General features: G+C 39.5%; 41 protein-coding genes (1 of these 41 running past the window's edge). 17 read left to right on the forward strand and 24 right to left on the reverse strand.

The annotated features are described in order from the left end of the window. Positions 1 to 550 precede the first annotated feature (550 nt). The 4 genes from PMEL_RS07010 (at position 551) to PMEL_RS07025 (ending at position 5,578) form a co-directional block, all read left to right on the forward strand. Positions 551 to 1,120 carry an FG-GAP repeat protein gene (locus tag PMEL_RS07010; protein WP_120174668.1) on the forward strand — a complete coding sequence of 190 codons (570 nt, stop codon included), beginning with the start codon at positions 551 to 553 and terminating at the stop codon, positions 1,118 to 1,120. Positions 1,121 to 1,179: 59 nt separating this feature from the next. After that, on the forward strand, positions 1,180 to 3,666 hold the full coding sequence (locus PMEL_RS07015) for a DUF3160 domain-containing protein (RefSeq protein ID WP_231999436.1): 2,487 nt from the start codon (positions 1,180 to 1,182) through the stop codon (positions 3,664 to 3,666). Beyond that, positions 3,632 to 4,612 carry a CapA family protein gene (locus PMEL_RS07020; RefSeq protein WP_120174670.1) on the forward strand — a complete coding sequence of 327 codons (981 nt, stop codon included), beginning with the start codon at positions 3,632 to 3,634 and terminating at the stop codon, positions 4,610 to 4,612. Before PMEL_RS07015 ends, PMEL_RS07020 begins: the two co-directional genes overlap by 35 nt. 153 nt (positions 4,613 to 4,765) lie before the next feature. Continuing rightward, on the forward strand, positions 4,766 to 5,578 hold the full coding sequence (locus tag PMEL_RS07025) for a hypothetical protein (RefSeq protein ID WP_120174671.1): 813 nt from the start codon (positions 4,766 to 4,768) through the stop codon (positions 5,576 to 5,578). A gap of 1,074 nt (positions 5,579 to 6,652) precedes the next feature. Here PMEL_RS07025 and PMEL_RS07035 read toward each other — a convergent pair. The 3 genes from PMEL_RS07035 to PMEL_RS07045 all read right to left on the reverse strand — a co-directional run bounded on the left by PMEL_RS07035 (position 6,653) and on the right by PMEL_RS07045 (position 10,497). Next, the gene (locus PMEL_RS07035; protein ID WP_120174672.1) at positions 6,653 to 7,267 is read right to left on the reverse strand and encodes a DNA alkylation repair protein; all 615 of its coding nucleotides are present in this window, start codon (positions 7,265 to 7,267) and stop codon (positions 6,653 to 6,655) included. Between the two features lie 100 nt (positions 7,268 to 7,367). Further along, positions 7,368 to 9,542: a tetratricopeptide repeat protein gene (locus PMEL_RS07040; RefSeq protein ID WP_172586771.1), complete on the reverse strand. Its 2,175-nt coding sequence runs from the start codon at positions 9,540 to 9,542 to the stop codon at positions 7,368 to 7,370. 34 nt (positions 9,543 to 9,576) lie between these two features. After that, positions 9,577 to 10,497 carry an ABC transporter substrate-binding protein gene (locus tag PMEL_RS07045; protein ID WP_120174674.1) on the reverse strand — a complete coding sequence of 307 codons (921 nt, stop codon included), beginning with the start codon at positions 10,495 to 10,497 and terminating at the stop codon, positions 9,577 to 9,579. Positions 10,498 to 10,560: 63 nt separating this feature from the next. On the opposite strand from PMEL_RS07045, the gene radA reads away from it, so the two are divergent. Beyond that, entirely contained in the window at positions 10,561 to 11,961 is a 1,401-nt protein-coding gene (radA, locus tag PMEL_RS07050; RefSeq protein WP_120174675.1) for a DNA repair protein RadA, read from the forward strand. Between the two features lie 429 nt (positions 11,962 to 12,390). Here the strand turns inward: radA and ribH are convergent, their stop codons facing one another. Beyond that, positions 12,391 to 12,867 (reverse strand): 6,7-dimethyl-8-ribityllumazine synthase, encoded by a 477-nt coding sequence (ribH, locus tag PMEL_RS07055; RefSeq protein WP_120174676.1) that lies wholly within the window; start codon positions 12,865 to 12,867, stop codon positions 12,391 to 12,393. A 6-nt stretch (positions 12,868 to 12,873) separates the two neighbouring features. Continuing rightward, on the reverse strand, positions 12,874 to 13,548 hold the full coding sequence (locus PMEL_RS07060; protein WP_120174677.1) for a tetratricopeptide repeat protein: 675 nt from the start codon (positions 13,546 to 13,548) through the stop codon (positions 12,874 to 12,876). Positions 13,549 to 13,848: 300 nt separating this feature from the next. Here PMEL_RS07060 and recF point away from each other — a divergent pair, with 300 nt between their 5' ends. Both recF and PMEL_RS07070 read left to right on the forward strand, forming a co-directional pair. Continuing rightward, positions 13,849 to 14,955 carry a DNA replication/repair protein RecF gene (gene recF / locus PMEL_RS07065; RefSeq protein WP_120174678.1) on the forward strand — a complete coding sequence of 369 codons (1,107 nt, stop codon included), beginning with the start codon at positions 13,849 to 13,851 and terminating at the stop codon, positions 14,953 to 14,955. A 3-nt stretch (positions 14,956 to 14,958) separates the two neighbouring features. Then, positions 14,959 to 15,249 carry a DciA family protein gene (locus tag PMEL_RS07070; RefSeq protein ID WP_120174679.1) on the forward strand — a complete coding sequence of 97 codons (291 nt, stop codon included), beginning with the start codon at positions 14,959 to 14,961 and terminating at the stop codon, positions 15,247 to 15,249. 527 nt (positions 15,250 to 15,776) lie between these two features. Here the strand turns inward: PMEL_RS07070 and dapA are convergent. The 4 genes from dapA to PMEL_RS07095 all read right to left on the reverse strand — a co-directional run bounded on the left by dapA (position 15,777) and on the right by PMEL_RS07095 (position 20,697). After that, complete coding sequence (dapA, locus tag PMEL_RS07075; protein ID WP_120174680.1) at positions 15,777 to 16,661, reverse strand: 4-hydroxy-tetrahydrodipicolinate synthase; 885 nt, start codon at positions 16,659 to 16,661, stop codon at positions 15,777 to 15,779. Positions 16,662 to 16,833: 172 nt separating this feature from the next. Continuing rightward, entirely contained in the window at positions 16,834 to 17,760 is a 927-nt protein-coding gene (locus tag PMEL_RS07080) for an EamA family transporter (protein ID WP_120174681.1), read from the reverse strand. A 10-nt stretch (positions 17,761 to 17,770) separates the two neighbouring features. Next, positions 17,771 to 18,532, reverse strand: a complete 762-nt coding sequence (gene truA / locus PMEL_RS07085) for a tRNA pseudouridine(38-40) synthase TruA (RefSeq protein WP_120174682.1) — start codon at positions 18,530 to 18,532, stop codon at positions 17,771 to 17,773. Positions 18,533 to 19,146: 614 nt separating this feature from the next. Further along, positions 19,147 to 20,697, reverse strand: coding sequence for a ComEC/Rec2 family competence protein (locus PMEL_RS07095; protein WP_120175497.1), 1,551 nt, complete (start codon positions 20,695 to 20,697; stop codon positions 19,147 to 19,149). 111 nt (positions 20,698 to 20,808) lie between these two features. Between PMEL_RS07095 and PMEL_RS07100 the strand changes: the two genes are divergently transcribed. Further along, positions 20,809 to 21,648 (forward strand): EFR1 family ferrodoxin, encoded by an 840-nt coding sequence (locus PMEL_RS07100; protein ID WP_120174684.1) that lies wholly within the window; start codon positions 20,809 to 20,811, stop codon positions 21,646 to 21,648. Between the two features lie 12 nt (positions 21,649 to 21,660). Continuing rightward, positions 21,661 to 23,478 carry a M6 family metalloprotease domain-containing protein gene (locus tag PMEL_RS07105; protein WP_120174685.1) on the forward strand — a complete coding sequence of 606 codons (1,818 nt, stop codon included), beginning with the start codon at positions 21,661 to 21,663 and terminating at the stop codon, positions 23,476 to 23,478. Positions 23,479 to 24,142: 664 nt separating this feature from the next. Here PMEL_RS07105 and PMEL_RS07110 read toward each other — a convergent pair. The 3 genes from PMEL_RS07110 to pheT form a co-directional block, all read right to left on the reverse strand. Continuing rightward, a complete protein-coding gene (locus tag PMEL_RS07110; RefSeq protein ID WP_120174686.1) occupies positions 24,143 to 25,807 on the reverse strand; it encodes an AMP-binding protein in 1,665 nt (554 codons plus the stop codon). 688 nt (positions 25,808 to 26,495) lie between these two features. Then, entirely contained in the window at positions 26,496 to 27,227 is a 732-nt protein-coding gene (locus PMEL_RS07115; protein WP_120174687.1) for a YebC/PmpR family DNA-binding transcriptional regulator, read from the reverse strand. A gap of 12 nt (positions 27,228 to 27,239) precedes the next feature. Continuing rightward, the gene (pheT, locus tag PMEL_RS07120) at positions 27,240 to 29,708 is read right to left on the reverse strand and encodes a phenylalanine--tRNA ligase subunit beta (protein ID WP_120174688.1); all 2,469 of its coding nucleotides are present in this window, start codon (positions 29,706 to 29,708) and stop codon (positions 27,240 to 27,242) included. 332 nt (positions 29,709 to 30,040) lie between these two features. Between pheT and PMEL_RS07125 the strand changes: the two genes are divergently transcribed. Then, positions 30,041 to 30,925, forward strand: coding sequence for a neutral zinc metallopeptidase (locus PMEL_RS07125; protein ID WP_120174689.1), 885 nt, complete (start codon positions 30,041 to 30,043; stop codon positions 30,923 to 30,925). Between the two features lie 311 nt (positions 30,926 to 31,236). Here PMEL_RS07125 and PMEL_RS07130 read toward each other — a convergent pair whose 3' ends face one another. Next, complete coding sequence (locus PMEL_RS07130) at positions 31,237 to 32,811, reverse strand: NAD(P)/FAD-dependent oxidoreductase (RefSeq protein WP_120174690.1); 1,575 nt, start codon at positions 32,809 to 32,811, stop codon at positions 31,237 to 31,239. A gap of 154 nt (positions 32,812 to 32,965) precedes the next feature. Between PMEL_RS07130 and thrA the strand changes: the two genes are divergently transcribed. Beyond that, on the forward strand, positions 32,966 to 35,401 hold the full coding sequence (gene thrA / locus PMEL_RS07135; protein WP_120174691.1) for a bifunctional aspartate kinase/homoserine dehydrogenase I: 2,436 nt from the start codon (positions 32,966 to 32,968) through the stop codon (positions 35,399 to 35,401). Positions 35,402 to 35,470: 69 nt separating this feature from the next. Here the strand turns inward: thrA and PMEL_RS07140 are convergent, their stop codons facing one another. The 8 genes from PMEL_RS07140 to PMEL_RS07175 all read right to left on the reverse strand — a co-directional run bounded on the left by PMEL_RS07140 (position 35,471) and on the right by PMEL_RS07175 (position 44,524). Further along, complete coding sequence (locus PMEL_RS07140; protein ID WP_120174692.1) at positions 35,471 to 36,466, reverse strand: hypothetical protein; 996 nt, start codon at positions 36,464 to 36,466, stop codon at positions 35,471 to 35,473. 23 nt (positions 36,467 to 36,489) lie between these two features. Continuing rightward, a complete protein-coding gene (locus tag PMEL_RS07145) occupies positions 36,490 to 36,702 on the reverse strand; it encodes a hypothetical protein (protein WP_120174693.1) in 213 nt (70 codons plus the stop codon). 57 nt (positions 36,703 to 36,759) lie between these two features. Then, on the reverse strand, positions 36,760 to 37,833 hold the full coding sequence (locus PMEL_RS07150; protein WP_231999437.1) for a hypothetical protein: 1,074 nt from the start codon (positions 37,831 to 37,833) through the stop codon (positions 36,760 to 36,762). Between the two features lie 398 nt (positions 37,834 to 38,231). Continuing rightward, positions 38,232 to 39,098 (reverse strand): carboxylating nicotinate-nucleotide diphosphorylase, encoded by an 867-nt coding sequence (gene nadC, locus PMEL_RS07155; RefSeq protein WP_120174694.1) that lies wholly within the window; start codon positions 39,096 to 39,098, stop codon positions 38,232 to 38,234. A gap of 15 nt (positions 39,099 to 39,113) precedes the next feature. Continuing rightward, positions 39,114 to 40,106 carry a quinolinate synthase NadA gene (gene nadA, locus PMEL_RS07160; RefSeq protein WP_120174695.1) on the reverse strand — a complete coding sequence of 331 codons (993 nt, stop codon included), beginning with the start codon at positions 40,104 to 40,106 and terminating at the stop codon, positions 39,114 to 39,116. Between the two features lie 71 nt (positions 40,107 to 40,177). Then, a complete protein-coding gene (nadB, locus tag PMEL_RS07165; protein WP_120174696.1) occupies positions 40,178 to 41,767 on the reverse strand; it encodes an L-aspartate oxidase in 1,590 nt (529 codons plus the stop codon). Positions 41,768 to 42,219: 452 nt separating this feature from the next. Further along, positions 42,220 to 42,927 carry a response regulator transcription factor gene (locus tag PMEL_RS07170; RefSeq protein WP_013265491.1) on the reverse strand — a complete coding sequence of 236 codons (708 nt, stop codon included), beginning with the start codon at positions 42,925 to 42,927 and terminating at the stop codon, positions 42,220 to 42,222. Between the two features lie 40 nt (positions 42,928 to 42,967). Continuing rightward, complete coding sequence (locus tag PMEL_RS07175) at positions 42,968 to 44,524, reverse strand: sensor histidine kinase (protein WP_120175499.1); 1,557 nt, start codon at positions 44,522 to 44,524, stop codon at positions 42,968 to 42,970. A gap of 696 nt (positions 44,525 to 45,220) precedes the next feature. Between PMEL_RS07175 and PMEL_RS07180 the strand changes: the two genes are divergently transcribed. Continuing rightward, positions 45,221 to 47,548 carry an outer membrane beta-barrel family protein gene (locus tag PMEL_RS07180; RefSeq protein WP_231999438.1) on the forward strand — a complete coding sequence of 776 codons (2,328 nt, stop codon included), beginning with the start codon at positions 45,221 to 45,223 and terminating at the stop codon, positions 47,546 to 47,548. A 229-nt stretch (positions 47,549 to 47,777) separates the two neighbouring features. On the opposite strand, the gene tilS is transcribed toward PMEL_RS07180, so the two are convergent. The 3 genes from tilS to PMEL_RS07195 all read right to left on the reverse strand — a co-directional run bounded on the left by tilS (position 47,778) and on the right by PMEL_RS07195 (position 51,163). Further along, positions 47,778 to 49,148, reverse strand: a complete 1,371-nt coding sequence (gene tilS, locus PMEL_RS07185; protein ID WP_120174698.1) for a tRNA lysidine(34) synthetase TilS — start codon at positions 49,146 to 49,148, stop codon at positions 47,778 to 47,780. Further along, entirely contained in the window at positions 49,138 to 50,340 is a 1,203-nt protein-coding gene (locus PMEL_RS07190; protein WP_120174699.1) for a class I SAM-dependent rRNA methyltransferase, read from the reverse strand. The genes tilS and PMEL_RS07190 overlap by 11 nt, the downstream gene beginning before the upstream one ends. Positions 50,341 to 50,488: 148 nt before the next feature. Beyond that, positions 50,489 to 51,163, reverse strand: a complete 675-nt coding sequence (locus tag PMEL_RS07195) for a 3'-5' exonuclease (RefSeq protein WP_120174700.1) — start codon at positions 51,161 to 51,163, stop codon at positions 50,489 to 50,491. A 103-nt stretch (positions 51,164 to 51,266) separates the two neighbouring features. On the opposite strand from PMEL_RS07195, the gene PMEL_RS07200 reads away from it, so the two are divergent. The 5 genes from PMEL_RS07200 to cas10 all read left to right on the forward strand — a co-directional run. Then, on the forward strand, positions 51,267 to 53,732 hold the full coding sequence (locus PMEL_RS07200; protein ID WP_120174701.1) for an FtsK/SpoIIIE family DNA translocase: 2,466 nt from the start codon (positions 51,267 to 51,269) through the stop codon (positions 53,730 to 53,732). Between the two features lie 42 nt (positions 53,733 to 53,774). Next, on the forward strand, positions 53,775 to 54,389 hold the full coding sequence (locus PMEL_RS07205; protein WP_120174702.1) for a LolA-like putative outer membrane lipoprotein chaperone: 615 nt from the start codon (positions 53,775 to 53,777) through the stop codon (positions 54,387 to 54,389). Further along, positions 54,390 to 55,889, forward strand: coding sequence for a DUF5687 family protein (locus PMEL_RS07210; RefSeq protein WP_120174703.1), 1,500 nt, complete (start codon positions 54,390 to 54,392; stop codon positions 55,887 to 55,889). Between the two features lie 936 nt (positions 55,890 to 56,825). Then, entirely contained in the window at positions 56,826 to 57,521 is a 696-nt protein-coding gene (locus PMEL_RS07215) for a CRISPR-associated endonuclease Cas6 (RefSeq protein WP_120174704.1), read from the forward strand. Next, positions 57,508 to 57,671: the 5' portion of a type III-A CRISPR-associated protein Cas10/Csm1 gene (cas10, locus tag PMEL_RS07220; RefSeq protein WP_120174705.1), read on the forward strand. 2,317 nt of this gene lie beyond the right edge of the window; 164 of the gene's 2,481 nt are visible here — the first part of the coding sequence; it begins with the start codon at positions 57,508 to 57,510; the stop codon falls past the right edge of the window. Before PMEL_RS07215 ends, cas10 begins: the two co-directional genes overlap by 14 nt.

A 57,671-nucleotide genomic window follows, 5' to 3' on the forward strand; every position in this document is an offset into this window, starting at 1 on the left:
AAAAAAGCGTTTTAGGTACAAAGAAAGCAAAAAACAGCAGAAAAATAAGCGAAAAAAGCAAGTTTAAAGGTCATTATAGTTAATTTAATGTTAAAGCGCGAACAATCTAAATAAAAAATTTGCTTGTTTGAATATTATATCCTATCTTTGCATATATAAAATTAGAGGATGACAACAACAACATAACACAGATTGTTAAAAACAAAAAGAAATAAATCCCCTATAAATATTCACAAGCCAAGTTGAGATTTACTTTGACTTGTATGAGATGAAAAGAGGTTATAAAGAACTATTTTACTAAGGACACCAAAATATACATAGTTATTTATTTGCGTTAACCACGCAGGGATAATTCGCGCAAGTAAGAGATTGAAATACATAGGTTAGTTTTTTAAGGTGAAGGATAACAAAATTGTCACGAGTCCTACACAGCATATTGTTGGGATATCGAAGACACTCAGCCAGTCCTGATTTCACGTCGGTGAAATCAGGATTTTTTATTTCAAATATTTTGTTTTATCCGTGAAAGTACCTAAATTTGTAACCATATATGTTTAAGAATAGATACAAGCGGTTTGGCTGTCTGCTACTTTTCATCCTCCTTGTAGGAAAAACTATGGCACAACAGCCCTTGACCTTTGAGTTAGAACGTGTCAACGATTCGCTTTCATGGCTGTGCCTATACCCTAAGGTACAAGTGAATACGGAGCAAAAAGGACACAAAAACTGGTGGAAAACCAGAAAAGCAATTGCAAAATGGAAACTTCCCTACCCTGTTTATCAACTGGTAACAGGAGATGTTAATGGAGATGGAAAGGACGAAGCAATCGTTGGCGTCATCAAACCGACTCGCTTCTACCCACAGCCTGCACGTAGACTCTTCATTTTTAAGCAGATAAATGACAAAATACGCCCCATGTGGATGGGATCGCGAATGGGTGGAATACTATGCGATTTTCGTTTTATAGAACCATACGTACGTACATTACAAGCAACCATCGATAATAAATACGTTGTTGCAGACTATGTTTGGGACGACTTCGGACTTTCTTTCGTACGCTTTTTAACTGAAGCTGTTAGCCACGAAGAAGCCGTTAAACGATTTATTGCAAGCGAATAAATATAAAACATAACTATTAAAAATAAAACAAGATGAACCACAATTCCTATTACAAGCTAATGCAAAAGAACGCATTCAGAACAGTAGCTATTGCATTCCTGATTTTGTTGTTCTCACCTACTGCATGGGCACAAAGTGAAAAGACAGATGGCAGCAGAGGTGATGCCTATATTGAACGTACAGAGGAAAAGAAGACTCCTCTTATTCTCCCTGGTACTGGAAAAATAAATATTGAAAAACTAAAGGGTAAGATTGATACGCAGATGGACATCTCTAAACTCAATCTTGTAGAACTACGTGCAATCAGAAACGCCTTTGCTGCAAGGCAGGGATACCCTTTCAAGGATGCAACCTTACGTGCATTATACAATACAACAACATGGTATAACGATGCACTTTGGGATGTCTATGAAAAAGAAGAGACCCCTGATAAGAAGTTCTCACCACGTTATACGAAAGAACAACTTGCCTTTACAGAGCGCATCCGTGCACGAGAAGCTGAATTACGAAAGCTGAACTTTAAACCAGCGAACAGTAAGGACGTGGTGAATATGAAGAATCTTATCAACCCGTTCCAGCTGAAAGAGTTCGACCCAAAGCTATATAGCATGTTGGGACAGAATGGTTTTGCTATCGTTCCTGCCGAACATAATCAGCTTTTCCACGTATATGAGAAGAACGACTATGCTGATTTTCCAAGCTTCGTAACCACTGACCTCTACCTACAACTGTTCCATCTCTATTTTGATTGTGTATTGCGCGATGTGGAGGAAAAGCACTTAGACTCACTGATGATTGTCTTTTCTTCCAAAATGGGAGCAGAGATGAAGACACTTACAAGCAGTCAAAATGCAGAAATAAAGGCTGCAGCGGAATATGGTCAGGCATGGTTTGCCGTCGCATCTTGGCTCTTTAGTCATGATAAAGCACCAAAATCAATAGCTACACTGAATGCCCCAGAAGCATACAAGAAGATGGTAATGGAAGAAATTACTAAGTCTTTCGAGGCTGAAAATGAATATTCTGAGATGCTTGAATATGACTCTCAGACAGGAATGTTTGCTTATTCGCTCTTCCGTCCACGTGGTCACTATACCCGTTCTAAGGTTTGTAGTCGTTACTTCCGTGGTATGATGTGGTTACAAACAGCCCATTTCGGCACGAATAAACCTGCTAAGATGAAGCAGATAGCACTTATTGCCAATGTCTTCAACCAACAACCAAAGCTTAAAACCATCTACAACAAGGTAAGTGAACCAATCACTTATCTTATGGGGACACCTGATAATGTTACCCTCATACAGGTTGCAGAACTTGTTAAGAAGATGAACTTACCTATAGAAAAGCTATTATCTTCAAATAAAGACATGGGTAAACTGACAGCAAACATTGAAGCAATAGCAAAGAAACAGACACGTATCGAGTTGAAGAAAACACATGGAACCAAATATGTTGTAGATATTATGCCACAGCGTTATCAACCTGATGCAGAGGCATTGATAGCTACTACGGATCAAGATAGCCCTATCTCTCTCCGCCCATGTCCAAAGGGACTCGACTGGATGGCTGTCATGGGATTGCCAGGTGCCGAACGTATTCTCATGGACGAGCTGAAAGAAGCACAGAAATGGAAGGATTTTCCAAAGGCATTAACCACTGCTCGTAAGAAAGTTGCTAATACTCCTTGGGAGGCTTGTGTAGCAAATCAATGGATGTACACGCTCCAGTCATTAGGTGACACCGCACAGTCGCTTCCTTATTTCATGCAGACACCACAGTGGCAGAAGAAGAATTTGAACACAGCACTTGCTTCTTGGGCTGAATTAAAGCATGATGCTATCCTCTATGCAAAGCAGCCTATGGTGGCAGAGTGTGGCTCTGGAGGTCCAGAACCACCTGTCGTAAAGGGTTATGTTGAGCCTAACGTGAAGTTCTGGGAGAAAGCTATTGCACTTGTAACAAAAATGGATAAAGTTCTCACCACTTACAATTTACAGACTGAAAAGGCAAAGGCTGTATATGAACGAATAAAGGAAATGGCTGAATTCTGCCGTGACATCAGTATAAAAGAACTGAATGGTGGAAAGATAACTGACGAGGAATACAACCAGATTGAAATCATTGGTTCGACTGTGGAGAACATCTCTTTGGAGCTTGTCAGCGAGGACAATCAGATGTTGCAGGGATGGTCTGATGTAGTGAGTACCGACAAGAAAGTCGCAGTTGTTGCTGACGTCTTCACTGCTGGAGGCGAGAATGTTGCCATAGATGATAAGTGTGTGCTATATGAAGGAGTTGGTCCTGCTTACGAAATATACGTAGTAGTTGAGATAGACGGCTCCCTTTACCTTACACGTGGCTCCGTCTTCTCTTACCGTGAGTTTACAAGATTGATGTCAGACCCACGTATGACGGACGAAGAATGGCAAGAGGAATTAAAGAAGTCACCAACAGGTGGAACACCATCATGGATGAAAGAGATTATAGCTCCTGTAAAGGGAATGAGTGCTGATGATGAAGAGACATTCTATAGTTCAGGCTGTTAAAGTTATTATATGCTTATTAACTCCTATCCTACTATCTTTCAATGGGATAGGAGTTGGTTTTATCCATCAAAAGAAATCGGCTCAAAAAAGAGCTGACGACACCTTACGTATCGTTATTACAGGTGATCTTCTACTTGACAGGGGGGTAAGACAGAAGATTGACATGGCAGGAGTTGATGCTCTTTTTTCATCTGGTATCGACTCATTGTTCCAATCTTCCAACTATGTAATTGCCAATTTAGAGTGCCCTGTGACTAAAATTAGAGAGCGTGTATTCAAACGTTTCATCTTTAGAGGGGAACCAGAATGGTTGCCTATACTACATCGTCATGGCATAACTCACCTCAACTTAGCCAATAATCATAGTATTGACCAAGGAAGAAATGGACTTTTAGACACACAAGAACAGATTAAAAAGGCAGGAATGATACCTATCGGAGCTGGTAGAAATATGGAAGCAGCAGCAGAGCCAGTACTCATTTCTACAAATCCACGCCATGTTTGGGTAGTTTCATCTCTACGCTTACCATTAGAAAACTTTCCCTATCTTCCTCAAAAACCTTGTGTTAGTCAGGAGAGTATAGATAGTCTTATCATGCGTGTTGAACACTTACGCGCAGCAGATAAGAATTGCTATATTCTCCTTATACTACATTGGGGATGGGAACACCATTTCAGAGCTACTCCACAACAGCGTGAGAATGCACGCAAACTAATTGACGCAGGAGCTGATGCTATTGTTGGACACCATAGTCATACGCTCCAAACAATAGAGATTTATCGAGGAAAACCGATTTACTATGGTATTGGAAACTTTATTTTTGACCAAAGAAAACCGATGAATTCACGGGCTTGTGTAGTGGAGTTATCCATTACTGCAGACAAGTGTAAAGTAAAGGCTTTACCTATAGAAATCAAGAACTGTGTACCCTACCTTAGCAAATAGCTTTTTCAAATTGTACTTATTTCTCACTTTTAGATAACTTTTCAGCAAAAAAGTTTGGAAGTTTACGTTTAAGTATATACTTTTGCAGCAGGTCTGAGGGTACAACCTTGCACAACGTTATACCTAAAAGCAAAATGAAAAAGTAAACACAATATGAAGCGACAAGGACAAGCACTATCATTAAAGAATCTAACAAAAAGCAATGTGTGGGACATTCAGGAAAACGATGTCTTCCGCCTTTGGGCACAAGCAGAGCGTGACGCCGACTTAAGGGATAATGAGCGTCATTATATTGATGTAATCAAAAGTGCCTTTACCATAGAAGAAGTTAAGATTGATAAGCCTGAAGTTATCAAGAAATACGAAGAACGTGGCTGCCAAGTTGGTCAAGTTAGACTTGATGAGGGTACCACAGTAAAGTGGGCTTTAAAGAAAAAGCCAATCCAACGTATTACTGATTTAACTTGGGAAAATATCCATCATATATCAGCTCAGAAACTAATTGAAATTCTTGAGCGCAACTTTGGCGGTGGCTGGGAAAGCCTTCCACAGAGCGTACAGGATATTATCTTGAGTGGATTTGATATAAGTACAACCACCCTTCCAACAGCTCGCTTGAAAAAACCAGGCGGTCTTTATGAAAAGAAGGTGGCTGATGGTTTCGAAGTTCTTGAGATTTCTAAGGGCTCATGGACAGAAGCGATCTTTGCGAAAGAGAAGCCTATTTCAACTATGACCACAACAAAGCTTTCATCACTTGAGGAGATGGAAGACGAGGATCTTTTAAAGAATCTGGATGATGAGGACGATATAATGCCTGAAGAGGAGAGAAATGCAGATGATGAGGACGATGAGGATTTCGATGAGGATAAGCTCACGGAAGAAAGCTATCGTACCACTTTCGATACCAACCCAGAGGAACTCGAAATGCAGGCTGATGAGGTTGGAGAAGATTTAGACTTCTAAACAATCATTACAAGTATATTAAGTGATTAAGTAAATCACAATAAGAAAAGACCCAATCAACATAAAGTGATTGGGTCTTTTCTTGCTCTCTAACTTTAATCTTGTTACCGTTTTCTTTCCTAATTCGCATCACCAAGCTATAAAAAGCTGCAACAGCGAATAGTTTCTTTTAGTGCTTTTTAGCCTTCTCAGCCAAAGCCTGACGACGAGCGTTCTGAATCTCGAGAAAACGAGCATCCATACTGCTGTCAAACTCCTGGTTCTTAATAATTAACCTTTCCATAAACGTATTGTTATCTTAAATACTTAATCGGATACAAAGATACGTTTTCTAAGTAATTATGACAAATTTATACGTCTTTTTTTGAACTTATTTCAGTTACTTTTTGATTATAATCAATACTAATGATTTATGTCAAATAAACACCTCTATTGTTGCAAACACAACGAAAAGGATTGGCTATGTCAAATATCTTTTCTACCTTTGCACTGAATTCCCAAAGAAAAATAAGTAATAATCGCAGAACCAAAGGGGTTCTGCACAAAGAAGAAAGGATAACATTATGTTAACATTTGGTATTGTTACTATCGTTGCAGCCGTAATCGCAGAGGCATTGATTGTTTCAAAGAAGATTAATCTTGATTAGTAATTATCAAGCAACCAAAAGACCAGAAATTAAATCGTAAGCTGTCGAAATCGATTAACAGCAGACAAATAAAAAAGAAAAGCCGATGCGCCAAATGGTGTGTCGGCTTTTTCTATGGGTAATATTACTCTTATCTAACGATTATCTTCTCTCAATTCCACACCCTATTCTATCGTATTTTGCCCTCAATATCATTGGTGTCAACCATCCGCACATGTTGAGCTAAGCATGCGCACATATGGTGTTAAGCATCCGCACCACATGTGCTAAGCAGCAATATGCCATTTGAAAAGTAGCTATACGTTGGTAGAGCATAGGAAAAAAGACCATAATAGCTCTTCTAACAAAACATTATAAAGCCTTAAAAAGAAGACATCCTTACTTTAGCTTGTTGATAAAAGAGTAGTTTTCCTACTATCCCTTTATACTAAAGTATATTAAGATCAGCAAGAGCTTTCTGTGCTATAACATCAAAGTCATCTCCTAATTCGCAGAAACTTAGAACACAATTATATGCTGCATGTCTCAATGGTAGACTCTCACCTGCCAACGTTGTGTGTGCCTGATCAAGAAACTCATTAATACCACGCTCATTAGGTTCCATACCACGAGCAAACAAACGAGCGAGAAGTTGATAGCCACAAAGTTGATACATATCACGGTTTGAAGCTATCCACTTGTATGCCAAAGCTGGTGCGAAGTCAAGATATTGAAGCAAATTAAAAGCCAACAACTCAGCCATTTCCTGTGTGCGAAGGCGTTCCATCCATACTTCCACAAGGTCTTCGTCCATCTTCTCTGCTGGCATAATAAGCGTAGCAAGTACCTGACACTCACGAATATCCTCTTTCCAAAGTTCAATAGCGAGTTCATAATCCTTACCATACTCAGCCGCCATCTTCTGCAAATCAGGTACTGGTACTCCCCAATTTATTTTATACGTAACACCCTTCTGACGCATAGAGTGCGATGCAACTCCATTCATCAAGAGGCGAAAAGACTGTTTAATCTCTTTCAGTTTCTCGTGTATCTGTTCGTTCATTATCCTATTAATCTATATAAATTGATAAATTCCATTGTAGTTTTTTTTATACCACAACAGTATAATTATTTAGCATTTAAAAACTTAATGGTAGTTCCTATTAACCTACTAAGCTTAACATTAAGAAGCAATCAATTTCCGAGATGCTATACATTGTCAATGTATCTGCATCACTACGGAACTCTTCCAATAATTGCTCCCTACTCTTTCCACTCTTTACCATCCATTCTCGAAACAGCTCAACAGCACGTTGAACGTTGCCCATAGCCCACTGACAATAACCAGCATTCAGATAATCCTCATGCGCTGGAGTTGCTGCAAGAAGGGTGTCATATAGCTGTGAAGCCTTATCAAGGCTATTATCCGACAGCATTGCCCATGCAAGAACACGCTTCACATTCATGTCTTCTGGGTATTGATAGTCAAGACGGAACAACTCTTCACGCACCTCGCTCGTCCTACCTAACTTCAATAGTGCAACACAACGATTCATGGTGTAATTCTTATGACCAGGTTCTAATTTCAGCAACTCGGTATACACCTCTTCTGCTGTCTTATAATCCTCTGCATCAAGTGCTGCTCTCGCTTTTCCTTTCAGTGCCCATTGGTTATCAGGCTCAGCCTTCAACGCATAATCAAAGAACTGATAAGCAAATTCAGCCTTACCCATATTGATATTTGTATAACCCATTAAGATAGCATATCGTGGGTCTGCACTTTGGAAAGTAGTCAAAAGTTCTGCAAGTTCCGTCATCTGCTGATGCTTATACAAATGTGAAGCCAAACGCAACTTGACATCATCCAGTCCTGTACCCATAAAGGATTTATACGTAAAAAAGAAGGTGTCAGCAACAAAGTCTCCATTACCATTATCCTCAAATGGATTAATAAAATCATTAGCTGTATGATAAAGGCGGAAGAAACGATATAAGTCTTGTAAGTAGGTACGCCGAATACTGATAGCATCTTCCGTATCATCACTTTCTGCCAACGGACCTAACATAGCGTCAGAGCCAATTGCATCTTTAATATCAGCAGGTAACTGATTGATAATTTGTTCTAAAGCAAAAGCAAAAGAGTATCTATCCGACTCACAGAAATTACTTCTTTCCATGAGTGTATTCAAGAACTTCGTGTCGCCTAATTTATTTATAACAGAGCGTAAAGCAGGGTGATCTAAGTAGAATGGAGTAAACCAATTCACCATATCATTGAAGAAAGGAAACCGCTTCATCTGACTGAAACCACCAAAATAGATATCAGAACCTTGCTTCTGCATATCCATCATCTTACGTACTTTCTCTTCTAACTGCTCCATGCGCTTCTCATCTGCATCTTGGTGAAGAATGCTCTCTATCGCATCTTCTTCCTTTTCCATAATTCCAAGTCGACCAATTGTCAGATTAGAGTTACGCATGATATCAGGCATAATATCACGTTGAATCTTGTCATTATCCTTCTCAGCATCCTTGCTATAGAAGAACTGAATCTGTAAAGTCAGTAATTCACGAGTGATGGCAGGGTTTTCACAGAGTTCACGTATCATCGCATCCTGCTCTGGGAAGATGTCCATTCCTTCGAAGACTGCTAACACCCAGCCCACCAATGCACGCTGTCTTACATGCTCGTCTGTAGCCTGCTGATATACATTGACAAGTGTTTTGAATTTATTAATATCAAACTGATTCATTGCGCCAAGGCTAATAGCGCTTACAATAACTTGCTGATCAGTTGACATAACAGTAGGAGAAAGGAGTAACTCTGTATAGAATTTACAATCATCATCCGTCCACTGGCACGATGTCCATAAGGCACTGAAAAGACGATTAATAAACGTTTGGTGGCGTTCATATAGTTCCTTACTTTTCTGCTCTCTCATTTCTTCTGGTTGAAGTGAGAGCATAGCGATGTCTGAAACAAATGATTCTAACACCGTACGAACGAAGTCATGGCTGGTATTCAGGTGGTCAATTACCCTAAAAGAGTTAACGTATGCACTAACATTCTTGCATCGCCAACTGATTTCAAGGTCAGCAGCAACTCGGTAAAGTCGCTGCAACAATGTATTGTAGAGTGACTCACGATGACTATCTGAAAAGCCCCTTCCCATATAGTCTACCATCAACTGATAATCAGTTTTGATAGCTTCAAACTCACTGTGACCCATGAGTGATGGACGCTGAACATAAAGTTGCTCTAACACCTCAATAGCATTACTCAACCTTCTGTCCATCAAACAGTTTATAGCCTTGCTAAGAATCTCTTCTACATTCACAGCCCTACTCCTTTATTTAATTACTATTCAATTCTTATTTATTAACCTTACCGCCACTAAGATAGTTGCGAGCCATGAGCAAGTTTGCCTTACGTGGTGGTCCAATCTTCGTATATTTAATATCAGGTAGTGCTCGCACGACAGCTTCATCAACCTTCATATACTTCTGAATCAAGGCAGAATAATACTTCACACCGTTCTTATTGATTTGCTCTACAGCCTTATCATAAGCCTCTGCAAAGGCGGCTTCTTCATCTTGACGACGTACTTTATCCATAATAGCCACCACGCCAAGGTGTACACCCGCATCTTCCGAGTTAAAGAGTGAATTATTATTTGCCGACAAAGCCTTTGTTGCCTGCGGTTCAGAAAACCAATAAGCATCTATCTCATGGTTCTGCAACATAGCAAGTCTCACCAATACATCGTTAATCTGTACACGGAAAACTTGATACTTAGGCTTAGCCTTCTTCACCGCCATATCAGTCAGAAGGTCTGTTCCAGAATAACGAGTCATAGCAACAATCTTATCACTAAGGTCAGAGAGTTGCTTTAACTTCGAATCCTTGTCAGCAATCAGTTGCCATTTAAGATTCGTATCTGTCAGATAGTGCATCAGCACCTTGTTTCTATGCTTCAATCTTTCTGTACGGATAAGGTCACTGAATGCAGCTTGTACACTTCCTCCTATCATAGCCGTATCACAATCCATCTGTGCATTAAACCTACAAAGTCTAATGTCAACCTTAGCTGTATCATATAATAAGCTATCCTTCAAAAGATACGCCGGCAGGCAATCCATTGTAGGCATCACAGCTATTTTATAAGCTTTCTGATAAGCTGCACGCTCTGCCAACTTCTGTGCCTGACGTTCAGCTTGCAGTTCTTTGTCGCTCTTACCACAGCCAACAAACGCAAGCACAGCCAGTATGAGCAAGTAATTAATACGTTTCATATAGTTGCAAAATTAAGAATAAATTTTGTAACTAAGAAAAATCTTATTACTTTTGTCTTACTTATGGCAAAGGACAAGATAGCTTTCGTCTGCAGTAATTGTGGACAGGAAAGTACAAAATGGATTGGTAAATGCCCCAACTGTGGGCAGTGGAACACATTCAAGGAGTTCCGTATCGCTGCTGACACGGGGTCACAGGCTGCACGCAATGCCGCAACAACATTGCGCAATGCGGCTTCTGGCGGCTCTGTTTCGGCTTTGGCAAACAAGCCACAGCGTCTCCGTGACATCTCATCTCATGATGATCCACGTATAGACATGCACGATAGTGAACTTAACCGCGTGTTAGGTGGCGGTTTAGTACCGGGTAGTATTGTACTACTTGGTGGCGAACCGGGCATCGGTAAGAGTACGCTGACATTGCAAACGATTCTCCACATGACGCAACGTGTACTCTATGTCAGCGGTGAGGAAAGTCCTCATCAGATAAAAATGCGTGCCGAACGAATTTCAAAAGATATTTCAGAGAACATCATTATCTTGTCGGAAACATCCTTGGAACATATCTTTGAGCACATCCGTGACGTACAACCAGAACTTATTGTTATCGACTCTATCCAAACAATCTCAACGGAAGACGTTGACAGCAGCCCTGGTAGTATCACTCAAGTGCGTGAATGTGCATCTGCCCTCCTACGCTTTGCCAAGACAAGTGGCGTTCCTGTGATTCTCATTGGTCATATCAATAAAGAAGGAAGTATTGCCGGACCAAAAATATTAGAGCATATTGTTGACACCGTGATTCAATTTGAAGGCGACCAACATTATATGTATCGAATCCTCCGAAGCATTAAGAACCGCTTTGGTTCTACGTCAGAACTCGGCATTTATGAGATGGAACAGCAAGGACTTCGCGAGGTTAGCAACCCTTCTGAACTTCTCCTTACAGAAGACCATGAGGGACTTTCTGGTGTTGCTATCTCAAGTACTATAGAGGGTGCACGCCCTTTCCTTGTCGAAACACAAGCACTTGTGTCATCAGCTGCTTATGGAACTCCACAGCGTTCTGCCACAGGCTTCGACCAACGGCGCCTTAACATGCTCCTCGCTGTATTAGAGAAGCGTGTCGGTTTTAAACTGATGCAAAAGGATGTCTTCCTAAACATTGCTGGCGGTCTGCGTGTGACAGACATGGCAATGGACCTCAGTGTTATTGCTGCCGTACTCTCATCAAATGTTGACACACCAATAGAACAAGGTTGGTGTATGTGTGGCGAGGTTGGACTGAGTGGCGAGGTACGCCCTATCAGCCGTATTGAGCAGCGCATTGCAGAAGCAGAGAAATTAGGTTTTAGCCACATCATTATCCCTAAGTATAACCTTTCTGGACTTACAGGTAAGTACAATATACAACTTCATCCCGTAAGAAAGGTTGAAGAAGCACTTAGAGCATTGTTTGGATAAAACAGTGATGATGACTTTGAGGCAAACACTCAAAACACTCTACACCTCGTTTTTGTAATAAAAATTCAGTACCCAATACTCTAAGTGGTGCTTAATTGGAGTTGAATTAAGGCTTAATTGGCTTTCAAAAGATGCCCTTTTGAAGTCTAACTAACGCCCTTTTGAAGTCCAACTAAGCACCTCTTCGAATAGATACTTATAACTCCTTTATAACAAAAGAGTTACAAAGGCGTTCGAAATGACATCTTTTGGCTATTTTTTAAGTAAAAAACAAGGGAGTAATGTAAAGATAATTCAGCATGCAATAAATGTAAATTAAGGGCTATATAAAGAATAAAACCATCCGAACAGATACAAACGAAGAAAGGCAGTAGCTAACGGGATAAACCATTGCTACTGCCTTTAATATTTTCTTTTTAAACTATCGCTTTAGAACTTAGCCATCTTAATAGCATCTATCGCACATTCGTCACCCTTGTTTCCAAGTCTGCCACCGCTGCGATCCTTAGCCTGCTGTAGGTCGTCTGTTGTGAGAAGACCATAGATAACAGGAATGTTCTGCGATGCATTAAGGTGAGCAATACCGTATGTAACACCCTCACAGATATAGTCAAAGTGAGGTGTTTCACCGCGAATAACACTTCCAAGAATGATAACAGCATCAAAACCGTCGTTCTTGGTCATCATCTGTGCACCATAAATAAGTTCAAAGCTACCAGGAACAGTCTTAATATGAATATTCTCTGGGATAGCACCATGCTTCTCGAGTGTCTTTACAGCACCATCAAGCAAAGCACCAGTAATCTCCGGATTCCACTCAGCTACAACAATACCAAAACACATGTTACTTGCGTCTGGTACGCTCTGTGCATCGTAGTCGGATAAATGATGAAGTTCTGTTGCCATGGTTGCTTAGTTAGAAGCACGCTCAATGTACTTGTCAATATCCTGATAGATAGGAGAGTTGACGTATGTCTTCTTGATATCCTTGTAGATTTCAAGTGCCTCAGCCTTCTTGCCTTCGCTCTCGAGGAGGATACCTGCCTTGCGCAATGCTAAAGGAGCGATGCTGAGGTTAGTGTTATCAGCAGCCTCAGAGTTAGCCATCTTAGCAGCCTTCTTGAAGCAGTCAACAGCCTTAGCGTTCTGGTTGTTGTTTGCATAGATGTCACCGAGTGCCATCTGAGAAGCTGGACTAATCATCTGGTCGCTGCCAGTGCTGAACTTCTCTGCATTCTCCAAAGCCTTTGCCCAGTTTGGCTTAGCCTGATGTGCATAGCAAAGCGCAACATAAAGGTTTGCGAGATTACCAGCATCTGTGCTGCTGTAGTCGCTCTGAACCTTCTGGAAACCAGCAAGAGCTTGATCATACTGCTGATTATTGAAGAGTGTCTGACTCTTAGCCAACTCAGTGCTTGCCTCTGCCTCACGTGGAGCAGAAACATAGTTTTTGTAAAGGATAACGCCAGCAATAGCTACTACAATAGCAACGATAGCGATAAGCAAAGGCTTCTTGTACTTTAAGAACGTAGCCTCAGAATTGTTAAGGGTATCTTCGTATGTACCCTGTTCTTTGTTGTTTACCATTTTTACGTTATGATGTTTTTATTTTATTCTAAACTGTAAGGGGTGCATTATAGCGGGACAAAATTAATCAAAAAGTCGCATATATTGAAATTTATCAACGACTTTTTTCTTTTATTGAACGAAAATGAGTTAACTTTGCAAAGAATGAGAAGGAATAATATGGAGTTTAAAGGTTTATCAGATAAACTCGACATTTTATTCTCTGAACAGAGGATAAGCAGTGGCTTTATAATTTAAACATATACAAGAAATATTAATGCACACTCATTTCCTTAACATTCAAAGCTATAAATTAAGACAATGCAATTAGAGAAACTATCCATTATAAACTATAAGAATATTCAGGCGGCAACATTAGATTTGTCGGCTAAACTTAACTGTTTTATTGGACATAATGGTGAGGGAAAGACCAATCTGCTTGATGCGGTTTATTATCTTTCTTTCTGTAAGAGTGCTTTTAATCCAAAGGATTCGGAAGTGATGCGCCATGATGCAGACTATTTTGTACTGGAAGGAGACTACAGTACGGATGCTGGCGAGCACGAACAAGTTTACTGTGGAATGAAGCGTGGCTCAAAGAAGCATTTTAAGCGTAATAAGAAAGAGTATAAACGATTGTCACAGCACATTGGACTGGTGCCATTGATTTTTGTTTCTCCAGCTGATGCAACACTCATTGAAGGTGGAAGTGAGGAAAGAAGAAAGCTGATGGATGTGGTTATCTCACAATACGACACACCTTATATAGAATCACTCAGCCGATATAATAAGGCTTTACAACAGCGTAATAGCTTGTTGAAGCAAGAGGAAGAACCAGATGTGACACTTCTGGAACTACTTGAAATGCAGATGGCAGAGCATGGCGAGGCTGTCTATAAAAAACGTGCTGCCTTCGTAGAGGAGCTAACACCTGTTTTTCAACGTATCTATCAGACTATCTGCAGTGAACGAGAGCAGGTTTCACTTGAGTATGTTTCGCATTGTCAGCGTGGTGACTTGTTAGACGTTATTCAGCGTGATCGAGCAAAAGACCGCATTATGGGTTATTCACTTCATGGCACGCACAAGGATGACTTAGTGATGAAACTTGGTGGCTATCCTATGAAAAGAGAAGGCAGCCAAGGACAAAATAAGACATACGTATTGGCTTTGAAGCTTGCACAGTTTGATTTCCTTAGACGTACAGCAGGAAATAACACTCCACTATTGTTACTTGACGATATCTTTGATAAGCTCGATAGTAGTCGCGTGGAACAAATTGTGCGCTTAGTATCAGGTGATGACTTCGGACAAATCTTCATAACAGATACCAACCGTGATCACTTAGACAAGATTTTACAAGGTAGTGGGTTCAGTTACAAGCTGTTCTCTGTGGAAGGTGGAGAAATCAATGAAAGAGAAGGATAAGATATGTTTAGAAGGAAAGTACAAGCATTAGACGATGTTCTCAACCAGTTTCTGAGGCAGGAAGGCCTTGAGTCTCCCCTATTGCAGAAACGTATTATTGCTGCATGGGACACTGTGGCTGGTGAGACTATTGCTCGATACACACAAGAGAAGTTTATCAAAAATCAAACTCTATTCGTAAAGATTATAAACCCAGCTTTACGTGCCAATCTCTGCATGATGCAATCAGACTTAGTCAAGAAACTTAATGCTGTAGTTGGTTCTATGGTTATTTCCGAAGTGAAAATCTACTAAATTATCCTTTCTATCATAGGATACAACAACCTTATATAGTCAAAGAAGTAATGGGGTAATTACTTGTTATCATTCCTTTCTCTTTACAACTGTTTTCATTATTTGTAATTGATACAAATCAAGAAACACCCCTTTAAGGGAAATTTATGCGTAAATTATTTGGTGTGTGCGCAAACAATGCTTACCTTTGCATCGTCAAAAGACAAATAATAGATTGTTTAGGTTAGTAGTAATAGATTTAGGTTTTTAGTTATTTAGTTTAAGGTAGAACAAAAGAGATTGTTCAAATAACACAAATAGGTTTTAGTTTAAGGTTATTAAAAAGGATTGATTAAGGGTAACAATGATGCAAGATGATTGGGGATTGCCGTGAGGCATGAACCAAAAATCAAGCATAAAACAGAAATTTCATACATGAAATAAAAAGAGCATGATAGGTTTCCTATCGTGCTCTTTAACTTTATACTCAATGTAAAAGGGCAGTCTCCTGCCCTTTTTCTATATTACAATATTAAAACTTCTTAGTTTTAGATTCTCATTCCTTTAAGAATCTCATTCATCTTCTGCTTTGTCTCAATACGTGTTGGAACCAAAGGAAGGCGCAATACATTCTCTATCATACCCATATCATTCAAGAGAGCCTTACAACCTGCTGGGTTACCATCCACAAAGAGAAGCTTATAAAGTTCTGTAAACTGATGATGTATCTTACGTGCTGGCTCATACTCACCCTTGAATTCCAAACGAATCATACGTGAGAACTCCTTAGGCAGTGCGTTACCAATAACAGAAATGACACCTACTGCACCACTTGCTATCATTGGGAAGGTCAACGCATCGTCACCACTAATAACCTCAAAGTGCTTTGGTTTATTCTTAATAATCTCATCAACCTGCTCTAAGTTACCAGAAGCCTCTTTAATGGCAACAACATTGGTAAACTCTGAAGCGATGCGAACTGTTGTCTCAGCTGTCATATTAACACCAACACGACCAGGCACATTGTACAATACAATTGGAAGAGGGCTTGCTTTAGCGATAGCCTTAAAGTGCTGATAAAGTCCCTCCTGACTTGGTTTATTATAGTAAGGACAGATACTAAGAATACCATCAATACCACTCCAATCAGTTGTTTTGATTTCTTCTACAACAGCAGCTGTATTATTTCCACCGCAATATTTCAGGATTGGCACACGACCATTAACAATTCGTTTAATGACAGCAGTCAATTCATTCTTTTCTTCACGTGATAGGCAAGGAGCCTCACCAGTAGTAGCAAGAATGCAGAAGAAGTCAGCACCGTTATTCAAATGGTAGTTTACCAAATTCTCAAGTGCTTCATAATCAATACTGAAATCTTCCTTAAATGGAGTTATCAATGCTATTCCTAATCCATGAAAAACATTCTGCATAATAATTATCGTCTTTTAAGAGACTCACGGTAAAGACTCCTCGGGGAGTTAATGCGCAGTCCTATTCATATTAAACGCTGAAAGCGCGTCTACCAATATCGTTGCAAATATAGCAAATATTTATCAATAACCAAAGACTTTTACTCTTTATCTTAAAGTGTAAATCTTCATCTTAACGTGAGCCAATCCATAGGAATATCATTCCAAGAAGCACAAAACAGAGATCGATTGCCTTTGCCTTTAAATTCTTCTCTCTAAACAGTAATGCACCACATAAGAACGACACGAGAACAGAGCCACGACGCACCATTGAAACAATAGATATCATTGCACCCGGTAATGAGAGTGCATAGAAATAGGCAAAATCTGCCATTGAAAGAAAGATAGAGATTAGTAAGATAGACCACTTCCATGAGAAACGGACTGTCTGTTCTGCTTTCTTTCGCTGATTGAAAATATAGACGAGAAGAACTGCACCCATCATCATACATTGATAGATATTATACCAACTCTGAGCCATCATACGATCGAGCCCTACTCCGCCATTCTCTGGGCTTGCCATCAGATACTTATCAAGCAGTCCACTGCATGTTCCCATCACAGCAGCCAATACCAAAAAGATAATCCACTTATTGTGCTTAAAGTCTATGCCCTCTTTCTTACCGCTTTTTGCTAACAGAAACAGGGAAATAATAGCCAGACTGACTCCAATCCATTGCCAAGCATTAAGTCGTTCGCCAAAGACAAGCATTGCACCGACAAGTGTCATGACAGGACGTGTAGCGTTAATTGGACCGACTATCGTTAAGGGTAGTTGCGCAATTGCAAAATAACCGAATACCCAAGACAGGAGTACAATAACGCTCTTCAATATGATCCATCGATGCATCTCCCAACCACCAGCACCTACATGAAAGATACTGGAATCGAGAACATGGGTATATTGAGATAATAATATCAATGGTAGAAAGATTACTGAACAAAAGAGTGTATTGAGAAAGAGTACAGGTATGACGTCATTCCCACGAAGAGAATACTTCTTCGATGTATCATAAAGTCCCAACAATGTTGCTGAGACGAAAGCCAAAAGAATCCACATAAGTTCTTTTCTAATACTTTACTTCCCAAAGAAAAAGCGCATTACCAGGCATACTTTCACCTGCATCGCTTCTTGTTCCTCCATCAACAATCTTCTTAAAATCATCTAACGAAAGACGACCTCGTCCTACTTCGACTAAAGTTCCAACAACAGCACGTACCATATTGCGTAAGAATCGATTAGCTGTTATCACAAAACACCAATTTGTAACAGTATCATCTGTAGTCAAAGCAAACTCTTCATTGACAGGAACCCATCGTGCCTCTGTCAGATTACAGATAGTAGTCTTTACATCCGCACCCGTCTTACAGAAACATTTAAAGTCTTTCTCCCCTATCAAATAGGCTGCTGCGTCATTCATCTTATCAAAGTCTAAGGCATAACGAAGCTCACACGAATACTGTCGTGAGAATGGTTGTTTGCCCGTATGGACATAATAATGATAAGTACGTGAGGTCGCTGAGAAACGTGCGTGGAGGTCTTCACCAACAGCTTCTATCTTGTTTACAGATACATCACGTGGTAAAAGGCGGTTTACTTTATATACCAACTGCTCACAATCAAATGACTGCTCAGTATCAAAGTGTGCAACCATCATTCTGCCATGAACACCAGCATCAGTACGTCCTGCACCTGTAACGGCAATCGTTTCTCTTAGTATTGTAGACAAAGAGTGCTCCAATACTTCCTGAACAGAAATTCCATTGGGTTGAATCTGCCAGCCATGATAGGCTGTTCCATCGTATGAAAGGGTGATAAAATATCGTTGCATAATTATCTGCAAAGGTACAAATAATTACTTAAACTCTATCTTCCCTGCAAAGAAAACGGCTCTAATGTTAAATGCATGGACGCTTTTCGTACGACTTTATCGGAAGAACCGAAGTTACTCATTAAACAAAAACATAGCTAAGACTGTCAACTATCTATCCTATTAGCAGCCTTTGACACAAAAAACCTTTTTATATTAAGATTCCGAAAATATACAGACAAGGGTGTGAAAAATCATTACATAATCTCATGTAAGCCATATATAAATAACGGCAAAAACACAGACAAGAAGTAGGCTTATAACCACATGGAAGTCAATTAGTTATAAAGTAGTAAAGTAAAAGGTGCTTAATTGGACTTCAAAAGGGCGTTAGTAAGCGTCTTAAAGGGCATCTTTTGCAAGCCAATTAGGCGTCTTTTAGAACTCAAAAGAGCATGTATTTGTTTCGAACTGCATAAAAATAATTTACAAACCTCAACTAATAAGGGAATAAGTTGTTTATAGAAGATAAATAGACATTGCCCCTAATTACGTTTATTATGTAGTTCATTCCCCTTTGTAAAACCATCTAATTGAGAGTAATCACACCATTTATGTGGATTAATCTCATTCTATTAACAATCTACGCATTTAACGGAAGAACCCAAAAATCTCCATAAAATCCAAATAGCCATCAGCATGAAATAATATATAAAAAGCTGGAAGATGGTTACACGAACATTCTCTATACTTGCACAAGGTAGGCTTGCAAGCCAATGAAGAGAGGTATTCAGTCCTTCTGTTATAACACAAATACACTTTCCAATGAACAATGATAAAGAAGGCAATGAACTAAGAAGTAACATACAGAATGATGCAGATACAATAAACATTGTACTTGGAACTGCTATTAGACTACTAACAGCAAAGACTGTGGAAACTCTTCCGAAATAGTAAGCTACCAAGGGGGCTGTTCCTAATTGAGCAGCCAATGACACTGCAATCATCCCCCACAACCACCTGACTGCTACAAGACTCTTCTTCTGTTGTAAAGGAATTAATTCGTAGATGAGCGGATAGAACAACAAAATTGACCATACAGAGATAAAGGATAATTGGAAACCTATATCGAAAAGGTTGTAAGGGTTGCTAACAAGCATGATAATAGCAGTTAATGCCAAAGTATTAACAGATAACCGTTCTCTATTCAAGAGTGTTACAAAAGAATAGATAGTTAGCATCACTGCAGAGCGAACAACAGAAGAAGACATCCCAACCAAAACAACATACCCCCAAAGAATAAACAAAATAAGAAGTTCACTTATTCCCCTTTTGAATATTCTTGTTAGGATATGTTCACACCAACTCATAATAAATATAAGCAAACCATACAAGATAGTTAGATGTAAACCTGACAAAGCTAAGACATGACTTGCACCTGTTATTGAGTAATCTTCCTTTATATCTTTACTAATCAAATGCTTATCACCAAGTGTCATTGCAGATACTATAGCTAAATGAGAACTATCAAGATTGGTTTCTAATAGCTTCAACAACCTCTCTCTATGGCCTGCTGCAACTAATAATGTACGTTGAAGAAAACTCATCTGACGAAGACTAACTTTGGTTTTCTGCCATTGATTATAGAAGATAAAGGTTTCTGCAAAATAACCATGTCGCTTTAACCATTTAACATAATCAAAGGTAGCATCAGAGAAGTTTATGGGTTCTTCAAGATAGGCAGTTGCCTCTATTCCATCTCCAAGATGTAATGTTTGATAGCGATTTGTTATCGTATCACGAAGAATCGATGCCTTAACCTTCATCGGTTCGCCTTCGGTCATAACCATTAAGTCTGTTTGTATGACTTTACCATGAATAACTGGGTTGCTAAGAAGAACAGCCTTAAAGGTTATTTGCGTATTAGGTAGCTGTATATGAGTTCTTTGCCTCTTCATTGAAACGTATGTCCCACCAATTAAAAAGACAGTAAAGAGCAATAACAAACTTTGAAGATACTTTTTCCTCCATACCACAAAGGTAATGACAATCATGCTAACCGTCATTATCCAGCAATACACAGAGGACACATCATCTCCCAAAGCATCACCAACAGCAATACCCAACACCAAAGGTACGAGTAACTTTACTGAGGGGTACATCAGTAAATCCATTTTCTTCTTCACAGCATTAATGTTTTCATGTACTTCTTGCAAATGTAAGAAAAAGAACTGAAAAACAACAACATTGCTCTTACTTATCTTGCAAGATTTACAAAATATCAGTACCTTTGTCACATGATATTCTACTTTTCTGGTACAGGTAATAGCAAGTGGACTGCAAAGACATTAGCTTTAGAAACTGGTGATACACTTGTTTCAATCCCAGAAGTAATCAAAAGCGATTGTTCTTTTACATTGGAAAAGGATGAACACGTAGGTTTCATCTTTCCTATACATGGATGGAGAGTTCCAAGTATTGTAAAAGAATTCCTAACTAAATTAACAATAAAAACGGAAGGAGAAGACACTTCTCTCGGTAAGCACTATTGTTTCTGCTTGGTTACAGCTGGAGATACTATCGGCAAGGCTATGGAACGCTTTCAGCAGCAACTAAAGAACGTAGCTGTGGGTGACTCACTGTCACTTAATGCAGTATGTTCTTTAATAATGCCAGAGTCATACGTTGGTTTGCCTGGTATGGATGTAGATACGAAAGAGAAAGAATTAGAAAAGAAGGAACTTGCTTCAAAACAGTTAAAAGAATTTTCTAAGATTCTTAAACAGCATCCTCATGCAGATAATAATCAGATTTGGGGCTGGGAACAACTGAAAAGAGGTCCTATACCTTCTTTCTTCTCAGGTCCTGTAGGAGGCTTCTTTGAACGCTTCCTCATCACAGATAAGCCCTTTCATGTAGACAGTCGTCGATGTGTTAAGTGTGGTATTTGTGCCAACGTTTGCCCTGTCGATGATATCAAAGGTGGCTTAGGTTATGAGCCAGAATGGCTACACAATGGCAAATGCCTCACCTGCTTCTCGTGTTATCATCACTGTCCACACCATGCAATTGAGTTTGGTAAACGCACACAGAAGAAGGGACAATATTTCTATAACAAATTAAGTAAAAGAAACTAAACAGCGAATATAATGAAAACATTAAAACAACTATCGCTTATAATATGTCTAATGCTTTGTTCCCTTACCACTTGGGCGGCAAAGGCAGAATCAATCCCTGTACAAGTAAGACAGGCGGATGGTTCTGTTATTACAGTCATCTTGCGTGGTGATGAACATATCAACTGGTACACAACCCTTGATGGTGTACTGCTTGTACAAGGTGCTGATAACAATTACTATATCGGTAAAGTAGAGAAAAGTGGCAACCTTATTGCTACAAAACAACTTGCACATGAAGCACAGACTCGCTCACAAGCGGAGCGTAACTTGATAGCTAAGCAAGATAAGGAAAAGTTCTTTGCTTACGTTAATAAGATTGCAGAAGAATCTGAAAACGCTTACGATAACTCTCCTCTTACACGAAGCCCAATCATAGATTCTGGCTACAATGGTGTACCTTATTTCCCTCACACAGGTAGCCCTAAGGCTCTTGTTATTCTTGCAGAGTTCCAAGACACAACTTTTACTATCCAAGATACAAAGAAGGTATTCACAAACTATCTGATGAATGAAGATCATTTCACAGATAAACGCTATAACCAAGATCAGAACTACAAGGGTGTTCGTGGTTACTTCAAGGATTGTAGCTATGGAAAGTTTACCCCTGTCTTTGACGTTGTAGGCCCTATCAAACTACCAAAGGCACATGCTGTCTATGGTGCAGGTAATGATAGAATGGACTTATTACTTGCTGATGCTTGTGCTGCGGTGGATGGAATGGTAGACTTTACAAAATATGATGCAAACAACGATGGCATCGTTGATTTGGTTTATGTTATTTATGCAGGACATTCTGCCAACACCTCTGGTAATAAAGATACGAATATATGGCCAAAGTCTGGTACTATTACTATCTCAAATAAGTTTGATGGTAAAAGTATCCGACGTTATGGAGTCAGCAATGAGCTTAATGGAAGTGAGAAAACATCTAAGAATAACAAGAAAATTAATGGTATAGGCTTATTCTGTCATGAATTCTCTCATACACTCGGACTCCCAGACATCTATGCTATTGATAAAAAAGCTAAAGACCAAGATGACCAAGGTATGGAATTTTGGGACCTCATGGATGGTGGACCTTCAGTCAGTAATGGAATGATTCCTCCATCTTATCTTGCTTGGGAACGTGAAGTAATGGGCTGGATGAATATTGATGAACTCAAAAATGATAGCACGATTAACAACCTAAAGACTATCGACAATGGCGGGAAAGCATACAAGATTGTCAATCCCAAAAACTCAAATGAGTATATCGTATTGCAGAGTATGCAGAAAGGTGCTTGGAATCAAGGCTGGGGAGATGGTACTTATGGTAAGGGCTTACTTGCCTATCGAGTTTCATACAAGTCAGACAAAGTAAATGTCTTTGATTATCCTAATAATGTAAAAGGTAAACCACGTATCATTCCTATCCCTGCTGATGGTAAAATATTAGCAGCTGCCAATGCAAAAGGTTTAAATATGAGAGAGAGATTTACCGCATTCACAAAACAGCTCAATGGCGACCCTTACCCTTATAACGGCATAGACAAGATAGACGAATTTACGATGTATAATGGCACCATACTAAAGTGGTCAATATTTGATATTATAGAGAACGATGCAGAACGCTATGTTAGTTTTAAATTTAAGAATAACGAAACAACTGGCATTCAATCGCCTTCTATCATTGAAAGAAACATTTCTGACAACCATATCTACACCCTTGACGGACGATATGTAGGCACTGACGCCTCTATCTTACCGCATGGCATCTACATTCAGAATAATAAGAAGTTTGTAAAGTAATACTAATTTCAGAACATACATAAAGTCGCCTCTTTATGGGAACGAACCATTCAGAGGCGGCTTTCTTTATCTTTAAAAATAGCATAGACACTTATCAGTTGATAGATAGGAAGCGAACAAAGTATTAGGACATACTGTTTCAAAGTTACTCTCCTCTATTACTTCCCGAATTTATCACGGTTTCTTTCGAGCGATATAGACATAAAGTCTACTAAAGTTAGAAATGAATTATCACACAAAAAATACAAGAATAAGTTTTATTTTAGTTTGCTGTCACTTTTAACATTTCGTACATCTACACTGTTATTCAATAAGTTAAGTGACTGAAACAGATGACAGAAATGACAGGAAAATTGGTTTTCAAAAAATCACCTTACCGTATGTACACCAAAAGAGGCACAAAGATTACTCATGTGAGGTAGCTTTTATTCTTCCATCCATTGGAAGAACAAGGTACTACCCAAAACGTAATTATAGCTCTATTCAGCCTCTACAAATTAGGTTCAATGAACGACCCTTACCTTATTATACTATCTAACAATAACCTTCACAACCAGTTCTCTCAAACGTGTTAATACTCAGCACATCATGTGCGAATACGCATCATGAATAGTGCTGAGCGCAAACACATTACAAAGAGAGCGTTAGGGAGGACTGTATTATCTTACTTCTCCTGATAAAGATAACGCTTAATACTCTTCTTCGGAGTCTTCGCAAACTCTTCATCGCGCAACTCTATTGCCGAGAGGTGACAGAAAGATGGCAACATATTGTTCAGTTCCAGACGGTTCTGCTCCATGATATCTTGCAAGTCAGACTGTGAGAAACCCATTTCCTTTGCCTCATCAAAATCAGGATAAACCAAGCCAACAATCTTATCACCACGCTGAATAATGATACACTCACTGACCATAGACATAGAGTTTAGCTTATCTTCAATCTCCTCTGGATAAACATTCTGACCATTAGAGCCTAAGAGCATATTCTTAATACGGCCACGGATAAACAAATGTCCATCGGCACTCATCGTACCAAGATCGCCCGTATGATACCAGCCGTCCTTATCAAGAACTTCCTTAGTAGCCTCCTCATTCTTGTAATAACCTACCATCACATTCTCTCCTCTGGTAATAACCTCACCTGGAACATTAGCAGGATCAGGACTAACAATCTTAACTTCCATGTTCAATACAGGTGTACCGCACGAACCTGGAACAAAATCCTTATAATCACTATAAGTCACCATCGGACCACATTCTGTTGCACCATATCCACTTGTTACTGGGAAATTAATACTTACCAAAAAGTCCTCTATCTCCTTGTTAAGAGCAGCTCCGCCAGTAACAAGCTCATAGGCATTTCCACCAAAGGCCTCCATAACAATAGCACAGATTCTTTCCTTCACCTTCTTGCTGACAACAGGCATCTTCAGCAACATACGGGTTGCTGTGCTTTGTACCTTTGGAAAGACATTCTTACGAATAATCTTCTCAACAACCATTGGTACTGCGATAATAATAGCAGGACGAATATCAGTACAAGCCTGAGCAATCAAAGAAGGACTCGGCAGTCGTGTAAGGAAATATAGATGACTACCAAAACTAAACTGGCAGATAAACTCACAGATCATACCATACATGTGAGCCATTGGCAACATACAAAGAACTTTACTACCAGGCTTAATATGTGGTTTCAAATCGGCTGTTGCCCAAGCGAGATTACTACGCACAGAACGATAACTTAGCATCACACCCTTTGAAAAACCAGTCGTTCCACTTGTATAATTAATCAATGCGAGGTCGTCAGCCTCGTCTTTGAAATAATTTACATCCTCTGCACGGAAGAACTTTGGAAACTTCTTTCCAAAGAGCGCATTCAAGTTTTCACGAGCATTCGTCAAAGACTCTGAGCGAGAAAGAATCAAAGAGAAGTCTGGTAAATAGATTATACCCTCCAACTGCGGCATCTGCTCTCCATCAATTGTTGGAGCAACCACATCACCAACAAAGAGGAGTTTTGATTCAGAGTGATTAACAATATTGTAAATTTGTTCTGGCTTAAACTCATGCTGAACAGGTACTGCTACAGCTCCATAAGAGAGAGTTGCAAAGAAAGCAACTGCCCATGACGAGGAATTTCTACCACAAAGAGCTATCTTATCACCCTTCTTCAAACCGCTATTCTCAAAAAGAATATGTAATTTCTCTATTTTTCGAGCTACATCATGGTATTGAAGTGTAGCACCAAGGTAGTCAGTCAGAGCATCTTTATCCCAGTTATCCTTGATACTCTTCTCTATACACGCGTTGAAACTTTTTATAGAATCCATTGCACAAAAATATGATTTGCGTGCAAAGTTAAGTAATTTTCTGCACATTAACAAAAACTTTGTGCAAGAAAAATAAACTAAATAGACAAAAAAGAAGAAAGCCATCAGCTTTATCTATCTATACAGAAACAATCAAAGCTATTTTTAGTTGTTTGCTTCTTATACAAAATATCTTATTAAAAAAACAAACCACAACCTTTGAAATATATTTACATATAAACAGACTTTTCAACACTAAGAACCTAACATCAGAGCTATTTTTTGCACCTTTGCAACTTAAACGATATCAATAGGTTACAACATCACTTTGCAAAAGATGCTTAGTTGCACTTCAAAAGGGCGTTAGTTAGCGTCTTAAAGGGCATCTTTTGCAAGTCAATTAGGCGTCTTTTAGAAGCCAAAAAAGCATGTTTAAAAAACAAGGTTATGAAAAAACACAACAAAACCGACTTCTATTATCTTTCTATAGGATAACAATCGGAGTAGAAACACCAACGAACAAGAAACAAAAAGAGACTATATCAAAAATGTAGAAACACATGATTTGTGTATCTGTCAGTAGCACTTTATTGGGAAATATAAGTTTAATTTCCCAACAAACACTCTGATTACATTTTTGAAATAGTCTCTTTCTATATTCTTAAAACCAATTACACCTTATTATATATAGGTGCATAGAGGAACGAAATTAGTCCTCTGCTGGCTTCATGTTAGTATAAACATTCTGTACGTCGTCAAAGTCTTCCAAACGCTCAACCATCTTATCGATAGTCTCACGCTCCTCAGCTGTTACGTCCTTCAAGTCGTTAGGAATACGAGTGAACTCAGCAGAAGTAATCTCGAAGCCGTTGTCCTCCAAGTGCTTCTGAATCTCACCGAAGCTTGTTGGCTCACCATAGATAGTGATTTCGTTCTCTTCCTCATCCTCGTCGAATTCGTCTTCAACACCATAGTCAATCAAATCGAGAATCAACTCTTCCATATCTAAGTCGTCCTTCTTCTTAAAAGTGAAGACTGCCTTATGGTCAAAAAGAAAGCTAAGAGAGCCCTGTGTACCAAGGTTACCATTGAACTTATTGAAGATTGAACGAACATCACCCACAGTACGTGTAGTATTATCTGTCAATGTTTCAACAAACACAGCAATTCCGTGAGGACCATAACCCTCGTATGTTACCTCCTTGTAGTCGCTGGTATCTTTACCCATTGCGTTTTTAATAGCACGCTGGATATTGTCCTTTGGCATGTTCTCACGCTTACATGTTGCAATAATCGCACGAAGGCGTGGGTTGTTCTCAGGCTCAGGACCACCAGCCTTAACAGCAATAGCGATTTCTTTACCTAACTTTGTGAACGTACGGGCCATGTGACCCCATCTCTTGAGCTTACTTGCTTTGCGATATTCAAATGCTCTACCCATTGTATTTGTTTGTTAACGGAGTTCTGCTCCGAGTTTATTTGTTAAATTCTTAATTAGTTTCTGCATGATAGCATCAATAGCCTTGTCGTTGAGCGTCTTCGTCTCGTCCTGAAGAATGAAGTTGACAGCATAGCTCTTCTTACCTTCAGGAAGGTTCTTGCCCTGATAAACATCAAAGAGTTCAACACGCTTCAGGAGCTTCTTATCCGTCTGACGAGCAATCTCCTCAATTGCTGCAAACTCGACATTATTGTCAACCAACAGCGCAAGGTCACGGCTAACTGCAGGATACTTAGATATCTCTTGGAACTGAAGTTTATTCTTACGAATAGCCTTCATCAGTCCAGCCCAATCCAACTCTGCATAATAAACCTTCTGATTAATATCGAAGCTCTTCAAAAGTTTGTGGCTAAGAATACCCATCTCAACAAGTACCTTACCTGCACGTGTCTTCAATGCAATCGCCTTATCAAAGACGTTGTTATCAGACTTTTCACTAACGAGCAAGCCCTGTGCAATACCGATACGACGAAGAATATTCTCTACGTATGCCTTCAATTCATAGAAAGTACTTTCCTCATCTGGATGTGCCCATGAGCCTTGTACACGCTTACCTGTCACCCACAATGCCATGTGATAATCCTGACTATAAGCCTTTACTGGACTTTCCTCTGACCATTTCTCTTTATTAAACTTATAGACATTACCTACCTCAAAGAAGCGAAGGTTCTGTGCCTTACGGTTTACATTACGTACAATGCTCTCCAAACCACCAAAGAGAAGGGTCTGTCGCATTACACCTAAGTCAGCAGAAAGTGGATTCATCACCTTCACGGTCTCCTCCCAAGGATAAGCATTATAGCCAGTTTCCTCATAGTAAGAGCTCTTTGTGAGGGAGTTGTTCATAATCTCTGAGAAGCCAGCACCTACCAACTGCTCACCGATAATGTTCTCACGATGATAGTTCTTGTCTGCTTCTTCTGCAATTGTCAATGAAGACTTCAACTCTGTAGGAATCTCTACATTATTATATCCATAGATACGAAGGATGTCTTCTACAACATCACAAGGACGCTGTACATCGACACGATAAGGAGGAACGAGGAGATCGAGTCCCTCTGTATCTTCCTTCTCCACCTTCATTTCAAGGCTCTCAACAATACGCTTAATCGTCTCATTACCGAGCTTCTTGCCGATAAGACGATCGCAATACTCGTAGTTCAAACGAACTGGGAAACCCTCCATCTTAGTTGGATACTCGTCACGAATCTCCATGCTTACCTTACCACCAGCAAGTTCCTTACAAAGGATTGCAGCCTGCTTCAGTGCATAGATGGTTCCATTTGGATCAATACCACGCTCGAAACGGAAGCTGGCATCGGTTGAAAGACCATGACGACGAGCACTCTTACGAATCCATGTTGGATGGAAGTAAGCACTCTCCAAGACTACATTTCTTGTTGTTTCGTAAGTTCCACTACCCTTTCCACCGAAGACACCTGCTATACACATAGGGTCTTCCTCATTGCAGATTGCAAGATCGTACTCACCAAGTATATGCTCTTCACCGTCCAAAGTAACGAACTTCTTACCCTCGTTCTTATCCTTAACGATGATGTGGTGACCCTTAACCATGTCTGCATCAAAACAGTGCATAGGCTGCCCGTAAGCCATCATGATATAGTTAGTGATGTCTACAATATTATTGATTGGGCGCAAACCAATGATATTCAGCTTATCCTTCAACCACTGAGGACTCTCCTTTACCTCACAATCGGTAATGCTCAAACAAGCATAACGACGGCAAGCATCTGTATTTTCGATAGTCACATCAATAGGAAGGTCATGATTATCAACCGTGAAAGCATCACAAGATGGGCGATGCAATGAAGTTTCATAACCATTCTGTGTCAACCATGCATAGAGATCGCGTGCTACACCATAATGGCTTAACGCATCTGCACGGTTAGCAGTGATATCTATTTCTATCAACCAGTCACTATCTAACTTGTAATACTCTGATGCAGGCTGACCTACTGGTGCATCCTCAGGCAACACAATGATACCATCGTGACCTGTACCAACACCAATCTCATCCTCGGCACAAATCATACCAAGACTCTCCACACCACGCAGCTTACTTCTCTTAATCGTAAACTCATTGTCGCCATCATAGAGTACACAACCTAAGTCAGCAACGATAACTTTCTGTCCAGCTGCAACATTTGGTGCGCCACATACAATCTGCTGTGGTTCTCCCTTGCCAAGGTCAACGGTTGTTACGTGAAGGTGGTCAGAATTTGGGTGCGCCTCACAAGTGAGTACCTTGCCGACGTACAGACCCTTCAGTCCACCTCGTATCGTTTCAACTTCGTCCAATGCGCCAACCTCCAAGCCTATAGAAGTGAGTGCAACAGCAATCTCTTCTGGAGTCAGACTGAAGTCAACGTATTCCTTTAGCCATTTGTATGAAATCTTCATTATGTAGTTATATTGTTTGTTCTAAAAATACATGCAAATTTACGAAAAAACTCAGACATAGCAAAAGGATAAAAGAAAAAAGCCATTGCATACGAAGAAAGTCGTTATTTCTACAATCATAATGAGGAAAAAGCAGAGTACTTTTTAATAGCATAAAACAATGTTTTAATTCCTTTACCCTATTGGTTTTATCAATAAAAACATGAGAGGTGTGCCGTCTAAAATCTTTATTTAAACTTAAAGGAACAAAACTGTAATACTTGCAAATATCAAGATAATACCTTACCTTTGTCGACACAGAATAATTAAGCTTTAAAAACAAAGAAAACAATATGAGACTTACAGGACGTAGAGAAAGTAATAATGTAGAAGACCGTCGTGGCATGGGTACTGGCGCAAAAGCAGGTATTGGTGGCATTGGAGGTATCATTATCATTGCTCTTATTACCTTTATGAGCGGTGGAAATTTAGGGGATGTGGTAAACAATGTCGTACAAACACAGATGCAGGGGCAGACAGAAGTACAGACAGGTGCCCAACAACGCCAATTTACAGAGGAAGAAGAGAAACTTGCAGACTTTTCAAAACAGATCCTTGCAGGTACGGAAGACGTGTGGACAGAACAGTTTCAGTTGCATGGCATGAGATACCAATACCCTACTCTTGTTCTCTTCACAGGTGCTGTACAAACGGCTTGCGGTAATGGGTCTGCTGCAATGGGTCCATTCTATTGCTCTGCTGACCAGCGTCTTTACCTTGACTTGAGTTTCTTCACCGGTATGCGTAAGGACTTAGGAATACAAGCAAAGGGCGACCTTGACTTTGCGTATGCCTACGTGATTGCGCATGAAGTGGGTCATCATGTGGAATATCTCCGTGGTATTCTTGGTAAATGTCATGCAAAGATGGCACGTGTAAGTAAGGAAGAGGCAAACAAACTAAGCGTAAAATTAGAACTTCTTGCCGATTATTATGCTGGTTGTTGGGCACATTATGACAATGAAAAATATCAAAGTCTTACTGATGGTGATATCGAAGAGGCAATTGATTGTGCTGAGAAAATCGGAGATAACTATCTCCAAAAGAAAGCACGTGGCTATGCACAGCCAGAGACCTTCACCCATGGAACTTCCGAACAGCGTATGTACTGGTTGAAGAAAGGTATCGAAACTGGTGATTGGAACACAACAACCTTTGCACCAGGAGATTTAGACTAAAGAAATCAATACACCTTGTCGTTATCTAAAAGGATATTTATAACATGGCAAGTTACTCTTGCCAGCTACCCCTATAAAATACTTTTAGAAACAAAGTGACCATAGACTACAATTTATCTTCATGATAAAAAAGAATTATTTTCACGAAAAGAAATATTTATTTACGTGAACAAAAATATTTCTTTTCGTGAAAATAATTCGATTAGAATAGTTTATAGAAGTATAAAAGATACTACAAGGAACTCTAATACTTTCTCTATCAAACTATAAACAAATCCTACTCTGCTTCTTACTATCAGAAGCAAATGACCTTACAATCGCTGGAGATAAGCCGAAGCCATTTCTGCACAACGCTCTCCATCAATACCTGCACTGACAATTCCACCTGCATAACCAGCACCCTCTGCACAAGGGAAAAGCCCTTCAAGACGAACGTGCATGAGGCGTTCTTTGTCACGAAGAATACGCACAGGAGAACTGGTACGAGTCTCGGAAGCTATCATAACCGCTTCATTCGTAAGGAAACCATGTGCTTGTCTGCCAAAGGTTTTGAAGGCTTCTTGGAGTCGTTTTGTGACAAAAGATGGCATCCAAAAATGCAACGGACTGGAAATAAGTCCCGGTGCATAACTTGACTTAGGAAGATCATACGACAGACGATTATTAACGAAGTCTGCCATACGCTGCGCAGGAGCCGTTTGCTTTCGATTTCCCTGCTGCCATGTATCTCGTTCTAATTGTTCCTGATAACGTAAGATACGCAATACATCATCGCCTTCAACATCCTCTGGATTCAATTGAACAACCATACCCGAGTTCGACCATTGCGTTCCACGATTAGCAGGACTCATACCATTGGTAACTGTTTGTTCAGGACCAGTAGCCGAAGGAATCACAAAACCACCAGGACACATACAGAAAGAATAAACGCCACGACCCTGTGCTTGTGTCACAAAAGAGTACTCTGCCGTAGGAAGATACTTTCCCTTGCCGTTTTTATTATGATACTGTATTTGGTCTATCAAGTGAGAAGGGTGCTCCAATCGTACACCAACAGCAATTCCTTTTGCTTCCATCTCAATCCCTGCATCTGCAAGATAACGATAGACGTCACGCGCTGAATGACCCGTTGCAAGGACAACTGGACCATGAAACTCACGCTTCACACTAATGACTCCACCATTATCGACAGCCTCAACACCAACAACTTTATCGCCATCGAGAATCAAAGAGGTCATCTTTGTTTGGAAATGAACCTCACCGCCACACTCAAGTATTGTGTTACGCATATTCTCTATCACGCGTGGAAGTTTGTCTGTACCAATATGTGGATGAGCATCTGCGAGGATAGATGGTGATGCACCATGCTGACAAAAGACATTTAGAATCTTATCAACAGGTCCACGTTTCTTACTTCTTGTGTAAAGTTTTCCATCAGAATAAGCTCCAGCACCACCTTCACCAAAGCAGTAATTTGACTCAGGATCAACCTCTTGCGTCTTCGATATTAAAGCCATATCAAGTTTACGATCACGTACATTCTTACCACGTTCAAGAACGATTGGGCGCAAGCCTAACTCTATCAATTTCAAAGAAGAAAACAAACCAGCAGGTCCTGCACCCACAACAATGACCGAAGGACGACTGCTTACGTCTTGGTATTCAGTCTTAACATAAGGGTCGTCTTGTGGAAACTCGTTAATATAAACACGAATCTTTAAATTAACATATATGTCGCGATGGCGTGCATCAATAGAACGCTTCAATACCCGAACACGATAAATTGTACGCTCGTCCAGCCCCTTTTCTTTAGCAAGGTATGCCTTCATGTTGTTTTCGTTATAGGCAACCTGAGGCAGAACACGTAACTGATATTCCTCTGTCATATATAGTCTTACTTCTTCTTTTTGCCACAAATTTACTCAAATATATCGAGAAAATCGTTGGCTATTGCAATAATTCTTATTATTTTTGTGGCTAAGTTTGACACTTCCCCCATTGTAAAGGGGATGTCAAATAATAACAAATTAAATATCAGGAATGAAAGTATTAAAGTTTGGCGGAACATCCGTAGGTTCTGTATCGAGTATTTTAAGTCTGCAAAAGATTGTAGAAAAGGAGGCTAAACATCAACCAATTATTGTGGTTGTAAGTGCCTTAGGTGGTATAACTGATCAGCTCATAGCTACTTCTAAGCTTGCTTTAAAAGGCGACGAAAGTTGGAGAACAGAGTTTGATTCAATCGTTGCACGACATCATAAGATGATTGATGCAATCATTACCGACCCACATGATCGTGAAGTGTTATTCAACAAAGTAGATAGCCTTTTTGAACAACTCCAGTCTATTTATTACGGTGTATTCTTAATTCACGACCTCAGTCATAAAACAGAGGACACTATTGTTAGCTATGGTGAACGCCTTAGTTCAAAGATAGTTGCTACACTTATCCGTGGAGCCAAGTGGTTTGATGCACGTGAATTTATTAAGACTGAAGAGAAATTAGGTAAAAGAAGTCTCGATTCTGAACTAACCAACAAACTTGTATTAGATACTTTCTCTGACCTTCCACGTATATCCCTTGTACCTGGTTTTATAGCACAAGATCGTGACTCAGGCGACATTACCAACCTTGGACGTGGTGGTAGTGATTATACAGCATCTATTCTTGCCGCTTCTCTCAATGCTGAAGTATTAGAGATTTGGACGGATGTTGACGGCTTTATGACCGCTGACCCTCGTGTTATCAAGGGTGCATACACTATTAATGAACTTTCTTATACGGAGGCAATGGAGCTTTGTAACTTTGGTGCAAAGGTTGTCTATCCTCCAACGATATACCCTGTCTGCGTAAAGAACATACCGATTAAAGTTAAAAACACCTTCAACCCAGACGGAGAAGGTACGATTATTAAGGCGCACATCGAAAACAACCAGAAGCCTATTAAGGGTATTTCATCTATCAAAGGCACAACGGTTATTACCGTGACTGGTCTTTCAATGGTGGGTGTTGTAGGTGTCAACCGTCGCATCTTTAGCTCTCTTGCCAACAATGGTATCAGTGTCTTCCTCGTGTCACAGGCTGCTTCAGAGAACAATACATCTATCGGTGTGAAGGATGAAGACGCTGAAAACGCAGTGAAGGTGCTTAATGAAGAGTTCCGACTTGAGATAGAAGATGGTCGTATGTTCCCAATGCACGCTGAAAGTGGACTTGCTACTGTGGCTATCGTTGGTGAAAACATGAAACGAACACCAGGTATTAGCGGAAAACTCTTTGAGACACTTGGTCGCTCAGGTATCAGTATTACTGCTATTGCCCAAGGTGCATCAGAGATGAATATCTCATTCGTTGTAAAGGGTTCGGATTTAAGAAAGTCACTGAACGTACTTCATGACTCTTTCTTCTTATCAGAATATAAGGTATTAAACCTCTTTATTTGCGGTATTGGTACCGTAGGAGGAAAACTCATAGAACAGATTAAGAGCCAATATGAAGAGCTAAAGCAAAATTCTAACTTGAAGTTGAATGTGGTGGGCATTGCCTCATCTAAGAATGCTATCTTCAATCGCGACGGCTTAAATCTCGATAATTATCAGGAAGAACTCAAGGAAAGTGAGCCTTCAAATCCAGAGCACTTACGTGATGTTATCCTTAAGATGAATATCTTCAACTCCGTATTTGTGGATTGTACTGCTTCTAAGGACGTGGCTGCACTTTATCAGTCTTTATTAGAGAACAACATCTCTGTGATTGCAGCCAACAAGATTGCGGCATCCAGTACATACGAAGATTACTACCATTTGAAGCAGACTGCCATTCAACGTGGTGTTAAGTTCCGCTTTGAAACAAACGTGGGTGCGGGGCTACCTATCATTGGTACAATCAATGACTTACGCAACTCGGGTGATAAGATACTTAAGATAGAAGCGGTGTTATCTGGTACACTGAACTTCATCTTTAACGAGATTGGTGCTGATGTTCCTTTCTCTGAAACTGTTAAACGTGCCAAAGAACAAGGCTATAGTGAGCCAGATCCACGCATTGACCTTAGTGGAACGGATGTCGTTCGTAAGTTAGTTATTCTTACACGTGAGGCTGGATATAAGGTTGAACAGGCTGACGTAGAGAAACACCTCTTCGTACCAGACGATTATTTCCAAGGTTCAGTAGAGGACTTCTGGAAACGTCTTCCTAAGCTTGATGCCAACTTTGAAGAGCGTCGTCAGAAACTGTCAGAAGAAGGAAAACGCTGGCGTTTTGTTGCTACAATGGAACATGGTAAGACGAATGTTGCATTAAAGGAGGTAGATTCTACCCATCCTTTCTATAACCTTGAAGGTTCTAACAACATTGTCCTACTGACAACCGACCGCTACAAGGAATACCCTATGCAGATTCAGGGCTATGGTGCAGGTGCTTCAGTGACTGCTGCAGGTGTGTTTGCCAATATTATGAGTATTGCAAATATATAAAGATAATATAGATTCAAGTGAAAAGGGCATACGCAATGTATGCCCTTTTCTGTTAGTATAACTAAAAAACTATAATACCAGATTCCATTCAACATTCTCTGTCTTCATGTCACCCGTTTCTTCGTTAAATGTAAAACCTTGTGGTTTTTGTCCTTCTACTCTAATATCAACAACGGTCATAACGTTACGCTTTAATAGTAACTGCTTACTTTCTTCTTCAACCTTACCATCATCTTTAGTCCATGTAACCTTTATATTAGCCGTTGTTTGATAGCCTTCTTGGCAGGCCTTGGGAATATCATAAAAAGAGTAAGTCGTCCCATAATCATACGCATCACTATTCTTTGTTAAGGAGATACGCCACCCCAGATAGTTAACGACTAACTTCCCTTCCTCTGGTGGCGCCACCTTTAAGTGTAATCCAAACGCCGCCTTCCTCATATCAACGGTCAGTTCTTTTGTCGTCTTTGGACTAAAATCATTGACTGTACCATAGAGTTTTATAAGACGTGGATATTGCACAGTACGTTCATTAGCGACAGCTGTTTCACCTTTCGTTATGCCATTCAGGTTTTCATCTTTTGAGAACACAAAGGTGTTTGTTGCTTTCGTACCCTTGTTTGCTCCATGTAAGAAAGGGGCAAGATATTCGCCTTCCTTTGCAAAAAGTTCGTCATCACCTTCCTCTACTATTAAGCATTCTACTTTATAAAGATTCTCTACATTCATCTTTATTGCAATCTTCGAAAGACTGGTAAACAAACCATAAGCATACATAGAATAACTTGTATCATTAGGTTTCTTCTCGTAGACATTGACGGCATAAAACTTTTGTTTCTTTTCATCACGAACAGCTCTACTGAAAGGCTGGAGCTTCGCCTCCATTGTCTCTTCTACTGTTTCAATACGTAACTCCTTAGGACGTATACGCACAACTCTGGTCAACTTTTTCTTTACATTGTTTCCCTTTCTATCACCATCATTATTCTCTAATACTGGCTTTTCACAAGCTGCAAACAATAGTAAGCACAATAAAAGTCCAACCCATGTTACTTGTTTTTTCATATCGGTAATTGTTTAAGTTATAGTCATTCATTCCAATCAGTCTTAGTATCAGAAAGACTAAAAACAGAGAAAGAATCTTCTTTTGATAATTGCTGAATACCAGACTCAACCTGATTATTGATCAGTACTTCTTCACTCGTCAATGTATTTGTTCCTTCCCCAGGTGAGCCACCCAACAAATGACAAGAAGATAAAACGTGGTATTCTATTATTAAAGGTTTGATATATATATTCATGTTTACTTATTAAAAATCAAATAATTAGTAAGCTTAAGTATACAACTACAAGAAGACTTATCTATTAAGAAACTTCTTACCATTCACAATTATAATCCCCTTATAATCTTTGTCAACTTGTTGCCCAGCAAGATTATAAATAGGACCATCGAAAACAGTCTTCTCACTCACCATAGGCCCTTGTATTTCTAATGCGACATCAAAGCCAAGAAAACTCTTTGCATTTGTGGTCTTTGATGGTGTATACACAAGATAGGCTTTATGAGCATCTGTATTAAAAGCTTTTCCATTTGGCTCTTTCCAATAGAAGCCCACTCCATTACTACCTTTACCAAACACATAGTACACCTCACCGCCTGACGTTATTGTATTAATATCAGAGCCACGCAGCGCATTATTAGAATCAGTTTCACCTGTCTTACTTGTTTCTTCAAAGAAATACTTACCTTCCTTTGCCTCTAAAACAACGGCTGTACCCTTGGGGAGAACATCTCCTTCTTTATACTCCTTACTTTGAGAGAGAACATTACCTTTAATCTTATAAGTACGTGCAACGACACCCTTAGGAATAATAAAAGACTTGTTACCATAATAGAGTGTTGCCCTCTCTGCAGATGAAACAGCAATAGAAACGCCCTTGTCATATTTAACTTCTATTGATTTAATATATGCCGCTTGCGAAGCAGAAGAAGTAAAAATCACTTCATCAGATTCACCATTCCATTCTTGTTTATAAAAATATTTACTACCATCACGGAATTTGGCATATGGAAGTTGACCACTTTCTATATTATATACTTTTATTAGATATTTTATGTCAGAAACAACAAAAACAACTGATGTTATTAAACTGTTGTCACCTTTTATCGTTAGCAATCCACCGAAAATAAGTTGAAGAAAATTACTACCCTTGCTATCAATTAGTGAAGGCGTAAAAGGCTTTCCCGAACGATCAGTTATTTTCAAAGTAATACCATCCTTCTCCATAATGCTTTGGACTTCTTGAGAAGAACTTGAAAAATCAAATGTAACGGAATTCTGTGCCCATATTGTTACAGGCAGCAGTAGCATTAGAAATAATACTATTAACTTTTTGGTCATAGTTATTAAGTTGTATGTTTTATCAATCAAGTTTGTAGCCAATTAACATACACGCTACTAAGCGGAAAATAGGTGTTGTAGACTACTCTTTCACAATAAAATGTTTAGTTCTTATTGATGCAAAGATAAATAAAAATCAACAAAAAGTAAATAAATCAGAACCAAGAATATACAAATCAAGGATTAAACTCTTTAAAAATAAGTTTTACATCTATGGTTCTTTTCTATTCACCACACCCTCTTTACACTTAAAAAGAGCTCTGTGTAAAAACTCAAATTACCAGCGGTAAAACGGTAATAATCCTTATCTATCGAATTATTTTCACGAAAAGAAATATTTATTTACGTGAACAAAAATATTTCTTTTCATGAAGAAAAATATTTTTCTTCATGAAAAGAAATTAGAGAGATTAGTATTTTACTAAGAATCAGTCTTTTGCTACAACAGCCTTAAAGCTCATATCAAGTCCCTTAACACTATGGGTTAGTGCACCAAAAGAAATGAAATCCACGCCAGCTTGAGCGTAAGGAATCATCGTGTCAAAAGTAATTCCTCCACTTGACTCCGTCTCACAGCGTCCTGCTACAATTTCAACTGCTTTGCGAGTATCCTCTGGTGTGAAGTTATCAAACATAATACGATCGCAGCCTTCATTCAGAGCTTCTTCCAATTCAGTAAAGTTTCTTACCTCACATTCTATCTTGAGATTGTCCTTACCATGCTCCTTACAATACTGCTTTGCCATAGATATTGCATTATGTACACCACCGCAGAAGTCAACATGATTGTCTTTCAAGAGAATCATATCAAAGAGACCTATGCGATGATTCATACCACCACCAATCTTTACAGCCTCTTTTTCCAACATTCTCATTCCTGGTGTTGTCTTACGTGTGTCTAAAACGCGTGTCTTCGTACCAGCATCAATGAGTGCTTGCTGATACTTGTGGGTCATCGTTGCAATACCACTCATACGCTGCATGATATTGAGCATAAGGCGTTCTGTCTGCAAAAGGCTCTGCGTTCTACCTTTTACACTCATGACTATATCACCAGGCTTCACATGAGCACCATCTTCTATATAGACTTCTACCTGCAGTTCTGGGTCAAAAAGACGGAACACTCTTTTGGCAACATCTACTCCCGCCAAGACTCCCTCTTCCTTTATCAGTAATCTACTTTCACCCATAGCATCAGCAGGGATACAGCAAAGCGTTGTATGGTCACCATCACCTATATCCTCACTGAAAGCGAGTTCAATAAGTTTATCGTTTAATTCTTCTACTGATAACATAATTATTTGATTAAATTATAAACCTAAACTATTTGAAATATCTAACATTCTATGAATTGATTTGACTGCCTTCTTCGCCATCTCTGGCTCAACCTCGATAGCTGGCCATTCATACTTTAAGCAATTATACAGCTTTCGCAAAGTTATATACTTCATATACTCACACTCGTTACAAGGGCTATCACTATCATTAGGAGGGGCAGGAATAAAGGTCTTTTGTGGAGCCAATCTCTGCATTTCAACAAGAATACCGCTCTCCGTCACTACAATAAACTCTTGAGCATCATTCTCAACACTATACTTCAATAAGGCAGATGTACTTCCAACCTTATCAGCTAAGCAGAGTACAGTAGGTGGACACTCAGGATGAGCCAGTACTTTTGCAGCCGGATGTTCGCGTTTTAACTGCTGAATCTTCTCAACAGAGAATCTGTCATGCACTTCACATACACCATCCCAAAGCAACATCTCACGCCCTGTTTGCTCACTAATATAATGTCCTAAGTTCTTATCTGGACCAAAAATAATAGGAGTATCTTTTGGTAAAGACTCAACAATCTGTTTTGCGTTACTGCTCGTTACCACAACATCAGTTACCGCCTTGGTTGCTGCTGTTGTATTGACATAGCTTACCACAGTATGATTAGGGTGTGCTTTCACAAACTTCTCAAACTCATCAGCAGGACAACTCTCTGCTAATGAACAAGAGGCATTAAGGTCAGGAACGAGTATAGTCTTCTCAGGACATAAGATTTTATTCGTCTCACCCATGAAATGTACACCACACATAACAATGATATCGGCTTCTGTGGTTGCTGCCTTTTGTGCCAAAGCCAGACTATCACCTACAAAATCTGCCAACTCCTGAATTACGCCTTCTGTGTAATAATGTGCCATGATAAGCGCATTCTTTTCCTTACACATTCGACGAATTTCTGCTTTAACATCTGTTCCCTCAGGAATAGGTTCATCTATAAAACCCTGTTCCAGCCATTTTTTTTCAATCATTCTATTTTGTATTATAAGCTGAGAGTACAATGTTTATCGTGCCACTCTCAGTATCTATCTATACTCTTTTACTACTTCTTGTCGTATGCATGCTTCGGATAATCTACCGTGTAGTGCAATCCCCGACTTTCCTTACGCTCTATGGCTTGTCTTGTTATCAGATAACCGACATTTATCATATTACGAAGTTCGCATATATCCTTCGTTGCCGTAACACGCTTAAAGAGGCTTTCTGTTTCCTCATACAATAGGTCAAGCCTTGCCCAAGCACGTTTCAAACGTAAATCACTTCGCACAATACCAACATAATTGCTCATGATTTCACCTACTTCCTTAATACTCTGTGTGATTAAAACATGCTCTTCATTGGTCATTGTACCTTCATCGTTCCACTCTGGAATATTCGTATTAAAATCATAGGTGTCTATCATCCGTAGAGTATGTTCCGCTGCAGACTTAGCGTAGACGACCGCTTCTATCAGCGAATTGCTGGCAAGTCGGTTTCCTCCATGCAATCCCGTGCATGAGCATTCACCGACAGCATAAAGTCTATGAATAGAACTTTCTGCATTCAAATTGACCTTTATACCACCGCAGATATAGTGAGCACTTGGACAAACAGGAATATATTCTTTAGTTATATCAATCCCAACGCTCAAGCACTTCTCATAGATATGTGGGAAATGACGTTTTGTTTCTTCGGCATCCTTATGCGTTAAATCCAAGCATACATGGTCAAATCCGTGAATCTTCATCTCGTGATCAATAGCTCGAGCTACGATATCACGCGGAGCAAGAGAAAGACGCTTGTCATACTTCTGCATAAACTCCTGACCATCGGGAAGTCGCAACACTCCTCCGTAACCACGCATAGCCTCAGTAATCAGAAACGCTGGATGTGTCTCGGAAGGATTGTAAAGGACCGTAGGATGGAACTGTACAAACTCCATATCCTTTACTGTTCCCTTAGCACGATAAACCATTGCAATACCATCTCCAGTAGCTATCACAGGATTAGATGTCATTGCATAGACGGCTCCCACACCACCTGTAGCCATAAGTGTTACCTTACTTAAAAAGGTATCAACCTTTTGGGTTTCGGGATTGAGAATATACGCACCATAACATTCTATATCTGGGGTTCTTCGCGTCACCAACATTCCCAAGTGATGTTGTGTGATAATCTCAACAGCATAGTGATTTTCGAAGACAGTAATATTTGAGTTTGCCTTCACAGCCTCCATCAATCCACGCTGTATCTCAAATCCCGTGTCATCAGCATGATGAAGAATTCGGAAGTCACTATGCCCACCCTCACGATGTAGGTCGTATGTTCCATCTGTATTCTTATCAAAGTTAACACCCCACTTAACAAGTGCTTTGATAGCTTCAGGAGCATTACACACAACTTGTTTCACAGCCAAAGGGTCGGAAATATAATCACCAGCAATCATAGTATCGTTGATGTGTTTTTCAAAATTATCAATGGCAAGGTTCGTTACCGCAGCTATTCCTCCTTGCGCTTTAGCCGTATTGGCTTCACCCAAAGAAGTTTTGCAAACAAGGGCAACCTTTCCTTTACCACTATTTGCCACACTCAGTGCATAACTCATTCCTGCTATACCGCTGCCGATAACCAGAAAATCAAATTTGTGTATCATAAGATGATTTCGTCTGATATCAAAAAATTAATCGGTACAAAAGTAATAAAAAATACCATAACATTGGTAAGAAAGAGGATATATATTTATACGTGCATGAGAAAAGTTTTTCTACTCCTATCAAACACGAGTAACTTCCTTTCTGAATCAAGTATAAGTAAACAACATTCTGTCCCTTTTCAACCCTTGTGGTAATGCTTTTCATATACTGCACGAATACCACGCACATCTTGTGCGGAGGCTTAGCACCATTAGTGCGGAGTACTAACACATAATAAGGTTTCCTATAACTTGTGATATACTAATGAGATTTTCATCTTTATTTTATACTAAATCCTTATCCTTCTACTTCCATATTAAACAAGAAAAAACGCTATTCAATCCCCTTAAAAGAGGAAAGAATAGCGTTACTATTTAGTGGTTCTGTAATAAAAGATTACAGACTAAAGTTTTTACTGCTCGTCTGGAACAATGAGTTTATAACCCTTACCGTGGATATTAATAATCTCAATCTGTGGGTCTGGTTTCAAATGCTTACGCAACTTAGTGATATAAACGTCCATTGAACGTGCATTGAAATAGTTATCGTCAATCCAAATAGTCTTCAAAGCATAGTCACGCTGAAGAATCTCATTAGAGTGTGCACAAAGCAAAGCGAGCAACTCATTCTCCTTTGTTGTAAGCTTAGTAGCCTTCTCTGGGTTGTTATCCAGTGTGAGCAACTGCTTTTGTGTATCGAAAGTAAAGCGACCGATAGTGTACATTGTAGACTCCTTGGTCTTCTTTCCTCTTACACGACGGAGGATAGCCTCAATACGGAACACAAGTTCCTCCATAGAGAATGGCTTAGTAATATAATCATCAGCACCAATCTTGAAACCTTCCAAGATATCCTCTTTCAACTGCTTTGCAGTAAGGAAGATGATAGGAACTTCTGCATTAGCCTGACGGATCTCCTGTGCAAGTGTGAAACCATCTTTCTTTGGCATCATAACATCAAGCACACAGATATCATACTTGCTCTTCAAGAAGGCTCTGTATCCAACCTCACCATCAGGGCAGAGGTCAGCCTGAAAGCCTTTTGCCTGCAGATATTCACTCAACAGTGTTCCAAGATTCTCATCGTCTTCACACAACAGAATTTTCAATTTATCATCCATAACTTATACGTATTAAATTGTTTATACTCTTAATTATCTTTTATTCTTCATCCTCCTCATCACGAATAACGGGGAGTTTTATAACGAATTTTGTACCTTTACCATATTCACTCAGTACCTTGATTTCACCTTCATGAAGGTCAACCATCTTCTTAACGTATGCCAAACCTAATCCAAAGCCCTTGACATCATGAAGGTTACCAGTGTGAACGCGATAGAACTTATCAAATATCTTCTTTAAGTTCTCCTTCTTTATACCCTGACCTGTGTCACGTATTGAAAGATAGAGGTTCTCATTCGTATTCCATGTCTTCAAATAGACATCTAATGGTTGGTCTGCTTTCGCATATTTAACAGCGTTATCCAAGAGGTTGAATATGACATTCTGGAAATGCATTTCATCAACATACATGAGCGAATCAATCGCTTCAATCTCTGTATATACCTTACCGCCGGTATGCTCAACACGCAAACTAAAAGAGTGAGCGATTGTCTCTACCATCTCGTTCAGGTCGGTGTACTTCTTCTTTAATACAGCCTTCTTACGGTCGTACATACTCATTTGGAGTACCTTCTCAACAAGGAAGCGCAGACGTTTCGACTCATCGTTAACAACACCACCCAAGTGTTCAATCATCTTCGGACTCTTTGTCAGCGTCTTATCATTCATCATCTGAGCTGCCAGAGAAATACTTGCGATAGGCGTCTTGAGCTCGTGCGTCATGTTATTGATAAAGTCATTCTTTATTTCACTGTATCGTTTCTGTCGGAAGATAGTCACGATTGTGAAGATAAAGGTAACTAACAGCACGAAGGTGAAGATGATTGACGGAATCATAAACCGTACACTGGAGAAGATGTAGTTGTTCATCTGTGGGAAATGAACCTTGACAACACCCATTCTGTTTACAGGATCGTTGCGGAACAACACCTGAGAATAAGTATTCTCCTCACCATCACTTACATAATCAGGACATTTATAGACCTCTCGACCATCTTGTGTCGTCACCGTGAAATGATAAGGAATATTGATTCCATTGTTCATCATCTCCGCCTTTAAGTCCTGATCCAACAACTTAAAGTTGATTCTATTGCGTAAAGGTTTGTCTGAAGCGGAATAAAGGATATTATATATTACCTCTTCCAACATCGCCTTCTGATAGACGTAACGATTGAGAACAATCTCCTGCATATTGCGTTTTGTTGCAGACAGTGTACTACTATCATTGCGCAGAATCATAGCCTTCGGTATTAGAGATGGCTTTGCCTGAAGCAACTTTGCCTCGAATGAGGTATAACGTTCACCTTGATTATCTGTGACAGGAGCTTGATGTGCAGCTGTAGACGTATCTTTATCTGTACTCTGCTCATCATCTTGTGAGCGTTCCTTCTTGTTTACATCATCCTCCAAATAACGAAGAGTCTCATTTAACTCCATATTTCGAGAAGCCTGATAGAGGGCACGGTTGACAGATTCGTCAAACTGTTCCTTCTTCATCTCAGCCATCTCTTCAATATAGTTGAGCTGGAGCAGAAGCAAACCAAGGAACGAAAGTCCCATGATTATGGCTATTGTCCAAATTGTTTTCTTCTTCATTACTCTCTGTTTATATTCATACTGATTATAGAAAAACTCCACTCACAGCACCATATATTTATTTATCGAGTGCAAAGATAGGATTTCCTTAAACAATTAACATCTAAAAGTTAAGAAATAACACATAATTAATTTTCATTAACTAAATGCTGTGTTTCAGATTGATAATTATCAAGCATAATCTTCGATATACTGTTTTAACCACTCCAAAAAGATATACAAGGTAGCAAAAGGGCTAATGAAACATTTATTTTGTATCACAAAACAAAAGTAGGAACTTCTTTCTATAAATCAATAAAAAGCATTAGTTGAAAACAAAACGTTTTATTCTTTATACAAAAAATACCTAAGAAAAATATTATTTTATTATCTTTGTAAAATCATTAAACCTATTACCTATAAACAAAAATAAATTAATATACTATCCAGTTAACATCTCTCACATAAGTTAATCATTCATATAATACAATATTATTAATGAGAATAATATCCAAACTTCTCATATTTTACCGATGTATTGATGCCCAACACAAGTGGTGATGGTGGTAAACACCAATCGTGTTGAGTGCTTAGTATACTATAAAAATAGGTATAAATATAACAAACCTCATGACAATTCAAAGATTACAAACAAGACCTTTCACATCACATATCATCTTAATTATAACTCTATTGTTGCTGAACACATCTGATCTTATGGCTCAACAGACCATAACCTTTAGTATCCAACAACAAACAAAGGAACCTATTGATGCAGCAACAATTATCATTTCTGATCAGAAAACAGGAAAAGTAATTGCCAATGGACTAACTGGATCAGACGGCAAACTCAACTACACCCTTATGGATGGTAGTTATCAACTATACTGCGGAGCCATCGGATGCCGTGATACTACTATTCTTTTCTCCATTCCGAATAATAACTCCATTTACAACATCTATTTATATCCTGACGGCACAGAGCTGAAAGACGTTCTTGTCACTGCCCGCAAACAACGCTCACTCATCAAAATGGAAAGTGGGAAGATACGCATTTCTGTTGCAGAATCGTATCTTGCCAACCTTGGCAACTCTTTAGATGTTCTGCGCCACACCCCAAGTGTAAGGCTTGATAATAAAGGGAATCTATCGCTTTCTGCCCTTGGCAATGCCGCCGTTTACGTGAATGGAAAACGCATACGACTTCAAGGTGAAACGCTTACAGCCTATCTGCGCACTATTCCATCTTCTAACATTGCAAGCATAACTACTTCAACCAACCCTGATGCAAGTTATGATTCAGAAGGAGCAAGCGGTATTATTGACATAAAACTAAAAAACAACAATGAACGAGGACTTTACATTTCAACCTCTCATGGTATATCTTTTTGGAATCACATACGCCAAAGTTCTGATTTTAGTATGACTTATAACAAACAGACGTGGCAACTGGGCATCAACTATAGCCATAACATTGGACACTATGACATGGAATATGGTACTGACAGAATACAAGAAGGAGACCGAAACTTCTCAGAGACCAATGATACAGACAAGCGTAACACTTACGCAGGGGGACTGGCTTTTGTATTCCAACCTAACAAGAAACACAAACTTATGCTAAATGCATCAGTTGATGCCTTAACAGGTCCTGGAGTGACAGCAACAACTACTTGGATATATAAAGGTAGAGACACGCTTCATGAAATACTTAAAGCAAGGAATGATTATACCAAACAGGAAAACACAAAATATACGACAGGCATAGGCTATCAGTTCAATATTACAGAACAGCAGACCATCACTGCAAATGCAGATTGGATTCACGTTGATGTTGTGAGTAATAACAATCAGCCCAATGCGTTTTACTCTCCAAATGGAACATTACTAAGGGAAGACGACTATCCAGCTAAATCCAAGAAGAAAATAAACATCATCTCATCTGCTATCGACTATAAATTGAAGAATAGTCATGACGGAGAACTCCTAACAGGTATTAAAGCTGCTAAGGTGGAAAGTAACAATCGCTTTGGCTTCTATGCAAAAGGTGTGCTTGACAACACAAGGTCTAATAGATTTACCTACCAAGAGTCAAACCTTGAAGGCTATATACAATATGCCCAGAAATGGAAACATGTACAGGCAACTGCAGGTATGCGAATTGAATATATGCAGACTATCGGGACTTTAGAATCCTATTTGGACAGAAAACTGATTGAGGAGAATAAAAACAGTCACACAAGACTCTTTCCTAATCTTTCTATCAGTTATGATCTTAACAACAAAGCAAAGCTCACACTTGCCTACAGTAAACGGCAAGACAAAGCAAGATACGAAGACCTTAACCCCATTGAATATCTGTTAGATGAACTAACCTATTGGAAAGGGAATCCATTTATTCAGCCACAAATAAATCATAGGGTATCTTTTGATTACACAAAGAATAATCTTAGTGTAACGCTCTCTTACAATCAGCTAAACAACTATTTTACGCAGCTTACCGATTCATACAAGAAAGACTGCATAGTCATGACAACCAAGAATATTGGTAAACAGAAGCAACTGGCACTTGACCTTATCTATAACAAACGCCTCACCTCGTGGTGGGATGTCAGTGCAAACGTCGGTGCTTACTACTTTATCAACCATCTTGATTATGAATCTTATAGAGAGGATTATCGTCGACCCTCATGCAACCTTTCACTTTCAAACGACATACAGCTACCTGCAAAAGTTCGTATGGAGCTGTCTGCAAGATACGCAAGTAAACGACAAGGAAGAAGTTATGAGGTTCTCAAACCGAGTGGAGGTATAGATATTGGACTGAGTAAACGATTACTCCAAGACAAGCTCTCCCTATCTTTGATGATTACCGACCTACTCCACACTGAGCGTTGGGATAGCTATGGACGTAAGAGAGCATTAGATTTAGACATTTGGGGGCACAGTGAAAGCCGCCAAGTTATCTTCCGTGTACATTACAATTTCGGAAGTAGAAAGTTTGAAACAAATAAGAACAAAGTAAAAGAGGCAGAACGTCTGTAGCTATCTGCTACCTTTTTGATTAAAACGGTCAACCTTTTTTGTTAAAAGCTTAAGAGCTTTTTGGATAAAAGGTCAACCCTTCCGGCGAAAACGGTCAACCTTTTTTGCAAAAAACGTCAACCCTTTCTGTGGAAACAGAAATGGTCGATTGTTTTGATTATGATTATTAAGACCATTCCTTCACTACACAAGTAGATAAAGATTAGAATAAACAGAAAGCTCTTCTACATTACAAGATCTCAATCTGTAGGCAAGAACTGCTCTGTGAGGTCAACTTAAAATGATCATTGATACGAAGACCGAGGACCCAAAGGATAGTACCAGTAGCATCAAGGAGAACCAACTGGTTACGCTTCTCAAAGCGATTACGTTTGAGATTGGTGAGAAAATCACTCACCAGTTGAGTACCACGCATTCCAAGTGGAGTAAAACGGTCACCTTCTGCAACACGCCTTAAGGTCAAAGGAAAACGAATTGAAGCTGCATCAAGGTCAACTACAGTGGGATTCTTTGAGAAAGAAACGTTTGACGAGGGTGTCAATGCACGTTCCGTTAGCCGAAGAGACAATTGCTCATCGTAGACATAACGCCCAGTTTCAGGGATAATAAGCGTACGTGGTTCTGCTTCCTCACGAGGCAAAACCATAAATATTTCACGGTCATGTGTAAGTTCATGCGATGAAGAATACCACAACTGCCCCGTCTGCCCATCAAGATGAGAAACCATCTCTGTAATCTGAGATGATGAGAAACCGAGCGGTTTCAGTATATAAAAGAGGAGATAAGAGGGGGAAGGGAACGCACGAACAACAGACAAGTCGAGCAAGAAAGGCTCATTACTTAAACTGTTTGAACTAACTTGAGTCACAGGATTGATAAAGCTAACAGCCTTTCCCAAAGCTGTTTTAAGTGACTCCTGCACAATAGCATCTACCTCAGAGAGATGATTGGCAGTAGTAAGGATAGCATCCGTAACCGACGGATTAATCTCAGATAACTGTGGAAGAACATTCAACCGAATCTTATTCCGCACTACATCATCTACAAGATTAGTGCTATCAATAACAAAAGAAACAGCATACTTTTGGAGATAATCTTCAATTTCTTGGCGTGTCACACATAGCAAAGGGCGAATAACATCATTATTACGAGGACGAATACCCATCAAACCACTAAGACCTGTTCCACGAACAAGGTTAATGAGAATCGTTTCGACAGAGTCTTCTTTATGATGCCCCACGCAAATACCATCAGCACCCAACGCTTCTTTCAACTGAAAGAAATAATGATAACGCAATTCACGCGCTGCCATTTCAATGCTTACCTTATGCAAATCGGCATAAGCCTGTGTATCAAAATGGGCTTTATGAAGTGGGATATTCTCACGTTGACAAAGGTCCTCACAAAACTGTTCATCCCTCAAACTCTCCTCTCCACGTAGATGGAAATTACAATGAACAGCCTCAATACAATAGCCCAACTCCTTGAGACATAGCAAAAGAGCAACACTATCGGCACCACCAGAAAGCGCTACTAAATAAAGAGCATCTACCCGTAGCAGATGCTCAGAAGCTATGAATCGTTTGATTTTATTCAACATAAAGGACCAGTCCCTTCAAGTATTCACCTTCTGGATGATAAATATTAATTGGGTGATCAGCAGGCTGATGAATCTGATGTAGGATGCGCACCTTACGTCCAGCTTGTGCAGCAGCAGTAAAGACAGCCTGTCGGAAGTTGTCCTTGGTGACTACCTGCGAACAACTGAAGGTAAACAAAATTCCTCCAGGCTTAATCTTTTCAAAGCCTTTGACATTCAATCGTGTATAACCACGCAATCCATTCTTCAATGCACTACGATGCTTTGCAAAGGCAGGTGGGTCAAGAATGATAAGATCATACTTACCATCGTTATCATCAAGATACTTGAAAGCATCCTCACAGATCGCCTCATGACGTGAATCATTAGGGAAGTTGAGTTCTACATTCTTATTCGTCAGTTCGATAGCCTTAGCCGAACTATCCACAGAATGCACCACTTCTGCCCCGCCACGCATAGCATAAACAGAGAAGCCACCCGTGTAACAGAACATATTCAATACACTTCTCCCCTTTGCATAATACTCCAAAAGAGAGCGGTTCTCACGCTGATCAATGAAGAAACCCGTCTTCTGACCTTTCAACCAGTCAATATGGAACTTTAAGCCATTCTCAATTGCAATATTATTGTCGGTATCTCCATAGATAAAACCATTCTCCTGCCCAAGGTCCGCCTTAAAAGGAAGCGTTGTCTCACTCTTATAATAGATACTATCCAACTTATCTCCCATCACCTTAACAAGGGCTTTCGCAATTACCTCACGGCATACGTGCATACCTACAGAATGGGCTTGCATAACGGCAGTCTTGCCATAAACGTCAATAATCAATCCCGGAAGGTTGTCACCCTCACCATGAACGAGGCGATAAGTAGTATTTGGAAATACACCTGTTGATGCTCCCTCTTCACGAATAATACCAACAGACTGGCGTGCATGAAGGGCAGCACTTAAACGGCTTTCCCAAAACATATCATCTATCTTTACGTCGTGAAATGAGAGAACACGGATAGCAATAGAACCTATCTGGAAGTGTCCGACAGCAATAAACTTCTTGTCATGCGTCATAACACGCACTATATCGCCTTCCTCAAGTCCTTCTTCTATCTTGTTGATAGCACCTGAGAAGATCCATGGATGGAAGCGAAGAAGACTCTCTTCTTTGCCCCTTTTCAAATATACTTGCTTATACATAAAGTTCCTATTTAACGTTTATCGTTTTCCTCTACTTGATGAATCCCGAATTATTTACATGAAAATAATTATTTATTTACGTGAAAGAAAATATTTTTTTTCATGAAAATAAATATTTTTCTTCACGATAATAATTTACATTGAGTCATCACTCTGTTGTCACTTCTGGCTCATTTCCAACTTCTTCAGGCACTGGTTTCACCTTTGGAGGGACTACAACGAGTTCGTAATTACCACTATGTTTCAATTCATGCAGACGCTCATAGAGTTTGATACACGTCCAAGCATCCGTAGAAGCATAGATTTTCTGCTTATCACTTAATATCTCATTCTCCCAGTTTGACAACTGTTCACGTTTTGTGATACGCTCATGAAAAACATTGGCATAAAGCTTTTGAAGGCTCATATCCTCAATACCCAACGACTTAACATAGTCCTGAAGGTCGATGAAATACCCCGGCTTAAAGTCTAAACGCTGATGCAACATCAACATATCATCGGTCAGTGATAGTCCCACTTTTGGCACTGTGGTATCTTCAAGAAAACGTTTAATACAATCTGGTACACCTATGAGATTCAAACGAAAGAGGAAACACACTTCATGGTCACAAGCCTGCAAGAGTGCAACCTTGCGACGTTGCCCTTTCTTAAACACAGGGCGTGTTTCCGTATCAATACCGATAATGTCCTTAGAAAGCAAATAATTCACCGCTTTCTCAGCCTCAGCTTCGTTCAAGACAACGACTATCTTCCCTGGGAAAGTAACCCTTGGCAACTGTGATATTTTACTCTTATCAAATCTATTGTATAATACTGTACTCATTTCAGATTGCATACTAACTTGCAAAATTAAAAAAAAAGTTTGAAAAACGGCACTTATGTGGCACTAATTTATTACTTTTGCAAGTATAAAAGAATAACGATAAATGGCAAAGAAGAAAACTGAACATAAAAGCAAGACTTTCACCGAGGCACTCGGACTAAATAACATTATTAACGACAAGACTGGCTTTGTTGTCGGACTCATCCTTTTATGCGTTTCCATCTATATCTGTGTTGCTTTTTTTAGCTATTTCAGTACAGGTGCAGCTGACCAAAGTTTAGTTACCGACCTACGTCCAGGAGAGGTGGAGAACGCAAATAGAATTTTCCAAAATGCGTGCGGTTCACTCGGTGCTATCATTTCATACGGTCTTATTTCCCGTTGCTTTGGTATTCCAGCCTTTATCATTCCAGCCTTCATTGCGCTTTGTGGTGTCCGTATGATGGGAGCCTATAAGAAGCTGAACCTTTTGAAGTGGTTCATGGGAATGGCTTTGGTAATGATATGGCTTTCTGTTACTTTTGCCAAAGCACTCACCCCACTGATGGGTGATCAAGTGTATAATCCAGGAGGAGATCACGGTGCTTTCTGTGTACAATACATGGAAAACCTTGTTGGTACACCAGGACTGATAGCTATATTGGTGATTGTCATGTTGGCTTATCTTACCTATATCACTTCAGAAACAATTACTGTTGTGCGCAAGATGATTAATCCTTTTGGTTACATTCGTGACAAGGTAAAGTTTACGGTGGTACATGACAGCAAAGGGGACAACACAGAAAACCTCTACGATGACGAGGTTATCATTGAGGATGAACCAGTTGAACCAATAGAATATGTTGACCCTACCCTTGCCGAGCCTATCGACTTGCCAACGGAACCGACAATCGTTCCTCAAGAGCCAGACACGCTCTATTCACCTAACGGCAATCAAGCAGCTGGAAAAACAGCAGAGAAAGAGGCTCCAGGCTTTGAGGTTGAGGAGAAGAAAGCTGAAGAGAAAGCTAATAGCAAGACGCTTGCAAACAACAACCTCCCACTGACTCCGATTAATCCTCGTGAACCTTTCACAAAGTGGAAGTTCCCATCACTCGATCTATTAAAGGAATATTCCTCTGACTCTAAGACTAACTATGTTAGCCAAGAGGAGTTAGAAGCAAACAAGGATCGTATCATCAAGGTATTGAACGACTTTGGTGTACAGATTCGTAGTATTCGTGCAACAGTCGGTCCAACAATTACTCTTTACGAGATTACCCCTGCACAGGGTGTCAGAATCTCTAAGATTAAAAACCTTGAAGATGATATTGCGCTGAGTTTGGCGGCTATTGGTATCCGTATAATTGCTCCTATGCCAGGCAAGGGTACGATTGGTATTGAGGTTCCAAATGCTAAGCCAAACATTGTATCAATGTTCTCTATTCTGAACTCACGCAAGTTCCAAGACTCTACAATGGAGTTACCAATCGCATTGGGTAAGACTATCACCAATGAGGTATACATGGTCGACCTTGCTAAGATTCCTCACCTACTCGTTGCGGGTGCTACCGGACAGGGTAAGTCAGTCGGTTTAAATGCTATTATCACCTCCCTTCTTTATAAAAAACATCCTAACGAACTAAAGATTGTACTGGTTGACCCAAAGAAGGTAGAGTTCAGTGTTTACTCTCCTATAGCCAAACCTTTCATGGCAGCTGTTGAGGAGAATGAAGAGGAACCAATCATCACAGACGTTCAAAAGGTTGTAAAGACACTGAAAGGTCTTTGTGTATTGATGGATGAACGTTATGACTTACTGAAAGCGGCTCGTGTTAGAAACATAAAGGAATATAACCAGAAGTATCTCAGACACGAACTGAGCCCAGAAGAAGGACATGAATACATGCCATACATCGTGGTTATCATTGACGAGTTCGGTGACTTGATTCTTACTGCAGGTAAGGAAGTGGAGATGCCTATCACACGTATTGCACAGTTGGCACGTGCAATTGGTATTCACATGATTATTGCAACCCAGCGACCAACGACAACGATTATCACGGGTAACATCAAAGCAAACTTCCCTGGACGTATTGCTTTCCGTGTAGGAGCAATGATGGACTCACGTATCATTCTTGATCGACCAGGTGCACAACAGCTTGTTGGACGTGGTGATATGCTTTATCTCAATGGTGCTGACCCTGTCCGTGTACAATGTGCCTTTGTTGATACACCAGAAGTAGAGAACATTACAAAGTTCATTGCTAACCAGTTAGGCCCTGTCCGTCCATTGGAAATCCCAGAACCATTGACGGATGAAGAAGTTGGTGGAGGTGGTTCATTAGATGCACAGACACTTGACCCATTATTTGAGGAGGCAGCACGTGCTATTGTTGTTACTCAGCAAGGCTCAACAAGTATGATTCAGCGTCGTTTGTCTATCGGCTACAACCGTGCTGGTCGTCTGATGGATCAAATGGAGAAAGCTGGTATCGTAGGTGCTGCTAAGGGTTCAAAGCCACGTGAAGTTCTGATAAGTGACGAGGTAAGTCTTGACAACCTACTTACAATTCTGCGTGGACAATAAATCCTATACATAAAACTATTATAATCATTAAACGATAAAACAATGAAACAGATTAAATATTTATTATTGCTTGTTGCCATGGTTATGGCAAATAGTGTGTTTGCACAGAACGCGAATCAGGCTAAGGCTTGTATGGACAAAGCTGCTGCCAACATTTCGAACTTGGGTGGCTTTACGGCTCGTTTCGAACTTTCCAGACCCGGTGCCGTAGGTAGAACAGCGGGTAATATTTCCGTGAAAGGTGTTAAGTTTGTTGCCACAACACCGCAGACAACCGTATGGTTTAATGGTACTACACAATGGTCATACATGAAGTCTACTGACGAGGTGAACGTTTCTACACCTACTGAAGCACAGCGCCTTTCAATGAATCCTTATGCATTGATGACATTGTATCGTCAGGGCTATAATCTCTCGATGACGAACGAAGGTGGTTCTTACGTGGTACACATGAAAGCTACCAACCCAAAACGTAATATTCCAGAGGCATACGTAACGGTTAATAAAGCCTATCAGCTACAAAAAATCAAGATTAAGCAGGCTAATAAGTGGACTACTATCACCGTCTCTGGTATTCAGCGCAAGAATCTCTCAGACGATATCTTTACTTTCAATAAGAAAAACTATCCATCCGCTGAGGTGATAGACTTGAGATAAATGACTTACTGGGAAGCTATACAAACATTGCATAAGCACTTCTACCTATCAGGTAGGAGAAATAAAATATGGCAAGCCAACAACGTAGCAAAGTATTTTTACTACGTGTTGGCTGTCTTTCTTTATGCCTATTTTGCTTGGATAGGATATAGATTAGCAGACATTGCCATCTTGGATAATCTTGGAACTTATAGCTTCATCTATGCCCTACTGCCTGTATTTCTGTTTATTGATTATCTTTTCAGATATACAACAGACCATCGGCTGTTGATGCATATCCGCCCTTACCTGCTCCTACCACTTCCCAAACACAGCTACACAGACTATCTAATTCTCCGCCAGTTGATAGTTTTCAAGAACGCTAACCTCCTCTTTATCTGTATTCCCTTTGGTATCAAAACCGTTATCCCAGAGTTGGGTGCAACGGCTATGATTGGCTACACAGCAGGCCTCTACCTTCTTCTACTTATTAACGGACAGTTCTTCCAGTTTACACAAGTACTGACAGCACGTGGACTGTGGTACTGGATCATACCGATTTTTACGTATTTATTCATCGGATTAATAGCAATTTTCTTCCCATCCCCACAAGGTTACCTCCATCGTTGGGGAGAGATAGGTAATGCAATGATAAGAGGAGAGCTATGGATATATGCTGTAATGGTATTGCTACTGATAGGAATGGTATTGCTAAACCGCAATGTACTTGAACATCGCATTCGCCAAGAGCAATACACGGCAGCACCTCCTAAAAGTGAAAAGAATAGTATTAGTCTTACTATCTTCGACCGATTCAATCAAATCGGAGAGTTTCTTAAACTTGAAATATGGAGTATTCTCCGCAATAAAAAGATGCGCCTCAGTTTCATTTTCAACACTTTGGCTATCTTTCTCTTTAGCTTAATCACTGCTATTGATCCAGAGAGTGACATGGTTAAGAGTAATGGCTTCCTCTACTATAGCTTCATCACCTATGGGCTTAGTTCACTCTTAAGAATCATGTGCTATGAGGGCAATTACTACGAGTGCTTATTAATGCACCGCAATAGCATCCAAAATCTTCTGTTGGCTAAATATTACCTCTATACCACCTTACTATTAATTCCACTCCTCGCCTTTCTTCCTATCGCACTTATTGGGAAGATAAGTTTTTGGACAATACTATCTTATGCCCTCTTTGCGGCTGGTGTTGCCTATCGTATTCTATTTCAAATGGCAATATATAATAAGGTAACATTCTCTATGCAAGCTACCCACACAGGTAAGAATGCAAATACTAACTATATACAACTCATCACAACAATCATTACCATCATCAGCCCACTCCCCATCACTGCACTGGGTACATGGTGGCTCAACCAACCTACCCTCACCAATACGCTCCTTTCCCTCCTCGGTATCATCTTCATAACCACTCACCGCCGTTGGATTACTGGAATAAGTGTGAAGATGAAAGACAACCAATACGACCAACTTGAAGGATTTCAGAGGAGTAGATAAAGAAAATATCATTCTGTCAAGCATAAACCAGAGATATCTATTCGCTCGATTTGTTTGATTAAACTATATCACTACATTTGAGAATATTTATAGTCCTTCCGTTAAACACATAGATTAAAAATAGAATAAAAACTTGTACACTTGATTAGTATGATTATATCAAATTAGATGGTCTTATCAAGGGGTTAGCCCGCAAGATAAGATGCAAATAGATACTATGTCGATTCGTATTCTACAAATAACTTATCCCCATGTCATTGGCGCCTGTAAACTATTTTGATTTAATTCGCAACCAATGTATGCTCATTGAGGTTCTAAAAAACGCCTAATTGACTTGCAAAAGATGCCCTTTTGGCGTGTTATTAACGCCCTTTAGAAGTCAAATTAGGCACCTTTTACTTTACCACAATATAACTAACTGATTTCCTTTTAGTTGCAAACCTACTTTTTATATATATTTTTATCCTTTATCATAGAGTTTTTATCTGAAATTATGTAATTCTTTTTCAGAGTCATATCGGTCTTTTTGAAGTAATAAAATGAAAAGGCTTTCTGTATAGAAAGGCGATAATAGAATAGACCGTTAAGCTCCTTAGCTGTGTTTTTATATAATGTCTAACTTCTGTTACTCCCTTAAAAAATATACGAAAAGCATCCACACGTTTAAAGTAAGAACCACAAATGGTTTCACTCCACAATTCATGGTATTATTACCCAAAATAGGTTTTAACAACCTACATGAAGTGAAATTTATAAAAAACAATCATCTATTAAAAGATTTTTCGGAATTACCAAATAAATTAAATATATTTCATTATCTTTGCATTTATAGTCCTAAACATGATACACCGATATTATAAGGAGTGTATATTCCTTAATGAACGATGTCTGATTGAGTGACAAGCCACCCATAACCTAAAATATAAAGCCAAAACAATGACCAAAATAAAGACACTGACCATACTGTTTGATACCCCCTTACAGCGATCAGAAATCCCGCTATTTCGTGGAGCCATTATTGCAGCAATTCCCTCAAGTAATATCCTATTCCATAATCACGATGGTACGTCCCTACGATACTCCTATCCGCTGATACAATACAAGCGGATTGGCGGCAAAGCTGCTATCACCTGCATTGGCAAGGGAGTGGATTCTATAGGGCAATTTTTCTCCATAAATAAAGACCATAAACTAAGGATTAGGGATAAAACAAGGACTTTCCCTATACAGAATTTACAAGCCCTACAGACCGAAATACAGTGCTGGGATTGTAGTTTTGATTACCGCATACGGGATTGGCTACCCCTAAACGAAACAAACTACAAAGTTTATACTGAAACAACGAGTCTCATAGAACATATAAAAATACTCGAAAAAATCCTCATTGGCAATATATTATCCCTCGCCAAGGGGCTTGAAATAAATATTACATCAACGATTGACGTTTCCATAACAGCTATCGAAAACATACGAAGTGTTAGATACAAACGAGTTCCGTTACAATGTATGGACATACAATTTAAAAGTAATCTGTCTTTGCCCGACTTTATAGGTATAGGCAAACATACAAGTGTGGGATTCGGTATAATAACTAAGAAAAATAACGTAAAAAATAAATATGAACAACATTAGAGAACATATCTACCTATCAGCTATACTGCACGAAATCGGAAAGTTTTACCAAAAAGCAGACACCGAGAATATTACTATAACTTCTAGTCCGATAAATATAGGTGAACTTGAAGATCTATTCTACTTAAAACAAGAAGCTAAATATACCTT

It is taken from the genome of Prevotella melaninogenica (genome assembly GCF_003609775.1).
Classification (GTDB): Bacteria; Bacteroidota; Bacteroidia; order Bacteroidales; family Bacteroidaceae; genus Prevotella; species Prevotella melaninogenica_A.

What these genes read in the sequence shown, in the direction of transcription:
- recF (WP_120174678.1), top strand. Translation starts at nt 13,849, where the DNA reads ATGCAATTAGAGAAACTATCCATTATAAACTATAAGAATATTCAGGCG.
- PMEL_RS07020 (WP_120174670.1), top strand. Translation starts at nt 3,632, where the DNA reads ATGATGAAGAGACATTCTATAGTTCAGGCTGTTAAAGTTATTATATGC.
- PMEL_RS07175 (WP_120175499.1), bottom strand. Translation starts at nt 44,524, where the DNA reads ATGAAGAAGAAAACAATTTGGACAATAGCCATAATCATGGGACTTTCG.
- PMEL_RS07200 (WP_120174701.1), top strand. Translation starts at nt 51,267, where the DNA reads ATGGCAAAGAAGAAAACTGAACATAAAAGCAAGACTTTCACCGAGGCA.
- nadB (WP_120174696.1), bottom strand. Translation starts at nt 41,767, where the DNA reads ATGATACACAAATTTGATTTTCTGGTTATCGGCAGCGGTATAGCAGGA.
- pheT (WP_120174688.1), bottom strand. Translation starts at nt 29,708, where the DNA reads ATGAAGATTTCATACAAATGGCTAAAGGAATACGTTGACTTCAGTCTG.
- PMEL_RS07170 (WP_013265491.1), bottom strand. Translation starts at nt 42,927, where the DNA reads ATGGATGATAAATTGAAAATTCTGTTGTGTGAAGACGATGAGAATCTT.
- PMEL_RS07145 (WP_120174693.1), bottom strand. Translation starts at nt 36,702, where the DNA reads ATGAATATATATATCAAACCTTTAATAATAGAATACCACGTTTTATCT.
- PMEL_RS07080 (WP_120174681.1), bottom strand. Translation starts at nt 17,760, where the DNA reads ATGTGGATTCTTTTGGCTTTCGTCTCAGCAACATTGTTGGGACTTTAT.
- PMEL_RS07210 (WP_120174703.1), top strand. Translation starts at nt 54,390, where the DNA reads ATGACTTACTGGGAAGCTATACAAACATTGCATAAGCACTTCTACCTA.
- PMEL_RS07195 (WP_120174700.1), bottom strand. Translation starts at nt 51,163, where the DNA reads ATGAGTACAGTATTATACAATAGATTTGATAAGAGTAAAATATCACAG.
- PMEL_RS07025 (WP_120174671.1), top strand. Translation starts at nt 4,766, where the DNA reads ATGAAGCGACAAGGACAAGCACTATCATTAAAGAATCTAACAAAAAGC.
- PMEL_RS07100 (WP_120174684.1), top strand. Translation starts at nt 20,809, where the DNA reads ATGATATTCTACTTTTCTGGTACAGGTAATAGCAAGTGGACTGCAAAG.
- PMEL_RS07180 (WP_231999438.1), top strand. Translation starts at nt 45,221, where the DNA reads ATGGCTCAACAGACCATAACCTTTAGTATCCAACAACAAACAAAGGAA.
- PMEL_RS07140 (WP_120174692.1), bottom strand. Translation starts at nt 36,466, where the DNA reads ATGAAAAAACAAGTAACATGGGTTGGACTTTTATTGTGCTTACTATTG.
- thrA (WP_120174691.1), top strand. Translation starts at nt 32,966, where the DNA reads ATGAAAGTATTAAAGTTTGGCGGAACATCCGTAGGTTCTGTATCGAGT.
- ribH (WP_120174676.1), bottom strand. Translation starts at nt 12,867, where the DNA reads ATGGCAACAGAACTTCATCATTTATCCGACTACGATGCACAGAGCGTA.
- nadC (WP_120174694.1), bottom strand. Translation starts at nt 39,098, where the DNA reads ATGTTATCAGTAGAAGAATTAAACGATAAACTTATTGAACTCGCTTTC.
- tilS (WP_120174698.1), bottom strand. Translation starts at nt 49,148, where the DNA reads ATGTTGAATAAAATCAAACGATTCATAGCTTCTGAGCATCTGCTACGG.
- nadA (WP_120174695.1), bottom strand. Translation starts at nt 40,106, where the DNA reads ATGATTGAAAAAAAATGGCTGGAACAGGGTTTTATAGATGAACCTATT.
- PMEL_RS07110 (WP_120174686.1), bottom strand. Translation starts at nt 25,807, where the DNA reads ATGGATTCTATAAAAAGTTTCAACGCGTGTATAGAGAAGAGTATCAAG.
- PMEL_RS07070 (WP_120174679.1), top strand. Translation starts at nt 14,959, where the DNA reads ATGTTTAGAAGGAAAGTACAAGCATTAGACGATGTTCTCAACCAGTTT.
- PMEL_RS07060 (WP_120174677.1), bottom strand. Translation starts at nt 13,548, where the DNA reads ATGGTAAACAACAAAGAACAGGGTACATACGAAGATACCCTTAACAAT.
- truA (WP_120174682.1), bottom strand. Translation starts at nt 18,532, where the DNA reads ATGCAACGATATTTTATCACCCTTTCATACGATGGAACAGCCTATCAT.
- PMEL_RS07215 (WP_120174704.1), top strand. Translation starts at nt 56,826, where the DNA reads ATGACCAAAATAAAGACACTGACCATACTGTTTGATACCCCCTTACAG.
- PMEL_RS07105 (WP_120174685.1), top strand. Translation starts at nt 21,661, where the DNA reads ATGAAAACATTAAAACAACTATCGCTTATAATATGTCTAATGCTTTGT.
- PMEL_RS07205 (WP_120174702.1), top strand. Translation starts at nt 53,775, where the DNA reads ATGAAACAGATTAAATATTTATTATTGCTTGTTGCCATGGTTATGGCA.
- radA (WP_120174675.1), top strand. Translation starts at nt 10,561, where the DNA reads ATGGCAAAGGACAAGATAGCTTTCGTCTGCAGTAATTGTGGACAGGAA.
- PMEL_RS07045 (WP_120174674.1), bottom strand. Translation starts at nt 10,497, where the DNA reads ATGAAACGTATTAATTACTTGCTCATACTGGCTGTGCTTGCGTTTGTT.
- PMEL_RS07190 (WP_120174699.1), bottom strand. Translation starts at nt 50,340, where the DNA reads ATGTATAAGCAAGTATATTTGAAAAGGGGCAAAGAAGAGAGTCTTCTT.
- dapA (WP_120174680.1), bottom strand. Translation starts at nt 16,661, where the DNA reads ATGCAGAATGTTTTTCATGGATTAGGAATAGCATTGATAACTCCATTT.
- PMEL_RS07010 (WP_120174668.1), top strand. Translation starts at nt 551, where the DNA reads ATGTTTAAGAATAGATACAAGCGGTTTGGCTGTCTGCTACTTTTCATC.
- PMEL_RS07015 (WP_231999436.1), top strand. Translation starts at nt 1,180, where the DNA reads ATGCAAAAGAACGCATTCAGAACAGTAGCTATTGCATTCCTGATTTTG.
- PMEL_RS07130 (WP_120174690.1), bottom strand. Translation starts at nt 32,811, where the DNA reads ATGACAGAGGAATATCAGTTACGTGTTCTGCCTCAGGTTGCCTATAAC.
- PMEL_RS07125 (WP_120174689.1), top strand. Translation starts at nt 30,041, where the DNA reads ATGAGACTTACAGGACGTAGAGAAAGTAATAATGTAGAAGACCGTCGT.
- PMEL_RS07115 (WP_120174687.1), bottom strand. Translation starts at nt 27,227, where the DNA reads ATGGGTAGAGCATTTGAATATCGCAAAGCAAGTAAGCTCAAGAGATGG.
- PMEL_RS07035 (WP_120174672.1), bottom strand. Translation starts at nt 7,267, where the DNA reads ATGAACGAACAGATACACGAGAAACTGAAAGAGATTAAACAGTCTTTT.